General features: G+C 58.9%; 54 protein-coding genes and 4 tRNA genes (2 of these 58 running past the window's edge). 21 read left to right on the top strand and 37 right to left on the bottom strand.

Annotation, left to right across the window (positions count from 1 at the left end; all coding sequences use genetic code 11):
• The 23 genes from proS to QSK43_RS10745 all read right to left on the bottom strand — a co-directional run.
• A protein-coding gene (gene proS, locus QSK43_RS10855) for a proline--tRNA ligase (RefSeq protein ID WP_332303462.1) crosses the window boundary here: on the bottom strand, positions 1–1,048 show its 5' portion. Its footprint begins 275 nt before the window's first position; 1,048 of the gene's 1,323 nt are visible here — the first part of the coding sequence; it begins with the start codon at positions 1,046–1,048; its stop codon lies off the left edge, out of view.
• A gap of 693 nt (positions 1,049–1,741) precedes the next feature.
• Positions 1,742–2,047: a DUF1467 family protein gene (locus QSK43_RS10850; protein WP_045018678.1), complete on the bottom strand. Its 306-nt coding sequence runs from the start codon at positions 2,045–2,047 to the stop codon at positions 1,742–1,744.
• Between the two features lie 125 nt (positions 2,048–2,172).
• The gene (locus tag QSK43_RS10845; RefSeq protein WP_045018680.1) at positions 2,173–3,840 is read right to left on the bottom strand and encodes a ribonuclease J; all 1,668 of its coding nucleotides are present in this window, start codon (positions 3,838–3,840) and stop codon (positions 2,173–2,175) included.
• Positions 3,841–4,050: 210 nt separating this feature from the next.
• Positions 4,051–4,791: a biotin--[acetyl-CoA-carboxylase] ligase gene (locus QSK43_RS10840; protein ID WP_332303461.1), complete on the bottom strand. Its 741-nt coding sequence runs from the start codon at positions 4,789–4,791 to the stop codon at positions 4,051–4,053.
• A gap of 26 nt (positions 4,792–4,817) precedes the next feature.
• Positions 4,818–6,260: an NADH-quinone oxidoreductase subunit NuoN gene (gene nuoN / locus QSK43_RS10835; protein ID WP_045018831.1), complete on the bottom strand. Its 1,443-nt coding sequence runs from the start codon at positions 6,258–6,260 to the stop codon at positions 4,818–4,820.
• Between the two features lie 18 nt (positions 6,261–6,278).
• Positions 6,279–7,790: an NADH-quinone oxidoreductase subunit M gene (locus QSK43_RS10830; RefSeq protein ID WP_332303460.1), complete on the bottom strand. Its 1,512-nt coding sequence runs from the start codon at positions 7,788–7,790 to the stop codon at positions 6,279–6,281.
• Positions 7,790–9,787: an NADH-quinone oxidoreductase subunit L gene (nuoL, locus tag QSK43_RS10825; protein ID WP_045018686.1), complete on the bottom strand. Its 1,998-nt coding sequence runs from the start codon at positions 9,785–9,787 to the stop codon at positions 7,790–7,792. The genes QSK43_RS10830 and nuoL overlap by 1 nt, the downstream gene beginning before the upstream one ends.
• A 7-nt stretch (positions 9,788–9,794) precedes the next feature.
• A complete protein-coding gene (nuoK, locus tag QSK43_RS10820) occupies positions 9,795–10,103 on the bottom strand; it encodes an NADH-quinone oxidoreductase subunit NuoK (protein WP_003502389.1) in 309 nt (102 codons plus the stop codon).
• A 29-nt stretch (positions 10,104–10,132) separates the two neighbouring features.
• The gene (locus QSK43_RS10815) at positions 10,133–10,747 is read right to left on the bottom strand and encodes an NADH-quinone oxidoreductase subunit J (protein ID WP_045018688.1); all 615 of its coding nucleotides are present in this window, start codon (positions 10,745–10,747) and stop codon (positions 10,133–10,135) included.
• Between the two features lie 140 nt (positions 10,748–10,887).
• Positions 10,888–11,379: an NADH-quinone oxidoreductase subunit NuoI gene (nuoI, locus tag QSK43_RS10810; RefSeq protein WP_003502385.1), complete on the bottom strand. Its 492-nt coding sequence runs from the start codon at positions 11,377–11,379 to the stop codon at positions 10,888–10,890.
• 36 nt (positions 11,380–11,415) lie between these two features.
• The gene (nuoH, locus tag QSK43_RS10805; protein ID WP_045018690.1) at positions 11,416–12,462 is read right to left on the bottom strand and encodes an NADH-quinone oxidoreductase subunit NuoH; all 1,047 of its coding nucleotides are present in this window, start codon (positions 12,460–12,462) and stop codon (positions 11,416–11,418) included.
• Between the two features lie 12 nt (positions 12,463–12,474).
• Positions 12,475–14,556, bottom strand: a complete 2,082-nt coding sequence (nuoG, locus tag QSK43_RS10800; RefSeq protein ID WP_332303459.1) for an NADH-quinone oxidoreductase subunit NuoG — start codon at positions 14,554–14,556, stop codon at positions 12,475–12,477.
• Between the two features lie 156 nt (positions 14,557–14,712).
• Positions 14,713–16,017: an NADH-quinone oxidoreductase subunit NuoF gene (nuoF, locus tag QSK43_RS10795; RefSeq protein ID WP_173986762.1), complete on the bottom strand. Its 1,305-nt coding sequence runs from the start codon at positions 16,015–16,017 to the stop codon at positions 14,713–14,715.
• 10 nt (positions 16,018–16,027) lie between these two features.
• Positions 16,028–17,134, bottom strand: coding sequence for an NADH-quinone oxidoreductase subunit E (locus tag QSK43_RS10790; RefSeq protein ID WP_045018694.1), 1,107 nt, complete (start codon positions 17,132–17,134; stop codon positions 16,028–16,030).
• Between the two features lie 16 nt (positions 17,135–17,150).
• Entirely contained in the window at positions 17,151–17,411 is a 261-nt protein-coding gene (locus QSK43_RS10785) for a hypothetical protein (RefSeq protein ID WP_045018696.1), read from the bottom strand.
• Positions 17,411–18,601 (bottom strand): NADH-quinone oxidoreductase subunit D, encoded by a 1,191-nt coding sequence (locus tag QSK43_RS10780; protein ID WP_045018698.1) that lies wholly within the window; start codon positions 18,599–18,601, stop codon positions 17,411–17,413. Before QSK43_RS10780 ends, QSK43_RS10785 begins: the two co-directional genes overlap by 1 nt.
• Position 18,602: 1 nt before the next feature.
• A complete protein-coding gene (locus QSK43_RS10775) occupies positions 18,603–19,031 on the bottom strand; it encodes a GFA family protein (protein ID WP_332303458.1) in 429 nt (142 codons plus the stop codon).
• Complete coding sequence (locus tag QSK43_RS10770) at positions 19,028–19,630, bottom strand: NADH-quinone oxidoreductase subunit C (RefSeq protein WP_332303457.1); 603 nt, start codon at positions 19,628–19,630, stop codon at positions 19,028–19,030. Before QSK43_RS10770 ends, QSK43_RS10775 begins: the two co-directional genes overlap by 4 nt.
• Positions 19,631–19,649: 19 nt before the next feature.
• A complete protein-coding gene (locus QSK43_RS10765) occupies positions 19,650–20,234 on the bottom strand; it encodes a NuoB/complex I 20 kDa subunit family protein (RefSeq protein WP_045015949.1) in 585 nt (194 codons plus the stop codon).
• Entirely contained in the window at positions 20,225–20,590 is a 366-nt protein-coding gene (locus tag QSK43_RS10760; protein WP_006312714.1) for an NADH-quinone oxidoreductase subunit A, read from the bottom strand. Before QSK43_RS10760 ends, QSK43_RS10765 begins: the two co-directional genes overlap by 10 nt.
• A gap of 436 nt (positions 20,591–21,026) precedes the next feature.
• A tRNA-Asp gene (locus QSK43_RS10755) sits at positions 21,027–21,103 on the bottom strand.
• A gap of 41 nt (positions 21,104–21,144) precedes the next feature.
• Positions 21,145–21,221 (bottom strand) — tRNA-Asp (locus tag QSK43_RS10750).
• An 89-nt stretch (positions 21,222–21,310) separates the two neighbouring features.
• Positions 21,311–21,460, bottom strand: coding sequence for a hypothetical protein (locus QSK43_RS10745; RefSeq protein WP_332303456.1), 150 nt, complete (start codon positions 21,458–21,460; stop codon positions 21,311–21,313).
• Positions 21,461–21,667: 207 nt separating this feature from the next.
• Between QSK43_RS10745 and QSK43_RS10740 the strand changes: the two genes are divergently transcribed.
• A tRNA-Val gene (locus tag QSK43_RS10740) sits at positions 21,668–21,743 on the top strand.
• Positions 21,744–22,073: 330 nt separating this feature from the next.
• Here QSK43_RS10740 and QSK43_RS10735 read toward each other — a convergent pair.
• From QSK43_RS10735 to clpP, 5 genes are all read right to left on the bottom strand, one after another.
• Positions 22,074–24,272 carry an esterase-like activity of phytase family protein gene (locus tag QSK43_RS10735; protein WP_332303455.1) on the bottom strand — a complete coding sequence of 733 codons (2,199 nt, stop codon included), beginning with the start codon at positions 24,270–24,272 and terminating at the stop codon, positions 22,074–22,076.
• A 354-nt stretch (positions 24,273–24,626) separates the two neighbouring features.
• A complete protein-coding gene (hupB, locus tag QSK43_RS10730; protein ID WP_003496481.1) occupies positions 24,627–24,902 on the bottom strand; it encodes a DNA-binding protein HupB in 276 nt (91 codons plus the stop codon).
• Between the two features lie 289 nt (positions 24,903–25,191).
• Positions 25,192–27,609: an endopeptidase La gene (gene lon, locus QSK43_RS10725; protein WP_045018834.1), complete on the bottom strand. Its 2,418-nt coding sequence runs from the start codon at positions 27,607–27,609 to the stop codon at positions 25,192–25,194.
• 413 nt (positions 27,610–28,022) lie between these two features.
• Positions 28,023–29,300, bottom strand: a complete 1,278-nt coding sequence (clpX, locus tag QSK43_RS10720; RefSeq protein WP_332303454.1) for an ATP-dependent Clp protease ATP-binding subunit ClpX — start codon at positions 29,298–29,300, stop codon at positions 28,023–28,025.
• Between the two features lie 290 nt (positions 29,301–29,590).
• Positions 29,591–30,223: an ATP-dependent Clp endopeptidase proteolytic subunit ClpP gene (gene clpP, locus QSK43_RS10715; protein ID WP_045018710.1), complete on the bottom strand. Its 633-nt coding sequence runs from the start codon at positions 30,221–30,223 to the stop codon at positions 29,591–29,593.
• 457 nt (positions 30,224–30,680) lie between these two features.
• On the opposite strand from clpP, the gene QSK43_RS10710 reads away from it, so the two are divergent.
• Positions 30,681–31,928: a GGDEF domain-containing protein gene (locus tag QSK43_RS10710; RefSeq protein WP_332303453.1), complete on the top strand. Its 1,248-nt coding sequence runs from the start codon at positions 30,681–30,683 to the stop codon at positions 31,926–31,928.
• A 92-nt stretch (positions 31,929–32,020) separates the two neighbouring features.
• Positions 32,021–33,268: a cytochrome P450 gene (locus QSK43_RS10705; RefSeq protein WP_332303452.1), complete on the top strand. Its 1,248-nt coding sequence runs from the start codon at positions 32,021–32,023 to the stop codon at positions 33,266–33,268.
• A gap of 20 nt (positions 33,269–33,288) precedes the next feature.
• On the opposite strand, the gene QSK43_RS10700 is transcribed toward QSK43_RS10705, so the two are convergent.
• Positions 33,289–34,047, bottom strand: coding sequence for an SDR family NAD(P)-dependent oxidoreductase (locus QSK43_RS10700; protein WP_332303451.1), 759 nt, complete (start codon positions 34,045–34,047; stop codon positions 33,289–33,291).
• Between the two features lie 101 nt (positions 34,048–34,148).
• On the opposite strand from QSK43_RS10700, the gene QSK43_RS10695 reads away from it, so the two are divergent.
• The gene (locus QSK43_RS10695) at positions 34,149–34,463 is read left to right on the top strand and encodes an ArsR/SmtB family transcription factor (RefSeq protein WP_332303450.1); all 315 of its coding nucleotides are present in this window, start codon (positions 34,149–34,151) and stop codon (positions 34,461–34,463) included.
• A gap of 24 nt (positions 34,464–34,487) precedes the next feature.
• On the opposite strand, the gene QSK43_RS10690 is transcribed toward QSK43_RS10695, so the two are convergent.
• From QSK43_RS10690 to QSK43_RS10680, 3 genes are all read right to left on the bottom strand, one after another.
• A complete protein-coding gene (locus QSK43_RS10690) occupies positions 34,488–34,856 on the bottom strand; it encodes a cupin domain-containing protein (protein WP_332303449.1) in 369 nt (122 codons plus the stop codon).
• Between the two features lie 15 nt (positions 34,857–34,871).
• Entirely contained in the window at positions 34,872–36,155 is a 1,284-nt protein-coding gene (locus QSK43_RS10685) for an O-acetylhomoserine aminocarboxypropyltransferase (RefSeq protein WP_332303448.1), read from the bottom strand.
• 73 nt (positions 36,156–36,228) lie between these two features.
• Positions 36,229–36,663 (bottom strand): CoA-binding protein, encoded by a 435-nt coding sequence (locus tag QSK43_RS10680; protein WP_332303447.1) that lies wholly within the window; start codon positions 36,661–36,663, stop codon positions 36,229–36,231.
• Positions 36,664–37,575: 912 nt separating this feature from the next.
• Between QSK43_RS10680 and QSK43_RS10675 the strand changes: the two genes are divergently transcribed.
• The 6 genes from QSK43_RS10675 (at position 37,576) to QSK43_RS10650 (ending at position 42,531) form a co-directional block, all read left to right on the top strand.
• Positions 37,576–38,412 carry an EamA family transporter gene (locus tag QSK43_RS10675; RefSeq protein ID WP_332303446.1) on the top strand — a complete coding sequence of 279 codons (837 nt, stop codon included), beginning with the start codon at positions 37,576–37,578 and terminating at the stop codon, positions 38,410–38,412.
• A 254-nt stretch (positions 38,413–38,666) separates the two neighbouring features.
• Positions 38,667–39,131, top strand: a complete 465-nt coding sequence (gene rplM / locus QSK43_RS10670) for a 50S ribosomal protein L13 (protein WP_045018727.1) — start codon at positions 38,667–38,669, stop codon at positions 39,129–39,131.
• A gap of 2 nt (positions 39,132–39,133) precedes the next feature.
• On the top strand, positions 39,134–39,601 hold the full coding sequence (gene rpsI, locus QSK43_RS10665) for a 30S ribosomal protein S9 (RefSeq protein ID WP_045018729.1): 468 nt from the start codon (positions 39,134–39,136) through the stop codon (positions 39,599–39,601).
• Between the two features lie 131 nt (positions 39,602–39,732).
• The gene (gene speB / locus QSK43_RS10660; protein ID WP_332303445.1) at positions 39,733–40,686 is read left to right on the top strand and encodes an agmatinase; all 954 of its coding nucleotides are present in this window, start codon (positions 39,733–39,735) and stop codon (positions 40,684–40,686) included.
• A 70-nt stretch (positions 40,687–40,756) separates the two neighbouring features.
• Entirely contained in the window at positions 40,757–41,689 is a 933-nt protein-coding gene (argC, locus tag QSK43_RS10655) for an N-acetyl-gamma-glutamyl-phosphate reductase (RefSeq protein WP_045018737.1), read from the top strand.
• The gene (locus tag QSK43_RS10650) at positions 41,686–42,531 is read left to right on the top strand and encodes an aminoglycoside phosphotransferase family protein (protein WP_332303444.1); all 846 of its coding nucleotides are present in this window, start codon (positions 41,686–41,688) and stop codon (positions 42,529–42,531) included. The genes argC and QSK43_RS10650 overlap by 4 nt, the downstream gene beginning before the upstream one ends.
• A gap of 6 nt (positions 42,532–42,537) precedes the next feature.
• Here the strand turns inward: QSK43_RS10650 and QSK43_RS10645 are convergent, their stop codons facing one another.
• Complete coding sequence (locus QSK43_RS10645; RefSeq protein ID WP_332303568.1) at positions 42,538–43,641, bottom strand: COX15/CtaA family protein; 1,104 nt, start codon at positions 43,639–43,641, stop codon at positions 42,538–42,540.
• A gap of 243 nt (positions 43,642–43,884) precedes the next feature.
• Here QSK43_RS10645 and QSK43_RS10640 point away from each other — a divergent pair, with 243 nt between their 5' ends.
• Both QSK43_RS10640 and uppA read left to right on the top strand, forming a co-directional pair.
• The gene (locus QSK43_RS10640; RefSeq protein ID WP_045018742.1) at positions 43,885–44,097 is read left to right on the top strand and encodes a DUF2842 domain-containing protein; all 213 of its coding nucleotides are present in this window, start codon (positions 43,885–43,887) and stop codon (positions 44,095–44,097) included.
• A gap of 98 nt (positions 44,098–44,195) precedes the next feature.
• Positions 44,196–45,422, top strand: coding sequence for a polysaccharide biosynthesis GNAT family N-acetyltransferase UppA (gene uppA / locus QSK43_RS10635; RefSeq protein ID WP_332303443.1), 1,227 nt, complete (start codon positions 44,196–44,198; stop codon positions 45,420–45,422).
• Between the two features lie 24 nt (positions 45,423–45,446).
• On the opposite strand, the gene uppB is transcribed toward uppA, so the two are convergent.
• Positions 45,447–47,711, bottom strand: a complete 2,265-nt coding sequence (gene uppB, locus QSK43_RS10630; RefSeq protein WP_332303442.1) for a polysaccharide biosynthesis protein UppB — start codon at positions 47,709–47,711, stop codon at positions 45,447–45,449.
• A 208-nt stretch (positions 47,712–47,919) separates the two neighbouring features.
• Here uppB and uppC point away from each other — a divergent pair, with 208 nt between their 5' ends.
• From uppC to QSK43_RS10600, 6 genes are all read left to right on the top strand, one after another.
• Complete coding sequence (uppC, locus tag QSK43_RS10625; protein WP_045018748.1) at positions 47,920–48,492, top strand: polysaccharide export protein UppC; 573 nt, start codon at positions 47,920–47,922, stop codon at positions 48,490–48,492.
• Positions 48,493–48,509: 17 nt separating this feature from the next.
• Positions 48,510–49,652, top strand: coding sequence for a polysaccharide biosynthesis type 4 glycosyltransferase UppD (uppD, locus tag QSK43_RS10620; protein ID WP_332303441.1), 1,143 nt, complete (start codon positions 48,510–48,512; stop codon positions 49,650–49,652).
• Between the two features lie 223 nt (positions 49,653–49,875).
• Complete coding sequence (uppE, locus tag QSK43_RS10615; protein ID WP_332303440.1) at positions 49,876–51,429, top strand: polysaccharide biosynthesis glycosyltransferase UppE; 1,554 nt, start codon at positions 49,876–49,878, stop codon at positions 51,427–51,429.
• The gene (gene uppF / locus QSK43_RS10610) at positions 51,426–52,667 is read left to right on the top strand and encodes a polysaccharide biosynthesis O-antigen ligase family protein UppF (protein ID WP_332303439.1); all 1,242 of its coding nucleotides are present in this window, start codon (positions 51,426–51,428) and stop codon (positions 52,665–52,667) included. Before uppE ends, uppF begins: the two co-directional genes overlap by 4 nt.
• Positions 52,668–52,745: 78 nt before the next feature.
• Entirely contained in the window at positions 52,746–52,895 is a 150-nt protein-coding gene (locus QSK43_RS10605) for a hypothetical protein (RefSeq protein WP_045018756.1), read from the top strand.
• A gap of 253 nt (positions 52,896–53,148) precedes the next feature.
• Positions 53,149–53,790, top strand: coding sequence for a hypothetical protein (locus tag QSK43_RS10600; protein WP_332303567.1), 642 nt, complete (start codon positions 53,149–53,151; stop codon positions 53,788–53,790).
• A 140-nt stretch (positions 53,791–53,930) separates the two neighbouring features.
• Here the strand turns inward: QSK43_RS10600 and QSK43_RS10595 are convergent, their stop codons facing one another.
• Positions 53,931–54,467, bottom strand: a complete 537-nt coding sequence (locus QSK43_RS10595; protein ID WP_332303438.1) for a DUF1269 domain-containing protein — start codon at positions 54,465–54,467, stop codon at positions 53,931–53,933.
• Between the two features lie 239 nt (positions 54,468–54,706).
• Between QSK43_RS10595 and QSK43_RS10590 the strand changes: the two genes are divergently transcribed.
• From QSK43_RS10590 to QSK43_RS10580, 3 genes are all read left to right on the top strand, one after another.
• Positions 54,707–54,783: transfer RNA gene (locus tag QSK43_RS10590), tRNA-Pro, on the top strand.
• A 138-nt stretch (positions 54,784–54,921) separates the two neighbouring features.
• On the top strand, positions 54,922–55,182 hold the full coding sequence (locus tag QSK43_RS10585) for a hypothetical protein (RefSeq protein WP_045018762.1): 261 nt from the start codon (positions 54,922–54,924) through the stop codon (positions 55,180–55,182).
• Positions 55,183–55,408: 226 nt separating this feature from the next.
• Entirely contained in the window at positions 55,409–55,612 is a 204-nt protein-coding gene (locus QSK43_RS10580) for a hypothetical protein (protein WP_084686544.1), read from the top strand.
• Positions 55,613–55,708: 96 nt separating this feature from the next.
• Here the strand turns inward: QSK43_RS10580 and QSK43_RS10575 are convergent, their stop codons facing one another.
• Positions 55,709–56,263, bottom strand: coding sequence for a dual specificity protein phosphatase family protein (locus QSK43_RS10575; RefSeq protein WP_045018838.1), 555 nt, complete (start codon positions 56,261–56,263; stop codon positions 55,709–55,711).
• Positions 56,264–56,401: 138 nt separating this feature from the next.
• Positions 56,402–56,870, bottom strand: the 3' portion of a protein-coding gene (locus tag QSK43_RS10570; RefSeq protein ID WP_332303437.1) for a YqaA family protein. It continues 119 nt past the right edge of the window; 469 of the gene's 588 nt are visible here — the last part of the coding sequence; the start codon falls outside the window, past its right edge; the stop codon is at positions 56,402–56,404.

Raw genomic sequence — 56,870 nt, 5'->3', positions numbered from 1 at the left:
CGACATCGAAAGGAGCGACCGAATCCGGCCAGATGATTCCGTTCTCGTCATGCGATGCTTCAATGATGGCGGGAACAAGGCGTGTCGGGCCGATGCCGTAGGAACCCATGTGAACAGGATGTTCCTTGCCGTCCGCGCCCTGCACCTTGGCACCCATCGGTTCGGAATATTTGGTACCGAAATAGAAGATGTGGCCGACTTCGATGCCGCGCGCGGAAAGGCGCTCGCTATCGGGAATGGCGTCATAAGCGGCCTCGTCGTGCATTTCCGAGGTTGCGGCATAATCGGCCGTCCACTCGTTGAAAACACCCTGAAGGGCTGCGACATCGTCGAAATCGGTATTGTCGGCGGGAATGGCACGGTCGAGGAAGCTCTTGTGGCAGAAGACTTCGGATTCGCCGGTATCGGCCAGAATGATGAATTCGTGGCTGTGATTGCCGCCGATCGGGCCGGTATCGGCACGCATGGGAATGGCGCGCAGGCCAAGGCGCTCGAAGGTGCGCAGGTAAGCCACGAACATCTTGTTATAGGAGTGGATCGCGTCTTCCTTGGTCAGGTCGAAGGAATAGGCGTCCTTCATCAGGAACTCACGCGAACGCATCGTGCCGAAACGGGGACGCACCTCGTCGCGGAACTTCAGCTGGATATGGTAGAGGTTCAGCGGCAGGTTCTTGTAAGACTTCACATAGGAACGGAAGATGTCGGTGATCATCTCCTCATTGGTCGGGCCGTAGAGCATCTGGCGGTCCTGACGGTCCTTGATGCGCAGCATTTCCTTGCCGTAATCGTCATAGCGGCCGCTCTCCTGCCACAGCTCGGCGGTCTGCAATGTCGGCATCAGAAGCTCGATGGCGCCCGAACGGTCCTGCTCCTCGCGGATGATCTTATTGACCTTGTCGAGCACGCGCTTGCCGAGCGGCAGCCAGGAATAGATGCCGGCCGATTGCTGCCGGATCATGCCCGCGCGCAGCATGAGGCGATGGGAGACGATCTCCGCTTCCTTGGGATTTTCCTTCAGGATGGGCATGAAATAACGGCTGAGACGCATGACGGCTTCCATTGGTGTGGGCGACGACGCGCAAAGGCGCGGGAATCGCCCCGAATAGAGGGATATTGGCGCCGTACATAGCCGTTTCCGACCAAGAAGAAAACCCGCCATGAAAAGAGCGGCTGGAGCGATTTCGTGGCATTTTCGCGATAGCTAATTCGCGTCAAAACGCTTTGGCTGGAATATTATTCTTGATCCGGTGCGACAAATTGCATCACAGGGAATTTTTTGCCGACTGTAACAAATATGCAAAAAATGAGATGACAAGCATGGGTGATTGGGCTAGTTTTAGCTTACAAAAGAGGCAGGAAGTCTAAATTCTTGCCGTTTTCGCGGTCAGTCTTGGGAGGATTAGATCTTAGGCGCGCTTGTCGCAGCCCCGGCAACGGTTACAGATCACGCGAAACCTGAAAAACAAGGCTGAAACGCCTTGTTTTTTTTTGATTCACACACACAGGCACCGCTCCGGATCGTTATTCCGGTAAAATTGTGGCCGTGAATCAGCCGCAAGACACGCACATTCGTGTTTGCACGACAGATATGACATCCATATGACAGTCTGATGCGCCTCTTGGCGAAACGGTCGCGGCACAGATGTGCAGCCTGGTGCCTTAAATCACGGCAGGAAGCGACCGCGTTGCAAGATTTTGCGGGCACGGCATAAGGGTTGCCGCGCAGCCTGCGCGACCTGCTTCAGTCGAAAACCGGAATAATTCTCGGCAGATCGTCCAGGCTGACGCCGAACCACCAGGTTCCGCCGTACCAGACGCCACAGATCAAGGCCGATATCAGGGTCGTCCACAGCACGATCCGCCCACCCCTGAACCGGGAGGGCGCGCTGGCGACCGTGCCGAGCGCCACTTCGCCCTCTTCCTCCTGGGTACGAAGGCCGATCGGCAACACAACGAAAAGCACCGTCCACCAGACGATGAAATAAATGGCGAAGACCGAAAGAAGCGGCATGACGTCCTCCTGCGCAATGCGTCCCTTGTAACGCATTCATCCACGAACCGGAATCACTTCCCCCGCAAGAAGCGTAAAAAGCCGCAGAGGGGAGCGACAAGGGCGGCGACCCCTCATGGATATGAGGGGCGCGACTGTTTTGAAGCCCGGGCTTTTCCGGCTCAGACCTTCGTGACGAAAACCGTCACGATCGGCTTCTTGCCCCATGCCTGGTTGGCGGCGGCACGCACGGCGCGGCGCACCGCTTCGCGCAACAGCGCCAGATCCTTGCGGCGGGCGCGCGGAATGCTTTCCACGGCGCCGAGAACGGCGTCATAAAGCGTATCTTCCATATCCTCGCCCTCGTCGTCGAATTCCGGCAGGCCAAAAGGCACGACATCCGGATCGCCGAGAAAATCGAAACGGCTGTCCAGCAGCACGTTGACGGAGACATGGCCCGCGAAGGAAAGCTTGCGACGATTGCTGATCCCCATCTCGTCCAGGTCGCCGATGAGGTTGCCGTCCTTGAAGACGCGGCCATGCGGCGCGTCATTGATGACTTCGGCAGGACCGGGCGCCAGACGCAGAATATTGCCGTTACGAACCTTCGGCACCTGCGAAATGCCAGCCTGTTCGGCCAGCTCCTTCTGCGCCACCAGATGCGCCGCCTCGCCATGCACCGGCACGAGGATTTGCGGCTTCGTCCATTCGTACATCCTCAGAAGCTCGTTGCGACGCGGATGGCCGGAGACATGCACCAGGGCCTCATTGTCGGTAACGATATGGATGCCCTGCTCTATCAGGCCGTTCTTGATCTCGATGATCGCCTTTTCGTTGCCGGGAATGGCGCGCGAGGAAAACACTACCGTGTCACCGGCAGCGAGCGCCACATTGCGCATCTCGTCGCGCGAGAGCTTGGCGAGAGCCGCCCGAGGTTCGCCCTGAGAGCCGGTGAGAATGACGACGACCTTGTTGCGCGGAATATAGCCATATTCATCCTCAGCCAGGAACGGCTTGATGCCTTCCATGATGCCGAGATCCTGCGAGACGTTGACGACGCGCTTCAGCGACGAGCCGAGCAGAAGCACTTCACGGCCCGCCGCCTCGGCGGCCTGGGCGATGGAGCGGATACGCCCGACATTGGAGGAGAACGTGGTGATGGCCACGCGACCCTCGGCACTTTCGATGATCTGCCGCAGACCTTCGGAAACCTCGTGTTCGGAAGGCGACACGCCGTCGCGAAGGGAGTTGGTGCTATCGCACATCAGCGCCAGAACGCCCTCTTCGCCGATGGCGCGGAAGCGGGCCTCATCCGTCAACGGCCCGAGCGACGGCGCGTCGTCGATCTTCCAGTCACCCGTGTGGATGACATTGCCGAGCGGCGTGCGGATGACCAGCGACATGGGTTCGGGGATGGAATGGTTGACGCCGACGGCCTCGATTTCGAAGGGACCGACATTGATGCGATCGCCCGCCTTGAACGGAGTGATCGGAATTTCGGCACGGCTGCCCTCATAGGCGCGCTTCGCCTCCAGCATGCCGGCGGTGAAACCCGAGGCGTAGACCGGCACGTTGAGGCCAGGCCACAGGTCGTTCAGCGCACCGTAGTGGTCCTCATGGGCGTGGGTGATGATGATGCCTTTGAGGTTCTTCTTCTGCTCGGCGATATAGCTGATATCGGGCAGAACCAGATCGACGCCCGGCAGATCGAGACCGGCAAAAGTCACGCCGCAATCCACCATGATCCATTGGCGCTTGCTCTCCGGCCCGTAGCCGTACAGCGCCAGATTCATGCCGATTTCCCCGACGCCGCCAAGCGGCAAAAATACCAGTTCGTCCTGTTTAGCCATTGTTTTTCTTATCCATTCATGAAAGCGCGCGGGCGACGGCGATATGCCGCGCCCATCCGCCCGTTTAAGAGCATCGGACCTGTTAAACCATCTGATCGACCGGGCCGATGCGGAACCGGTCTGCCACCACCCTGCTTTTCATGAGCCGCAGGAAAGCTCCAACCTGTGGGAAGAGGCTCGGCACGATCTTTCGAAGCCGCGCCGTTCACCTCATCCAAAAAACACGTCGCCGGCGGCGATGGAGCGCCTGACGCCCTCGTCCTCATCCAGCAGCAGATAACCATTATCATCAATTCCGACGAAACGCCCGCCGATCGAGCGGTCCGGGAAATTGACGGTGATGTGTTCGCCGATACCGCAGGCGGCCGCCCGCCAGCCGGCCATGACACCGGAAACGCCCCTGCCCTCATCCCAGTCTTGCAGCACCTCCGCCGTCTCGCGGAACAGATGCGCGAACAGCTCGTCGGGAGAACACGACGCGCCATGCTCGGACAGCATGGTAACGGGATAAAGCGGGTTTTCAGGCTTGTGGGCGATATTGATGCCAATGCCGATGACGATGGCGCGTCGCCCGTCCGGCAGCAGTTCGGCCTCCATCAGAATACCGCAGGTCTTTTTGCGGCCGATCAGCACGTCGTTCGGCCATTTGATCTCAAGCGGCTCGCCACCTGCAGGTAAAACCGCGCGGACGGCGCGGTAAACGGCAAGCGCGAAGGCAAGCGGCAAAGACCCTATGCGGTCCATCGGAGCGGGATCGATGAGAAGAAGCGAGGCGTAGAGATTGCCGGGTTCGGAAACCCATGGCCGACCACGACGGCCGCGCCCGCCGGTCTGGCGGATGGCGGTGATCCATAGATTGCCACCATCGCCTGCCCGCGCCCGGGCAAAACAGTCTATATTGGTCGATGGCGTTTCCGCCATCGCCTCGTGCCGGAAATCATCGATGGACATCCGGCCCGTATGTTTTTGCGTGCTGCTCAAAAGAACGTCTTTGCCGCAACCGTGACCGCATTGCCAAGCGCACCGCCGAAGACGACGAAGCCGACAACGAACAGTCCCGAGAGCGCATAAACAATCTTCAGTTCGCCGGCCGGACGCTCGAAGCTGCCCTTGGCTTCATCGAACCACATGACCTTGACGACGCGGATATAATAATATGCGCCGACGACCGAACCGATGACACCGATGATGGCGAGCGGATAGAGCTTCGCCTCGATGGCGGCGAGGAAGACGTAATACTTGCCGAAGAAGCCGGCGAGCGGCGGGATGCCGGCAAGCGAGAACATCAGGATCGTCAGAACAACCGCCATGAAGGGGTTGGTGGACGAAAGTCCGGCCAGATCCTCGACATTTTCGACGTTGCCAATTTCCTTGCGGCGCATAGAGAGAATGCAGGCGAAGGTGCCGAGCGTCATGACCATGTAGATGGTCATGTAGAGAATGACGCCAGAAATACCGGCCTCGGTGCCGGCCGCGAGACCAACCAGCGCATAACCCATGTGACCGATGGAGGAATAGGCCATCAGGCGCTTGATGTTCTTCTGGCCGATCGCGGCAAACGAGCCGAGCAGCATCGATGCGATGGAGATGAAGACGACGATCTGCTGCCAGTCGGCAAAGATCGGCTGGAAAGCCTCGACAACGACGCGAACGAGGATGGCCATGGCGCCGATCTTCGGTGCGGCGGACAGGAAGGCGGTAACCGGGGTCGGCGCGCCTTCATAAACATCCGGCGTCCACATGTGGAACGGCACGGCGGAAATCTTGAACGCCAGACCGGCCAGCACGAAGACGAGGCCGAAGACCAGGCCGAGCGAGCGGGTTTCCGAGGCCAGAACCTGCGCGATTTCGGTAAAGCCGGTATTGCCGGTGAAGCCGTAAACCAGCGACATGCCGTAAAGCAGCATGCCGGAGGAGAGTGCGCCGAGAACGAAATATTTCAGGCCCGCTTCCGTGGAGCGCAGGCTTTCCCGGTTGATGGCGCAGACGACGTAGAGCGCCAGCGACTGCAACTCCAGCGCCATATAAAGCGAGATCATGTTGTTGGCCGAAATCATCAGCAGAATGCCGAGGGTGGCCAGCACCAGAAGCACCGGATATTCGAACCGGCCGACCGGTTCGAAACGGCTCTGGCCGACAGAAAGGATCATGGCGGTGATCGAGCCGATCAGCGCCAGGATCTTCATGAAATTGCCGAAGGCATCGGCGACGTAAACACCGCCGAAGGCCAAACCCGAAGCGGGCGCAAAGACGATCCAGAGACCGACGACGAGCAGCAGGGCCACGGAAAGGCCTGTGACCGTCGTTGTCGACTTGTCGCCCGAGAAGACGCCAATCATGAGCAGCGCCAGCGCGCCGACCGCAAGGATCAGCTCGGGCGTCGCAATGTGCAGACTGGCAAAAAGAATTTCAGCGGTCATGTCCAACGGGTCCTGTCGTCAATTCATCGAGAGCGCAACATTTTGCGCCGCCTGCAATGCAGCCGTATAGTTGTTTACCAGAAGATCGACCGATGCGGCGGTGGCATCGAAAACCGGAGCCGGATAGACGCCGAAGAAGATCGTCAGCGCAACCAGCGGATAAAGGATGACCTTTTCGCGGGTCGACAGATCGAGCATCGATTTCAGGCTTTCCTTCTCGAGCGCACCGAAGATCACGCGGCGGTAGAGCCACAGCGCATAAGCAGCCGAGAGGATGACGCCGGTTGCCGCAAACAGCGCGACCAGCGAGTTGGCGCGGAATACGCCGACCAGCGTCAGGAATTCACCGACAAAGCCGGAGGTGCCGGGCAAACCGACATTGGCCATGGTGAAGATCATGAAGGCGACGGCATATTTCGGCATGTTGTTCACGAGACCGCCATAGGCGGAAATCTCGCGAGTGTGCAGCCGGTCGTAAACGACGCCGACGCAGAGGAAGAGCGCGCCGGAGACGATGCCGTGCGACAGCATCTGGAAGATCGCGCCCTGCACGCCCTGCACATTGGCGGCGAAGATGCCCATGGTCACGTAACCCATGTGGGCAACGGAGGAGTAGGCGATCAGCTTCTTGATGTCATCCTGCATCATCGCCACCAGCGAGGTGTATATGATGGCGAGAACCGACAGCGTGAAGACGAAGGGGGCGAAATAATCCGACGCCAAGGGGAACATCGACAGCGAGAAACGGATGAAACCGTAACCGCCGAGCTTCAGCATGACGCCGGCAAGGATGACCGAACCGGCGGTCGGCGCCTGAACGTGGGCGTCCGGCAGCCAGGTATGCACCGGCCACATCGGCATCTTGACCGAGAAGGCCGCAAAACAGGCAAGCCAGAGCCAGGTCTGCATGCCGGCCGGGAAGCCGTATTTCAGAAGTTCGGTCATATCTGTCGTACCGGACTGCCAGTACATCGCCATGATGGCGAGCATGGTCAGAACCGAACCGAGCAGCGTGTAGAGGAAAAACTTGTAGGATGCGTAGACGCGATCCTTGCCGCCCCAGACACCGATGATGATGAACATCGGGATCAGCGTCGCCTCGAAGAAGACGTAGAACAGAACCGTATCCAGCGCCACAAAGACGCCGATCATGACGACTTCCAGAAGCAGGAAGGCGATCATGTATTCCTTGATGCGCTTTTCAATCGACTGCCAGCTTGCCAGCACGCAGAAGGGCATGAGGAAGGTGGTGAGGACGACGAACAGCATGGAGATGCCGTCGACGCCCAGATGATAGGCGGCGATGTTGCCGAACCAGGCGTGTTTTTCGACCATCTGGAAACCGGGGTTCGAATTATCGAAGCCGATCCAGACGAACAGCGACACCAGGAAGGTGAAAACGGTCGTCAGCAGCGAGACGTTGAGAATGTTGCGGCGCCCGAAAGGGCCGTTCTCGTTGGTCAGCAGCAAGAGCACCACGCCGACGAGCGGCAGAAAGGTGACCGTTGAAAGAATGGGCCAATCGGTCATCAGAGGGCACTCCCAAGCATCATCCAGGTGACAAGCGCCGCGATGCCGATCAGCATCGCAAAGGCATAATGATAAAGGTAACCGGATTGCAGGCGGACCATGCGGTTGGTCACGTCAACCACACGCGCTGCAATGCCGTTCGGTCCATAATGGTCGATGACGGCCACGTCGCCCTTCTTCCACAGGAAGCGGCCAAGCGCCTTTGCGGAACGAACGAAGAGGAAGTCGTAAAGTTCGTCGAAGTACCACTTGTTCAGAAGGAACTGGTAGAGGCCACGATGGGTCTCAGCCAGACGCTTCGGCGTCTCCGGCGACTTGATATACATGTACCATGCGGTCACGAAACCAAGCGCCATGGCGAAGAACGGGCTCCACTTGACCCACAGCGGCACGTGGTGGAACTCTTCGAGGATCTCGTTTTCCGGAAGCATGAACAGAGCCCCCTTCCAGAATTCGGCATATTCCTCGCCGAAGAAATGACCTTCGAAAAGAACGCCGGCAAAGATCGCGCCGATCGTGAGGATGAAAAGCGGGATCAGCATGACCATCGGCGATTCATGCACATGGTGCATCACATCAGCCGAAGCGCGCGGCTTGCCGAAGAAGGTCATGAACGCCAGGCGCCAGGAATAGAAGCTGGTGAACAGCGCCGCAATGACCAGCAGCGTGAAGGCGAAGCCTGACAGCACCGAATGGGACGCGTAAGCGGATTCGATGATGACATCCTTCGAGAAGAAGCCGGCAAAACCGATCATCGTGCCGGGAATGCCGACGCCTGTCAGCGCCAGCGTGCCGACGGTCATGGTCCAGAAGGTGATGGGGATATGCTTGCGCAGGCCACCCATGTAACGCATGTCCTGTTCGCCATCGACGGCGTGGATGACGGAACCGGCGCACAAGAACAGCAGGGCCTTGAAGAAGGCGTGCGTGAACAGGTGGAACACGGCCGCGCCATAAGCGCCGACGCCGAGCGCCACGAACATGTAACCGAGCTGCGAGCAGGTCGAATAGGCGATAACGCGCTTGATGTCGTTCTGCACGAGACCAACGGTCGCCGCGAAGAAGGCGGTGATCGCGCCGATCAGCGTCACGACGGTCAGCGCAGTCGGCGACAGTTCAAACAGCGGCGACATGCGGGCGACGAGAAAGACACCGGCGGTAACCATGGTTGCGGCGTGAATGAGGGCAGACACCGGGGTCGGGCCTTCCATCGCGTCCGGCAGCCAGGTGTGCAGCAGGAACTGCGCCGATTTACCCATCGCGCCCATGAAGAGCAGCAGGCAGACGCCCGTCATCGCATTGGCCTTGTCGAGATGCATGCCGAACAGGTTGATGACGGTTTCGGTGGAGGCAGCGCCTTCGGCCGGCAGATAGGTGCTGGCGGCGGCAAAAACCGTCTCCAGATTGATCGAGCCGAACAGCACGAAGATGCCTGATATGCCGAGGATGAAGCCGAAGTCGCCGACGCGGTTGACGATGAACGCCTTCATGGCGGCAGCAGAAGCGGAAGGCTTCTTGAACCAGAAACCGATCAGCAGATAGGACGCGAGACCCACGCCTTCCCAGCCGAAGAACATCTGCAGCAGGTTGTCGGAGGTCACCAGCATCAGCATGGCGAAGGTAAACAGCGAAAGATAGGCGAAGAAGCGCGGACGATGCGGATCGTGGTGCATGTATCCGATCGAATAGAGATGCACCAGCGTCGAGACCGTGTTGACGACGACGAACATGACGGCCGTCAGCGTATCGATGCGGAAGGCCCATTCAACGTCGATGCCGCCGGACTGGATCCAGCGCAGCACGGTGACCTTGATCACCTCGCCCGGTTCGCCATGGGCGAGTGCGACACTAAAGAAGACGACCCACGACAGGATGGCGACCACGATCATCAGACCGGTGGTGACATATTCCGAGGCCTTGGCGCCGATCGACCGGCCAAACAGGCCGGCGATCAGGAAACCGATCAGGGGAAGAAAGACGATAGCCTTGTAGATCATAGCCTTATCAGCCCTTCATCATATTGACGTCTTCAACGGCGATCGATCCGCGGTTGCGGTAGAAGACAACGAGTATTGCAAGACCGATGGCCGCTTCGGCGGCTGCGACGGTCAGAATGAAAAGTGCGAAGACCTGGCCGACGATGTCGTTCAGGAAAGCCGAGAACGCCACCATGTTGATGTTGACCGCAAGCAGGATAAGCTCGATCGACATGAGGATGACGATGACGTTCTTCCGGTTGAGAAAGATACCGAAGACGCCGATCGTGAAGAGGATGGCGCTGACCGTCAGGTAGTGGGAAAGACCGATTACCATAGTGTGTTTCCTTGAATCCGTTCGCGCCTTCAGATGCCCTGGCCCGGCTTGACCTTGACCGTGGTGACGGCGGTCTTCGGGTCACGGCCGACCTGCGTGGATATATCCTGCCGCTTGATGTCGGTGCGATGACGCAACGTCAGCACGATAGCGCCGATCATGGCCACCAGCAGCACGAGACCGGCCAGCTGGAAGAAGTAGACGTAATTGGTATAGAGCACGTCGCCCAGCGCCGCCGTATTGGTGCGCACGGCCGGCGGCGGGATCGGCATGGTGATCGATTTCGCCGCCTGCGGGTTGAGCACGCTGCCGCCGACAACGACGATCAGCTCGGCCGCGAGGATCACGCCGATCAGCGCGCCGACCGGGGCGTATTGCAGCACACCGGAACGCAGCTCTGCGAAATCCACATCCAGCATCATGACGACGAAGAGGAAGAGCACCGCCACCGCACCGACATAGACCACCAGCAGGATCATGCCGAGGAACTCGGCTCCCGTCAGCAGGAACAACGCCGCTGCGTTGAAGAAGGTCAAAATCAGAAACAGCACCGAATGAACAGGGTTCTTCGATGCGATGACCATGAACGCAGACGCCACGGCGACGAAAGCGAAAATATAAAAGAATACAGCGTGCAGACCCATGTTGGTGCCTTTTTGTCCTCATCCGGGCGAAGATGGCGCAAAAGCCCCCCTCACCCGTTTCGTCCCCGCCGGCGAAAACCGTGCAGGCTTTTTACTCTTTCTTCGCTTCCCGGGGTCTCCCCCGAAAAGACGGTCGCGCCTTAACGGTAAGGCGCATCCAGTGCGAGGTTGCGTGCGATTTCACGCTCCCAGCGGTCGCCATTGTCGAGAAGCTTCTGCTTGTCGAAATAAAGCTCCTCGCGGGTTTCCGTCGCGAATTCGAAGTTCGGGCCCTCGACGATGGCATCGACCGGGCAAGCCTCCTGGCAGAAACCGCAATAGATGCACTTCACCATGTCGATGTCGTAACGCACCGTGCGGCGGGTGCCGTCGTTGCGGCGCGGGCCGGCTTCGATGGTGATCGCCTGAGCGGGACAGATCGCTTCACACAGCTTGCAGGCGATGCAACGCTCTTCGCCGTTCGGATAACGGCGCAGCGCATGTTCGCCACGGAAGCGCGGAGACACCGGGCCTTTTTCGAAAGGATAGTTCACCGTCGCCTTCTGCTTGAAGAAGTGACGCATCGTCAGGAAGATCGCACCGACGAACTCCTTGAGGAACAGTGAATTGACGGCTTGGGAAAGGCTTGCCATCTCAAACTCCAGATTTCTGAGCGAGGAGTACGGACATCAACCGGCCCACCCCGTCAGTTTCAATACGAATGCAACGATCACGACCATGGCGAGCGACAGCGGCAGAAACACCTTCCAGCCGAGGCGCATGAGCTGGTCATAACGGTAACGCGGAACGAAAGCTTTCGTCAGAGCGATCATGAAGAAGACCATGCAGCCCTTGAGCACGAACCATACGATACCCGGAACCCAGTTCAGGAACCACACATCCACGATCGGCAGCCAGCCACCGAGGAACAGGATCGTCGTCAGGCAGCAGATCATGACAATCGCAGCATATTCGCCGAGCATGAACATCATGTAGGGCGTGGAGCCGTATTCGACCATGTGACCGGCGACCAGTTCCGATTCCGCTTCCGGAAGGTCGAAGGGCGGACGGTTGGTTTCGGCAAGGCCCGAGATGAAGAACACGATGAACATCGGGAACAGCGACAGCCAGTGCCAGTCGAGGAACGAGGCAGGCAGGCCGAACATCGTGCCGAGACCGGTGCGCTGCGCAAGAACGATATCACTCAGGTTCAGCGAGCCGACGCAGAGCAGGACAGTGACGATGACGAGGCCGATCGACACTTCGTAGGACACCATCTGCGCCGCGGAGCGAAGCGCGCCGAGGAACGGATATTTCGAGTTCGAGGCCCAGCCGCCCATGATGATGCCGTACACTTCAAGCGAGGAAATCGCGAAGATGTAGAGAATGCCGACATTGATATTGGCGATGACCCAGCCATCGGCGAAGGGAATGACCGCGTAGGTGGCGAGCGCCAGCGTCACGGCGACCAGCGGCGCCAGAAGGAAGACCGCCTTGTTGGCACCCGCCGGAATGACGGGTTCCTTCAGGATGAACTTCAAAAGGTCGGCGAAGGACTGGAAGAGACCGAAGGGACCGACGACGTTCGGACCACGGCGCAACTGCACGGCTGCCCAGACCTTGCGGTCGGCGAGCAGAAGGAAGGCGATGGCCACCAGAAGGCAAACGAGAAGCAGCAGGGACTGGCCGACCATGATCAGCGCGGGCCAGACGTAGCTCCAGAAAAACAATTCCATAATCCCCTACCCTTACTCTGCCGCAGCCTGGAAATTGTTGCGGGCCAATGCGGAACATTCGGCCATGACGGCGGATGCACGCGCAATCGGGTTCGTCAAATAAAAGTCTTTTACCGGCGAGGCAAACGCCGACTTGCTGAGGCTGCCCGCACGAGCGGCGAGAGCCTCGATATCCTGGCCGTTGCCGGCGACGATCTCGTCGGTTTCCGCCAGATGCGGATGCGCGACATAAAGCTGGCCGCGCAGCGCCGACAGCGAGTCAAACGGCAGCTTCTTGCCGAGAACGTCAGACAGCGCACGCAGGATCGCCCAGTCTTCGCGGGCCTCGCCCGGTGCAAAACCGGCGCGGTTGCCCACCTGAACGCGGCCTTCGGTGTTGACCCAGATACCGGATTTTTCGGTATAGGCCGCACCCGGAAGGATGACGTCGGCGTGCATTGCGCCCTGGTCGCCATGGCTGCCGATATAGACGGTGAACTTGGCGCCCTTGTTCGACAGGTCGAGTTCATCGGCGCCGAGCAGGAAGAGAACGTCCATGGACGTTACCATTTCGGCAGCGGCAACACCGCCTTCACCCGGCACGAAGCCGATATCGAGACCACCGACGCGGGCAGCGGCGGTGTGCAGCACCGAGAAGCCGTTCCACTCTTCGCTGATGGCACCCACCGAAACGGCAAGCTTTGCAGCAGCCGCGAGCACGGCGGCACCATCGGCACGCGCCAGGGCGCCCTGGCCGACAATGATCAGCGGGTTCTTGGCGGACTTCAGCTTGTCGACGAAGCTGTGCGAACCATTGGCGAGATCCGAAAGCGTTTCCGCGCCGGAGCCGAGATATTCATAATTGTAGCGCAGCTCGCCGGCTTCGCCGATCACACCGATCGGGAAACCGCCGCGACGCCAGCGCTTGCGGATGCGGGCGTTGAGCACGGCCGCTTCGAAACGCGGGTTCGCACCGACGATCAGCAGTGCATCCGCATGCTCGATGCCTTCAATGGTGGAATTGAACAGGTAGCTGGCGCGACCCAAAGACGGATCAAGCGCTGCGCCATCCTGACGGCAATCGACATTGGCCGAGCCGAGCGACGCCAGAAGCGACTTCAGCGCGAACATTTCCTCGACGGAAGCAAGGTCGCCGGCAATCGCGCCGATCTTGTTACCGCTGGTCGCGGCAACTGCCTGCTTGATCGCGCCGAAGGCTTCGCCCCAGTTTGCAGGCTGCAACCGGCCATCCTTGCGAACGTAAGGGCGGTCGAGACGCTGGGTCTTCAGGCCGTCCCAGATGAAGCGGCTCTTGTCGGAAATCCACTCTTCGTTGATCGCCTCGTTGACGCGCGGCATGACGCGCATGACTTCGCGACCACGGGTATCGACGCGGATGGCCGAACCGAGAGCGTCCATCACGTCGATGGTTTCGGTCTTGTTCAGTTCCCACGGACGGGCGGTGAAGGCGAAAGGCTTGGAGGTGAGCGCGCCGACCGGGCAAAGATCGACCACGTTGCCCTGAAGCTCTGACGTCATCGCCTGCTCGAGATAGGTGGTGATCTCGGCATCCTCGCCGCGGCCGATGAGGCCGAGTTCAGCAATGCCGGCAACTTCCGTCGTAAAACGGACGCAGCGCGTGCAGTGGATGCAGCGGTTCATGACCGTCTTGACGAGCGGGCCGATATATTTGTCTTCAACCGCACGCTTGTTTTCCGCGTAACGCGAACCAGCGATGCCGAAGGCCATGGCCTGGTCCTGCAGGTCGCATTCGCCGCCCTGGTCGCAGATCGGGCAATCGAGCGGGTGGTTGATGAGCAGGAATTCCATCACGCCTTCGCGGGCCTTCTTGACCATCGGCGTGTTGGTGAAAACTTCCGGCAATTCGCCATTCGGGCCGCCGCGAACGTCGCGAACGCCCATGGCGCAGGAGGCGGCGGGCTTGGGCGGTCCGCCCTTCACCTCGATGAGACACATGCGGCAGTTACCCGCGACCGACAAGCGCTCATGAAAACAAAAGCGCGGAACTTCAGCACCAGCCTCCTCGCACGCCTGCAACAGCGTGAAATGATCCGGAACCTCGATCTCTTTACCGTCAACCTTGAGCTTTGCCATGGTTCTACTTACGTCCTGTTGCCTGTTCGTCCCGTGTCTCTCACACGGTCCGCAACAAATCCTTAATCGCGCCCGACCCTTAGTCTCGTCGGCCAGGCGCTTCATGGTGTCCCAGCGCCGGGATCATCCCCGCGCCGCATGCAAACTGCGAAAAGCTTATTCGGCAGCTTCCAGAACAGCGCCATCATCCATGGCCCTGTAGGTATATTGGTCGATGCGCTTTTCGATTTCCGGACGGAAATTGCGGATCAGCGCCTGTACCGGCCATGCGGCGGCGTCGCCCAGCGCACAGATGGTGTGGCCTTCGATCTGCTTCGTCACTTCGAACAGCATGTCGATTTCGCGCTTCTGCGCGTTGCCCTTGACCATGCGTTCCAGCACGCGCCACATCCAGCCGGTGCCTTCGCGGCACGGCGTGCACTGGCCGCAGCTTTCATGCTTGAAGAAGGCCGCGATACGGGCAATCGCCTTGATGACATCGGTGGACTTGTCCATGACGATCATGCCGCCGGTGCCGAACGAAGACTTCACTTCGCGCATGCCGTCGAAATCCATGATGGCGTCCTTCATGTCCTCACCGCGAACGATGGGGCAGGATGCGCCGCCGGGGATGACGCCGAGCAGATTGTCCCAGCCGCCGCGAATACCGCCGCAATGGCGCTCGATCAGCTCGCGGAAGGACAGGCCCAGCGCATCTTCGAAGGTGCAGGGACGCTCGACATGGCCGGAGACCATGAACAGCTTGGTGCCGACATTGTTCGGACGGCCGATCGACGAGAACCATGCCGCACCTCGGCGCAGGATGGTCGGCGCAACAGCGATCGATTCGACGTTGTTGACCGTCGTCGGGCAGCCGTAAAGGCCCATATTGGCCGGGAACGGTGGCTTAAGACGCGGCTGGCCCTTTTTGCCCTCAAGGCTTTCGAGCAGGGCCGTCTCTTCACCGCAGATGTAAGCACCAGCGCCGTGATGGACGTAGATGTCGTAATCCCAGCCGTTCTTGTTGTTCTTGCCGAGCAGGCCGGCGTCGTAACATTCGTCGATGGCCGCCTGCAGCGCCTCGCGCTCACGCATATATTCGCCGCGAACGTAGATATAGGCGGTATGGGCACCCATGGCGAAACCGGCGATCACGCAGCCTTCGATCAGCGTATGCGGATCGTTGCGCAGGATTTCACGGTCCTTGCAGGTGCCGGGCTCGGATTCGTCGGCGTTGACGACCAGATAATGCGGACGGCCATCATTTTCCTTCGGCATGAAGGACCATTTGAGACCGGTCGGGAAGCCTGCACCACCGCGACCACGAAGGCCGGAAGCCTTCATCTCGTTGATGATCCAGTCACGACCCTTTTCGATGATCTGCTTGGTACCGTCCCAGTGGCCGCGCGCTCTCACGCCCTTCAGGGACTTGTCCTTGAGGCCGTAGAGATTGGTAAAGATGCGATCCTGATCTTTTAACATGCTTCACCCTTTACCGCGGCTTCTTGCCGAAGACCCTGATATACTCGGCTTCGCCACCCTTGGCGAGCGCCTCGGCCTGCTTGATCCACTCATCGCGTTCGATGCGGCCCTTGAAATTCAGATAACCGTCGACCCAGTCGCACTCGGCCTTTTTCCAGCCGGCGATCTGCGCGAAGGTGAAAATGCCAAGCTCGTGGAGCGTGCCTTCGATCTTCGGACCGACGCCGGCAATAAGCTTCAGGTCATCAGGCGTCGCCGGCTTTTCGATGGCGGCCGGGCGATCCTTGGAATCGAGCGAAGGCTTTGCCGCATCCGCAGAACCGGAGGATTCCTTCTCGACAGCCTTGACGTTGGCTTCGGCAGCCTTCGGCTCGTTTGCCGGTGTCTTCAGCTTCGGATCGGTTTCCGGCGCATCCGTCTTCGCCTTTGCGGCGTTGGAAGGTGGGACCGGTGCGGCGTCCGAGAGAACTTCGGCGGGCTTGTCGAGATTGGACCGGTCCGGCTTGATCTCTTCCGTCAGCGTCGTCAATCCGCCGACGGGAACAGACTCGTGACGATCGATCTGCGGGCCGGTCTTGACTGTATCGCCCTTGCCCGCCTCGAACGTGTCGATGATCTCTTCCAGACGCTCTGGCGTCAGGTCCTCATAGGCATCCTTGAAGATGATGACCATCGGCGCGTTGACGCAGGCGCCCTGACATTCCACTTCTTCCCAGGACAGCGTACCGCTGTCGTTGGTGTGCAGCGGATCGTGGTGGATCTTCTTGCGGCAGACATCCATCAGCGCTTCGGAGCCGCGCAGCATGCAGGGCGTGGTGCCGCAAACCTGAACGTGGGCGCGCGTGCCGACCGGCTTCAGCTGGAACTGGGTATAGAAGGTCGCCACTTCCATGACGCGGATATAGGCCATATCCAGCATGTCGGCGATTTTTTCGATGGCGGCGCGGGTAACCCAGCCGTCCTGCTCCTGCGCACGCATGAGCAGCGGGATAACCGCCGATTGCTGGCGTCCCTCTGGATATTTCTGGATCGTCTTTTCCGCCCAGGCGGTATTTTCCTGGTTAAAGGCAAACGCCACGGGCTGGAACTGATCTTCGGCTAGTCGACGAACGGACATACTTCCTCACGCCTTTTCAGTTTAACGTCTCACAACGCGATCTCGCCACCGTGACGAATTCGCAGGCGTAAGCCGCCTTGTCTTTCTGCATGAACACGATGAACTTGCTGCCGTTCGGAACCGAGGCCTTGATCTCGTATCCCGAAGACAGAAGCTGCTTGATGGTGGAACCGCCGCCGCTTGACAGCGATACGCTCCCCTCGTCCGTCGCCGTCTGGGCGAGAACGAAGGTCGGCATCGCAGCAAGAAAAGCCGTTATGGCCAGCGGCAGACGCATCAGCGGTCGACCTCCCCGAACACGATGTCGAGGGAGCCGAGTACGGCTGTAACGTCGGCAAGCTGATGGCCCTTGCACAGGAAATCCATCGCCTGCAAATGTGCATAACCCGGCGCGCGGATCTTGCAGCGATAGGGCTTGTTCGAGCCGTCGGCGACCACGTAGACGCCGAACTCGCCCTTTGGCGCTTCGACGGCGGCGTAAACTTCGCCGGCCGGTACGTGATAGCCTTCGGTATAGAGCTTGAAGTGATGGATAAGCGCTTCCATCGAACGCTTCATCTCGCCGCGCTTGGGCGGAACCACCTTGCCATCCAGCGAGGAGACCGGGCCGATGCGATGCTTGCCGGACAGAAGATCGACGCACTGCTTCATGATCTTCACCGATTCGCGCATTTCCTGCATGCGGATCAGGTAACGGTCATAGCAGTCGCCGTTCTTGCCGACCGGAATGTCGAATTCCAGATCGGAATAGCACTCATAGGGCTGCGCACGGCGCAGATCCCAGGCAGCGCCCGAACCGCGCACCATCACGCCGGTGAAACCCCAGGCGAAGGCGTCTTCGAGCGACACGACGCCGATATCGACGTTACGCTGCTTGTAGATACGGTTGTTGGTCAACAGGCCTTCGATATTGTCGAGAACGGTCAGGAACGGATCGCACCACTTACCGATATCATCGACCAGTTCCGGCGGCAGGTCCTGATGAACACCGCCCGGACGGACATAGGCCGAGTGCATGCGGGCGCCACAGGCGCGCTCGTAGAACACCATCAGCTTTTCGCGTTCCTCGAAGCCCCAGACCGGCGGCGTCATCGCGCCGACGTCCATGGCCTGCGTGGTGACGTTCATGATATGCGACAGGATGCGGCCGATTTCCGAATAAAGCACGCGGATCAGCTGGCCGCGCATCGGGATTTCGAGGCCCAGCAGCTTTTCGACGGCAAGCGCGAAGGCATGTTCCTGGTTCATCGGCGCGACGTAGTCGAGGCGATCGAAATAGGGAACGGCCTGCAGATAGGTCTTGGTCTCGATCAGCTTTTCAGTGCCGCGATGCAGAAGACCGATATGCGGATCGACGCGCTCGACGATTTCGCCGTCGAGTTCCAGAACCAGACGCAGCACGCCGTGCGCGGACGGATGTTCCGGACCGAAGTTGATCGTGAAATTGCGGACGTTATGCTCAGTCATTCTAGTGCTCCGCCGAGGTGATCATGGCGATGAATTCGGGGCCGGTCATGTCTTGCGTGGTTTGCGCGAAAGAGTAGCTCGAAGGCTTCTCATCCGTGAAAATCTGCGACGCAAAACGGAAACTGGAAGGGTTGTCGAAAGCCTGCAACGAGACGGCAATATGCGTGTTATCCTTGGAACGCCACATCAGCGTGCTGCCGCAATTCTTGCAGAAGCAGCGCTCGCCCCATTCCGACGAGGAATAGACGCCGAGGTGTTCCTCGTTCTCGATGGCGATATCAGCGCATTCCACGGCCATGAACGCACCGCCGGACCAGCGGCGGCACATGGAGCAATGGCAAACGCCGAATTCGCGGGCACCGATCCCGGCCTTGAGGCCGACGGCGCCGCAAAGACATTGTGCGCGCTCTGTCGCGGGGGCTTCGCTCATTGCTTGGCCTTTTCGTCACCCGGGAGAACATAATCAGTCCCCTCCCAAGGAGAGAGGAAATCGAAGTTGCGGAATTCCTGCTTCAGTTCCACCGGTTCATAGAGAACCCGTTTCAGAACGTCATCGTAACGCACTTCCACAAAGCCGGTAACCGGAAAATCCTTGCGCAGCGGATGGCCTTCGAAACCGTAGTCGGTGAGGATACGGCGCAGGTCCTTATGGCCTTCGAAAGGAATGCCATACATGTCCCAGGCTTCACGCTCGAACCATTCGGCGCCGACATAAACGGACGTCGAAGACGGCACGCCCTCGTCTTCCGCCACCTGCAGCTTGATGCGCACGCGCAGATTCTGGCGCGGCGACAACAGATGGTAGACGACATCGAAACGCTTCTCGCGCTGCGGCCAGTCGACGCCGCAAATGTCGATGATGTTGACGAAACCGCACTGCACATCGTCACGCAGGAAGGTCAAAAGCGCGATGATGTTTTCAGTCGTCGTATTCAGCGTCAACTCGCCATAGGCGATATCGGCCGATACCACGAGAGAACCACGCGCTTCCCTTACGTAAGCAGCAAGATCGTTGAGAGCTTCGCTCATTCCTTATCGTCCTTTGCCCTTAGCGCTCGATCGTACCGGTACGCCGGATCTTCTTCTGCAGCAGAAGCACGCCGTAAAGCAGCGCTTCCGCCGTGGGGGGACAGCCCGGAACGTAGATATCCACCGGCACGACGCGGTCGCAGCCACGCACGACGGCGTAGGAATAATGATAATAGCCGCCGCCATTGGCGCAGGAGCCCATCGAAATGACGTAACGCGGCTCAGGCATCTGGTCGTAGACCTTGCGCAGCGCCGGCGCCATCTTGTTGGTCAGCGTTCCGGCGACGATCATCACGTCCGACTGGCGCGGCGAAGCGCGCGGGGCAACGCCGAAGCGCTCCATGTCATAACGCGGACCGGAAGCCTGCATCAGGCCTTCGACGGCGCAGCAGGCAAGGCCGAACTGCATCCACATCAGGGAACCGGTACGCGCCCAGGTGATCAGCTCGTCGGTCGAGGTGACCAGAAAGCCCTTGTCGGCCAGCTCGTCGTTGATGTCGGTGAAGTAGGCGTCGTTGCTGCCAACCGGCTTGCCGGTCGAGGGATCGATGATCCCCTTCGGCTGCGGCGCAACGAGCGTGGTATCGTTCTGGCTCATGCCCATTCCAGCGCTCCCTTCTTCCACTCATAGATAAAGCCGATGGTGAGAACGGCGAGGAACACCATCATAGACCAGAAACCGAACCAGCCCATCTCACCGAAGGACACAGCCCAGGGGAACAGGAAGGCGACTTCCAGATCGAAGATGATGAAGAGAATCGAAACCAGATAAAACCGGATATCGAACTTCATGCGGGCGTCGTCGAAGGCGTTGAAACCGCACTCGAAAGCGGAGAGCTTTTCCGGGTCCGGAGCCTTATAAGCGACAGCAAAAGGCGCAATGAGAAGCGCCAGGCCAATGACAAGAGCGATACCGATAAAGATTGCGATCGGAATATAGGAACTGAGGAGTTCAGTCATGGTCTCTTCCCTGCCCGGCCGGGTGCCGGACCTGCCTTTGCGACTGACGAGTCTTCAAGGCGCACAAATATGTTGCAACGCCAAAGTGGTTAGCGCAGCCGCGCTCTCTCTGCAAGAGTTTAGGCACCATTTCAAGAGACCTGCCGCATCGATTGGCAACAATATTGCCGAAATTGCCGCAAAATTGGGCCGTATTTCCGGGCTAAGCCCCTCAAATACAATAATAATCGATTGAAGGACGCAACCGCAAAAAAGTCACGTGAATTTTACGCCAAAATGGCGGCGAAGTGACGATCCTTGTAAATCGAAACTTGACTGTAAATGGCAGGAAAAACAGCGCTTGCGAGCGCCGGAATCAGGGCCTGAAATGGCCGCTAACGAATAGCGCAAAGAGCGCATCGTTTGGTTTTTGAAGGAGTCATTTCAGGAAGAGAAATGGCGCGAGTGACGGGGCTCGAACCCGCGACCTCCGGCGTGACAGGCCGGCACTCTAACCGACTGAGCTACACCCGCGCTCCACAGACATTCGTCTGCGTATTTTCCGAGGAACAGGATGGCGCGAGTGACGGGGCTCGAACCCGCGACCTCCGGCGTGACAGGCCGGCACTCTAACCAACTGAGCTACACCCGCTTATCCTGACCGACAAGACCTTAGTCTCGCCGTACGAACCAGCCTCGGCTGTTCGTTGAGCGGCTAACTACGGCGTTCGTGCGGGGGTGTCAAGCAGGTTTCACGACAAAAGAATAAGCTTCTGCATTTTGATCGGAAAAAACCGGAAGGCCTTTAACAGGCACTACGGCAAACGCCCTGTTTTCCGGGCTTTTCCCAACAAAAACAAAAAACTTGTCCACAGCCGCAGCCTCCGACATGCAATTTTCGTGTGCCGCGAAACGGCGCGGCAAGTGTTGTTTTTATCGAAAAGCCCGCAGTTTCCGGCTTTTTACCGATAAGCTCCCGCAACGGGCGAAGCTGACCGGAAAAAAAACTAAAAAACTTCACAAAAGCCCTTGCGGTTTTTTTCCGATCCGAATACATCACGGCCACCGACGCGGCGGACATGATCCGCAGGACGCGAAGGGCGATTAGCTCAGTTGGTAGAGCGCCTCGTTTACACCGAGGATGTCGGGAGTTCGAGTCTCTCATCGCCCACCATTTTCCAAACCATCCCAGCATAAGTATCATCAAGCCGAATTTCGTTCGGATATCGTTGCGCTTTGACGGAAATTTCCGGCATCGTCAATGAGGCGGCCCCTGCCCCCGCGTTCCGTTCAGTGGTGCCCAGCCGCTCGCTGTGCCCCAACCGGGGCCTCCGGACGGCGGCCTGACGAAATCTTCGACTATCCGATAGCACTCAGCAATGCCGATTATGAGCCCTGGTATGGCACCTCATCGCGCAGAATCAACATTCTGGACGAGATCGCTTCCGCGACAAAAAAGCCGGGCTGTGCCCGGCTTTTCTTATTTACGATACCTTGCGGACGATCAGTTGATCGCCTTCAAGTCGACCGTGAAGAACAGCGTCTCGCCAGAGGAATCGTCGACACCGTCATTGTCGGTGACGGCATAGGCCGTTCCCACCTTGTCGAAAGTGAAGCCTTCCAGCTTGTCGACGACATAGCCGTTGGTCTGGGCCTTGAGGTCGGGCAGGAAATCATGCGCTTCCTGCTTGGTCACCAGCGGCAGTTCGCCACCGATCTTGCCCGGCTTCAGGTCCGCGATCGCGACACGGTAGAGCTTCTTGATCTTGGCCTTGTCGCCAATCTGGTTGTCGCGCTCGAGGATATAGACATAGTCGCCCTGCGCGGTGATTTCGGAAAGGCCGATCCAACCTGCTTCAGTCTTGTCGAGCGGGTAACGCACGGCGCCCCATTCCTTGGATTTCGGATTGTAGGAAACGAGCTTGACGATGCCCTTTTCGTCGGTTCCCCATTCGCGCTGCACGGCCATCCACAACGTCGCGTCGTCGCCCTTGCCGATCATGGTCACGCCTTCGAAACCGAAGCGGGTGTCACCGGCCAGCAATTCCTTCGGCAGAGCGATTTCAGCCTTGATCTCGCCCTTGGCGTTAACGTTGTAGAGCGCGTGGGGAACGAGCTTGGCGCTGTCACCCTCCGACGCCAGCCAGAAGCCGCCCTTGCCATCCAGCGTGATGCCTTCGCTGTCGAGTTTCTGGGCTGCGATGCCGTCGCGCTTGACGCGCAGGACGCTGGTGATGGTGGCGGGCTTCTTCGTCGCATCGATGGTGTAGATCGACGGCTGGTTCCCGTAGACCGAGTCGGACACGGCGTAGAGAATGCCCGGCTTTTCGGCGTCGCCGACCAGGCCGGAAAGAGCACCCCAACCGATCGGCGCGCCGTCGACGGTGGCGGAAACCAGCTGCGGATAGGTAGCCTGGCCTTCGGCACGCTCATAGAGCATGACATGCGAGCGTGCGCCGCCGTCCTCGACGAGATCGACCTCGTTCGCGGTCACAAAAAGATTGCGCGACGGGATGGCGACAGCACCTTCCGGCGAAATGCCGGACGGCAGAAGCTGCGTCAGTTCCGGTTCTTTTCCGGTATCCTTGTAGACCGCGACGATGGAGGCACGCTCGGCAAGAACGAAGAAATACTTCTGGCCATCGAAAGTCGCTGCTTCCAGACCTTCCGGTTCGATGCCCTTGGCCTTGGAGCGCTTTTCCGGGTAGTGGCCGATGCTGGCAACCGCATGTTCGAGCGAGGAGCCTGCTTCGTAGAGCAGCTTACCGGTCTTGTCGAAGATGGTGAAGCTGCGCGAACCGCCCTGCCAGTCGCCCTCATTGGCGATAACGATACGGTCATTGTCCAGCCACTTCACCGCATCCGGCTCGCGCTTGCGGCCTTCCTGCTTGTCGGTGAATTTCATCTGGCCGTCCGTCTTCGTGTCGATGCCTTCCAGATCGACCTTGCCGGCGGAGAAATGCGTCTTCACCGTTCCGGTCTTGCCGTCGACGATGACGATATGGTTGTTTTCCTGCAACGTGAGTGCGATCTCGCCATTGGCGTTGATCGCGACGAATTCCGGCTCCGGATCTTCCGGGGCGATTTCGGCAAGGCCGGTCACGTCGATCTTCTTCAGCGTCGCGCAATCGGCAACGCCGTTCTTCAGAGCGACCGTCATCAGATAACCGGCGGGCATCTGCGGCAGGGCGCCCTCGTTCACGTCTTCATCGCGCTCGTTTTCGATCGCAATGGCGGCAAAAGTCTTGTCCGGGGAAATCGCAACGGAATCGGGCTGGCCGCCGAGATCACAGCTTGCCTCGATCTTCTTGGTGGCGATATCGACCGTCACCAGCTTGCCGGACGGCTTGGCGCGGTTTTCGGACGTATTGACGCCGGCCAGAACCTTGACGCCTGCAACGGCAACCGAGGTCGGCTCACCTTCGAGCAACAATGCGCCACCGGCCTTGGGAGCCCTGGCGTCCGTGATGTCGATGAAGCCTATTCCACCAAGCGGGCTGTCCGAATAGATCAGCGTATTACCGTCTTCGCTGGCGGTTACGATTTCAGCGGACGTAACGGACTTGGCGTCCTTATCCGCGGGAAGGTTCTTCGCCACCGAAAACGATGCGATGCGGTTGAAAACCGGCTCGGCAGCGGCCGGAAAGGCTGCGGATGTGAGCAGCGCAGCGGTCAAAGCCATTTGAGAAAATCGGAACGCCATTATAATCCCCCTTGGATACAGAAACACCCTATGGCTTCTGCGTCAAAGACGTGACAGCGGCATGACATTTCTGTGGGGAGAATCAAAAAGCCCGGCCATGAAGGCCGGGCTTTCCTGTTCGTGCGCACATTCCGCGTATCGGAACGCCGTGAGTCCGGATGGAGGCACACAGGCGCGCTCCCTACTTTCAAGTACATCTTACCGGGTTGAAAAACTGGGCTATCCGAAAAAAGCTTTTCGAAAAGCCGCCCGGTTTTCGTGCCGGCATGAAGGCGTCAGGGCGTCAAAACATGTTTCCTCGTGAACCTGAAAAGCCGCCCGCCCGCCGCCGGGCGTCGCGGCTTTTCGGAAACCTTACGAGTTGACTGCGTCCTTCAGGCCCTTGCCTGCGGAAAACTTCGGTACGTTGCGAGCCGGGATATCGACTTCAGCACCCGTGGAAGGGTTACGACCCTTGGAGGCTTCACGACGGCTTACGGAGAAGCTGCCGAAGCCAGCGAGACGGATGTCGCCACCGCTCTTCAGTTCGTTCTGTACGGTTTCGAATACGGCATCAACAGCGGAAGCAGCATCTGCCTTCGTGAGACCAGCCTTTTCGGCAACAGCAGAGACGAGCTCGTTCTTGTTCATGTTTCCACCCCTTTCAATGGTTTGAAACGACTCAAAATTAAGCCGGCGCAGAATACGTCTGTATCCGCGCGCAGCAACTCAAAAGCGCCGGAATCGCCTGAAAAACAAGGGGTCTGGGGAGTTTTTCACAAAAAAGGCCGACATTTCTGCCGGCCTTTCGCTTAAACGTGCCAATTTCGCACCACTTGCACAACCCTGGAAGACACCGGGGCCTATGTGGCACCTAACACATTGATTCTATGCATAGGTGTTGCGAAAACCGATTCTGGCTTTCGCAACGGTGCCCAGATCAATGCGCGATCGCCTGGCCGGTGTCGTCGACACCCTCGACCGTGGCGATCACAGGCGTTTCGATGCTGCCGTCCCACTCGATGGGGTCGGGCATGCGAAGCAGGGCGTGCCTGATGACCTCACCCATGCGCGAAACCGGGATGATTTCCATCTCGTTCTTCACATTGTCCGGAATCTCCGCCAGATCCTTGGCGTTTTCTTCCGGGATCAGCACCTTCTTGATGCCGCCGCGAAGCGCCGCGAGCAGCTTTTCCTTCAGGCCGCCGATCGGCAATACGCGACCACGCAGGGTGATTTCACCCGTCATCGCCACATCCTTCGAGACCGGAATACCGGTCATGATCGAAACGATGGCGGTGGCCATGGCGACGCCGGCGGACGGTCCGTCCTTCGGTGTCGCACCTTCCGGGACGTGAACGTGGATGTCGCTCTTGTCGAAACGCGGCGGCTCGATGCCGAAGTCCACGGCGCGCGAGCGGACATAGGATGCCGCTGCCGAAATGGATTCCTTCATCACTTCCTTGAGGTTGCCGGTCACTGTCATGCGACCCTTGCCCGGCATCATCACGCCTTCGATAGTGAGCAGTTCACCGCCGACTTCCGTCCATGCCAGACCGGTGACGATACCGACCTGATCCTCGCGCTCGGCCTCGCCGTGGCGGAACCGCGGAACACCAAGATAATCCGGAACGTTGGCCGCAGTTACATCCACGGACTTGGTCTTACCCTTGATGATCTCGGTCACGGCCTTACGTGCAAGCTTCATCAACTCGCGCTCGAAGCTGCGCACGCCCGCCTCGCGGGTGTATTGCTGGATCACGATCATCAGAGCGTCATCGCTGACCGAGAACTCTTCCGGACGCAGGGCGTGTTCCTTGATCGCCTTCGGCAACAGGTGACGCTTGGCGATTTCGCGCTTTTCGTCTTCGGTGTAGCCGGCGATGCGGATCACTTCCATACGGTCCATCAGCGGGCCGGGAATGTTCAGCGTGTTGGCCGTGGTCACGAACATCACGTCGGACAGATCGTATTCCACTTCAAGGTAGTGGTCCATGAAGGTGGAGTTCTGTTCCGGATCGAGAACCTCCAAGAGAGCCGATGACGGATCGCCACGGAAATCCATGCCCATCTTGTCGATTTCGTCGAGCAGGAACAGCGGATTGGACTTCTTGGCCTTCTTCATCGACTGAACGATCTTGCCAGGCATGGAGCCGATATAGGTACGGCGGTGACCGCGGATTTCCGCCTCGTCACGCACGCCGCCCAGCGCCATGCGCACATATTCGCGGCCGGTCGCCTTGGCGATCGACTTGGCGAGCGAGGTCTTGCCGACGCCGGGAGGGCCGACGAGGCACAGAATAGGGCCGCGAAGCTTGGTGGCGCGCGCCTGCACGGCCAGATATTCGACGATACGTTCCTTGACCTTGTCCAGACCGAAATGATCCTGATCGAGGACCGCCTCGGCGCTGTTGAGGTCGACCTTGATCTTCGACTTCTTGCCCCATGGCAGACCCAGCAGCCAGTCCAGATAGTTACGCACGACGGTCGCTTCCGCAGACATCGGGCTCATCTGGCGAAGCTTCTTCATCTCCGCTTCGGCCTTTTCCTTGGCTTCCTTGGAGAGCTTGGTCTTGGCGACGCGCTCTTCCAGTTCGGCCATCTCGTCGCGGCCATCTTCGCCGTCGCCGAGTTCCTTCTGGATCGCCTTCATCTGTTCGTTCAGATAATATTCGCGCTGGGTCTTCTCCATCTGGCGCTTGACGCGCGAGCGGATACGTTTTTCCACCTGAAGAACGGAAATTTCGCCTTCCATGAAGCCGAGCGCCTTTTCAAGCCGCTGCTTCACGCTGACGGTTTCCAGCATTTCCTGCTTTTCGGTGATCTTGATCGACAGGTGCGAGGCAACCGTGTCGGCCAGCTTCGAATAGTCATCGATCTGGCCGGCCGCGCCGACAACCTCAGGCGAAATCTTCTTGTTGAGCTTCACATAGCTTTCGAATTCCGAGACGACCGAACGCGACAGCGCCTCGATCTCGACCGGGTCTTCGGCAGGCTCCTGCAAAGGCGTCGCGGAGGCTTCGTAGAAATCCTCGCGGCCGGTGTATTCATCGATCTGGGCGCGGCCCTTGCCTTCCACCAGCACCTTGACGGTGCCGTCGGGAAGCTTCAGAAGCTGCAGAACGTTGGCGACCGTACCGACCTTGTGGATGGCGTCCGGGGTCGGATCGTCATCGCTGGCGTTGATCTGGGTGACAAGCATGATCTGCTTGTCCGAACCCATGACTTCCTCGAGCGCGCGAATGGATTTTTCCCGCCCGACGAACAGGGGAACGATCATATGCGGGAAAACGACAATGTCGCGCAGGGGAAGTACCGGGTAGGTACCGCCAGATGCCGCAGACGTGATGTTCGTCATATCATTTCCTTTCATGGTCCCTTTCGGGACACTTTGCCGGGCATCTTGGGGCGCCCGGCACATTCATTTCTCGAGACTGAAAGTGGAGTTTCGAAACACCGATTTCAAGTCACCGGAAGAGACGGCCCCGCGCACCGGCACGGCCGTGAAATTCAACAAAACCCAGCGCCGGCTATTACTCCCGACATTTCCGGTTATCCTTGAAGGCCAGGAACCGGGTCGCCGACGGTAATTCACATTTCCGTCATATCGCGCTGCAAATCAGTTTTAGGACTTTATCAGCAAAGCGCAATCCGCTCCAAACGCAAAATCGGGTTCCGCCAAGTTAGGCGCAAGTTTCGCGCCCGAACTCAACAGAAAAGGCCCGCACAGGTGCGGGCCTTCCAAATTCATCAAAGCACCCGATCAGCCAATCAAGCCGAAACGTTGGTCTTTTCTTCCTGACGATCCGCATAGATGTAGAGCGGACGAGCGACGCCGCTGACGACATCGTTGGAGATCACCACTTCGCGCACGCCTTCCAGCGTCGGCAGTTCGAACATGGTATCCAGCAGGATCTTCTCCATGATCGAGCGCAGGCCGCGGGCGCCGGTCTTGCGGGTAATCGCCCGCTTGGCGATCTCGCGCAGGGCGTCCTCGTGGAATGTCAGTTCCACATCTTCCATCTCGAACAGCCGCTGATACTGCTTGACGAGCGCGTTCTTCGGCTCGGACAGGATCTGGATCAGCGCGTCCTCGTCGAGGTCCTCGAGCGTCGCCAGAACCGGCAGACGACCGATGAATTCCGGAATGAGGCCGAATTTCACCAGATCTTCCGGCTCCAGTTCGCGCAGCACTTCGCCGACGCGGCGATCGTCTTCCGCCTTGACGGTCGCACCGAAGCCGATCGAGGTCTTTTCACCCCTGGCCGAGATGATCTTGTCGAGGCCGGCAAACGCGCCGCCGCAGATGAACAGGATGTTGGTCGTATCCACCTGCAGGAATTCCTGCTGCGGATGCTTGCGGCCGCCCTGCGGCGGAACGGAAGCGACCGTGCCTTCCATGATCTTCAGAAGCGCCTGCTGAACGCCCTCGCCCGACACGTCGCGCGTGATGGACGGGTTGTCCGACTTACGGGAAATCTTGTCGACTTCGTCGATATAGACGATACCGCGCTGGGCGCGCTCGACATTGTAATCCGCAGACTGCAACAGCTTCAGGATGATGTTTTCCACGTCCTCGCCGACATAACCGGCTTCGGTCAGCGTCGTTGCATCCGCCATGGTGAAGGGAACGTCGATGATGCGGGCGAGCGTCTGGGCAAGATAGGTCTTGCCGCAACCCGTCGGACCGACGAGCATGATGTTCGACTTCGCAAGCTCGACATCGCCGTTCTTGGAGGCGTGCGCGAGGCGCTTGTAGTGGTTGTGAACGGCCACGGACAGGATCTTCTTCGCCTGCTTCTGGCCGATGACATATTCGTCGAGAATCTTGATGATGTCCTGCGGGGTGGGAACACCCTCGCGCGACTTCACCATCGACGTCTTGTTCTCCTCACGGATGATGTCCATGCACAATTCGACGCATTCATCGCAGATGAATACTGTCGGTCCGGCAATGAGTTTCCGGACTTCGTGCTGGCTCTTGCCGCAGAATGAACAATAGAGTGTATTTTTAGAGTCGCCGCCGTTGCTGCCGCTGACTTTGCTCATATCTCTTTCCTTCCAGCACGCCGCAGTCCGCCAAACGGATCGCGGTCAACTTACCGCCCGCCGATACGGCAGCCCTTGGGGTGCATCGCCGTATCCGCCTCGTTTCCCGGGGTACTAACCGGTATCAGATACATGAGCTGACAACCGGCTGCAACGAATTCCCCATCAAACCAAAGGCCACGTCATAAAAATTCAACATAGCCTTTATATATACTAATATCGCTTTCTGTTGCGGTTGAAAGCCCCGAAATTACTTTACGGGGTCAAACAAACGTCAAAAGCGTCACGCCTCAATTCGCGGCGGCGCCTTCCATTTCCTGACGCGAGGTAAGGATCTTGTCGATCACGCCCCAGTCCTTCGCCTCTTCGGAATCCATGAAGTGGTCGCGATCAAGGGTTTTTTCAACCTCTTCCAGCGTGCGGCCGGTGTGCTTCACGTAGACTTCATTGAGACGGCGCTTCATCTTGATGATGTCACGGGCGTGACGCTCGATGTCCGAGGCCTGTCCCTGGAAACCGCCGGAGGGCTGGTGCACCATGATGCGGGCGTTCGGGGTGGCGAAGCGCATTCCCTTTTCGCCGGCGGCCAGAAGCAGCGAACCCATCGATGCGGCCTGGCCGACGCAAAGCGTCGAGACCGCAGGACGGATGAACTGCATCGTATCGTAGATCGCCATGCCGGCGGTCACGACGCCACCTGGCGAATTGATGTAGAGCGCAATTTCCTTCTTCGGGTTTTCAGCCTCGAGGAAAAGCAGCTGCGCGCAGACGAGCGAGGCCATCTGGTCTTCCACCGGGCCGGTGAGGAAAATAATGCGTTCCTTGAGAAGACGGGAAAATATGTCGTAGGAGCGTTCGCCGCGATTGGTCTGCTCTACGACCATCGGCACCAGAGCCATGGCGGTATCAACTGGATTTTTCATGTCCGTCCTTTGTCAAACTCTGCCCTTTGCGGAAAACCGCTCCGGAATCACTTCTAACCTTCATTCTCCCTACATAGAGTGTCCCTGCCCGGTACTTCAAGACACGAAGCCGCATATCCTTAACGGCTCAACAGCGATTACACGCATTGACCACCGGAGCGGGCAACGGCTGCAAACCGGCCGATGCAGGCGGGACCGCTCCCGGTCGCCGGCATTATTTTTCATGAAAGCACGCCGCAAACATAAAAACCGGCGATCATGCACAGATATAACTTATCACCGGCAAGAACTCGTTAGGTATTTGCAGCGGATACTACGCCCGCGAATTTCCGGTTTCCCGTCAGGGGGCAGGCACCTCTTTCGCGCGAAATGGCATCTCAACCAATTCCGGCGGGCATTGCGCACATCGTGCCGCAGAACCTGCCCTTACGGCATGATGGGCAGATAGGATTTTGCAATGCTGGATGCAAAGACGGGCATGCTGCTTTGGGCGTCGGAGACGCTTACCCTCGCCCTGCTTTTGGGAACCCTGTGGCTGCACCGCCCATCCCGCCGGCACAATCTCTATTTCGCCGCCGGTTTCGTCGCCACCGGCGTCGGAACGGTGATGGTGGCGCTGCGCGGCGATATCCCCAGCTTCCTGTCGGTCGAGGCCGGCAACGCGCTCGCCCTCTCGGCTTTCGGGTTCTGGCTCGCCGGCCTCCTGTCCTTCGAACAACGCAAGACCGCCGGCTGGATCGCCATTCCGGCGCTCCTGTGGGTGGCGGGCATGTTCATCGCCCCCATCCGCGAAAGCATGGTCTCGCGCATCCTGCTCTATCACGCCTGCGCGGCAACCGGGTATTTCATGCTGGCCGGCGTGCTTCTGGCCAGCAAGGCGCGCGCATCGCTCAGCCGCAGGGTGCTGGCGGCCATCTTCATATTGCAGGCATTTTCCGGCGCCCTCGTAGCGTCCATCGTCATTCCCATCAATGTCACGGCCCCCAACGCCATTCCTCTGACGGCGGCGCTCGCCTTTTCAGGCATTCTCGGCTTCACCGTCATCATCATGATCAGCGCCAAGATCATCATGGAAGACACGGAAACCCGCCTGCACCGGCTTGCCATGACCGATCATCTTACCGGCGTCCTCAACCGGCGCGGCCTTCTGGAAGAGTTCGAGCACATCAAAAAAAGGTCGCCGACCTCCAGCCAATACGTGGCGCTGGTGCTGTTCGACATTGACCATTTCAAGAAGATAAACGACAGATACGGCCATCAGTCGGGCGATGCGGTGCTTGTGCATTTCTGCAATCTGGCGCAGCACGTCATCGGCGATCGCGGCCTTTTCGTCCGGATGGGCGGCGAGGAATTCGCACTGGTCGCCGAAGTGGAAAGCCCTTCCAGCACGGTGACGCTTGCGGAAGCCATCCGCAGCAATCTGCGCCTTTCCAAGATCAGTTCGCGCGGCGAAGGCATCGAGGTCACGACCAGCGTCGGCATATCCGAAGCGATGATCAAGGATGCAGACCTGAACGCAATGATGACGCAGGCCGACCGCGCGCTTTACGCGGCAAAGAAGGCCGGCCGCAACAGGACCGTGATCCATGTGAATTCGGCCAATGTCGTCGTCCCCTCCCCGGACCGGGACGAAAACCCGATGGACAACAATGCCGACCGGCAGGTCGCCGCGCTGAACCGGATATCGGTTATCGCCGGCCGGTGACAAGGCGACCTAGCGGGCGACAGGTAACGAAATAGCTAGGAGGGGTTTTTCACGTCCTTCCCAAACCACCGAGCGCGGAATAAACCATAGGCATGACAGCGACATTCCCCTTTCTTAAAATCGATCCCGCCACGCGCCGCGTTTCCCTTGATGCCCGTGACCCGGCCTTCTACAGCGATCCGAACCCGGTCTATGCCGCCCTGCATGCCCAATGTCCCACCTTCTACTGGGAAGAGCAGCGGCAATGGTTCTTCACCGAATACGACCATGTCAGCGCCCTCCTGCGCGACCGCCGGTTCGGACGGCAGATCCTGCATGTTGCAAGCCGCGAGGAAATCGGGCTGGCAGAGCCGCTCGATCATGTGAAGCATTTCGACGCCGCCGAGCAGCATTCGCTCCTGGAACTGGAGCCGCCGGAACACACGCGGCTGCGCACGCTGATCAACCGCGCCTTCGTTTCCCGGCATGTCGACAAAATGAAGCCCGAAATCGAAGAACTCGCCAACCGCCTGATCGACGCCTTCGAACGGAACGGCGAGACGGAACTACTCTCCACCTATGCCGACATCATCCCCGTAACGATGATCGCACGGATGATCGGCATCCCCGAGGAAATGGGGCCGCAGCTCCTGAAATGGTCCCATGCCTATGTCGGCATGTACATGTTCAAGCGCACGCCCGAGGATGAGCTTCTGGCGGACAAGGCGGCGCATGAATTTTCAAACTACGTGCGCAGCGTGATTGCCGAGCGGCGGGCTGAGCCGAAGGACGACTTGCTGAGCCACATGATCCATACGGAGCACAAGGGCCAGTATCTGACCGATGACGAGCTGATCTCCACCACCATCGTGCTCCTGAACGCCGGGCACGAGGCGACGGTGCACCAGATCGGCAATTCCGTGCGCATCATTCTGGAAAGCGGCATCTCGCCCGACATCCTGTTCCACGACGAGACGGCCACGGAACGCACGGTGGAGGAAACGCTGCGCATCTGCGCGCCCGTCCACATCTTCCAGCGCTGGGTTCTGGAGCCGGTCGAGATCGACGGCGTGGAATTCAAACGCGGCGACAAGGTCAGCCTCATTCTGGCGGCGGCCAATCTCGATCCCGCAAAATTCTCCGATCCGCTGGCCTTCAGGCCGGACCGGAACGAAGGCGCCAACGTCTCCTTCGGCGCGGGCATCCACTTCTGCATTGGCGCGCCGCTGGCAAGGCTGGAGCTGAACCTCGCTCTACCGCTGCTTTTCAAGCGCCTGCCGGGTTTGCGGATTGCCGAGCCGCCCAGGGTCAAGGACGTCTATCATTTCCACGGTCTGGAACGGCTCGATCTCAGCTGGTAAGTCAGGAGGCGAGGTCCGCTTTAGATCTGCGCCAATCCACCATCAACGGAGAGTTCAACGCCAGTAATATAGCTGGCCTTGGCGGAAGCCAGAAATAGCACCGCCTCGGCAATTTCGTCAGGGTGAGCCATGCGACCGATCGGTGCGGCCCCCTTCAGATAGTCCTCGAAACCGGCGATCTTCTCCTCATCCATCTTCAGACCGTTTTCCATGATCGGCGTGCGGGTGACACCGGGGCTGACCGTATTTACGCGGATGCCTCGCAGCTTTAAGTCATTGGCGAAACTGCGGGCGAATGAGCGTACCGCTGCTTTCGAGGCGTTGTATACGCTCAACTTTTCCAGGCCCTTGTTACCGACAATCGAACCCGTCAACACAATCGAACCGCCGTCGCGCACCACCGGCAACAACGTTTGCACAGTATAAAACACGCCTTTCACGTTGATGTCGAAAATCCGATCGTAGAGCGCCTCATGGGTTGCGCCAAGATCGTTGTTCTCCGCGATACCGGCATTGGCCACCAACACATCCACCTTCCGTCCATCGCTTTCTATGCGGTTCTTGAGCTGTTCCAACTCCGAAAGCTTGGCGACATCGGAAACGACGCCGAATGCGCGGTCGCCCAGTTTGGCGACCGCCGCGTCGAGATTCGCCGCATTGCGGCCCGTCACATAAACTGCGGAAGCACCGCCTTCCAAAAATAGCTTAGCTGCCGAAAAACCAATGCCTGTCGATCCGCCTGTGACGACGACGACCTGCCCATTGAAAATTCCAGACATTGCAATCTCCATAAATATCCAAATTTCCGAATTACCATAATTCGGTATTTCGGTTTTATTGAAATATTGAAGCTTGTCAATCCATATGCTACTGCCTGTTCATGGTTCAGTTTTTTCATCCCGCTCGCGAGGACATATCTCTTACCGCCGTATTGGCTGCGCTCGGCGAGCCCGCCCGAATGGGCATCATCCGTAAATTGTGGAAGTCCGAGGCCGGGCAAAACTGCGCATCTGCAGCCCCCTGCCCGGATATGCCGCGCTCAACACTTTCCAGCCATTTGCGAATCCTGCGTGAGGCGGGATTGATCCGCACCCATAAACAAGGTGTTGAAAATATCAGTGTTGTGCGTATCGATGATATCGAATCCCGCTTTCCCGGGCTTCTTCAATCGATTCTCTCATTCGACGTGCAATGAAGCGACCTGAACGGGCTTCCACCATCACAACCGGATAACATAATCCTTTCGCGTCGTTTCGACGACCTCCCAGGTGCCCTTGAAGCCCGGCCGCAGGACCAGCCTGTCGCCCGGTCTCAGGTCACGCGGGGTTCCGCCATCCTCGGTCAGGACCGAATGGCCCTCGAGAATGCTGAAATACTCCCATTCGTCATAGATCACCCGCCATTTTCCGGGCGTGGATTGCCAGACGCCGGCATAGATACCGCCCGGCGCTTCCTCCAGATTCCAGGTGGTGAATCTGGGGGCGCCGGAAATCAGTCTTTCCGGCGCGGGTGCACTGTGCTCCACCTCCGCCGCAACATCGCCGGCCGCAGCGGTTTGTGTATCTTCGAATACCAGAAAATTCGTCATGACGGCCCCTGCCCTTCAGAGCTTCGCAAGCGATTGTTCGAGATCGGCGATGATGTCCTTGACATCCTCGATGCCGATCGACAGGCGCACCACATCCGGCCCAGCGCCGGCCGCCGTCTGCTGTTCCGGCGTCAGCTGTGCATGGGTGGTGGAGGCCGGGTGGATGACCAGCGACCGCGTATCGCCGATATTGGCGAGATGCGAAAAGAGTTGCAGCCCTTCCACCAGCGCCTTGCCGGCGGCGTGACCGCCCTTGATGCCGAAGGTGAAGACGGAGCCTGCCCCCTTTGGCGAATAATGCTGCTGGATGGCGTGGTTATCGCTGTCTTCCAGCCCGGCATAATGCACCCAGCCGACCTTGGGATGCGCCTTCAGCCATTTGGCGACGGCGAGCGCATTGTCGGAGTGGCGCTGAACGCGCAGCGGCAGGGTTTCTATGCCGGTCAGGATGAGAAAGGCGTTGAAGGGCGAGATCGCCGGGCCGAGATCGCGCAAGCCAAGCACGCGGCAGGCGATGGCGAAAGCGAAGTTGCCGAAGGTCTGGTGCAGCACGACCCCGGAATATTCCGGCCGGGGCTGCGACAGCGACGGGTACTTGTCGGTCGCCGACCAGTCGAAGGTTCCGCCATCGACGATGATGCCGCCCATGGAGTTGCCATGGCCGCCAAGGAATTTCGTCAGCGAATGCAGCACGATATCCGCACCATGCTCCAGCGGCCTGAGCAGATAGGGGCTGGCCATGGTGTTGTCGACAATCAGCGGCAGGCCATGCCGGTGGGCTACATCGGCGATGGCAGCGATATCCACGAATGTGCCACCTGGATTGGCAAGGCTTTCGATGAAAATGGCGCGGGTGCGGTCGTCGATCTGCTGTTCGAAACTGGCGGGGTCCGTCGCATCGGCCCAGCGCACCTGCCAGTCGAAGCCCTTGAAGGCGTGGCCGAATTGGTTGATGGAGCCGCCATAAAGCTGCCGGGCTGAGACGAAATTGTCGCCGTGTTGCAGCAGCGTGTGGAAGACCAGCAATTGCGCGGCGTGACCGGATGCGACGGCGAGCGCCGCCGTGCCGCCCTCGAGCGCCGCGACACGTTCTTCCAGAACCGCCTGGGTGGGGTTCATGATGCGTGTGTAGATATTGCCGAACTCTTTCAATCCGAACAGGGCGGCGGCGTGATCGGCGTCACGGAAGGCATAGGCCGTCGTCTGGTAAATCGGCGTTGCGCGCGCGCCGGTGGTCGGATCAGGCTGCGCGCCCGCATGCACCGCCAACGTTGAAAACCCGGGATTGCTGCTCGACATGATGTTTCCTCCAATAGAATTTTGGAGGGATCATAATGCCTTGGCGCCAAATGATAAGTCCAATGTGTACCAACTATCGCACAATATTGAGACGCGGATACTCAATTGCGGGACAACGATCCATCACCACGTTCATACCGTAGGCTTCCGCCTTCGCTGCGGCATTGTCGTCTCTGACGGAAAGCTGGCCCCAGATCACCGATGGCCGCTCTGGCAGCAATATGGCTTCATCGACAATCGCCGACAAATATTCCCGTGCACGGAAAACATCGACCATATCAACGGTTTCAGGGATATCGGCGAGCCGGGCGTAAACCTTCTGTCCCAATATCTCCTTGCCCGCCTGACCGGGATTGACCGGTATGACACGGTAACCCTTGGACAGCAGAAAACGCATGACGCCATGGCTCGGCCGATCAGGGTTGGGAGAGGCTCCAAGCAAAGCGATGGTCCTGACATCCGTCAGAATTTTTCTGAGATAATCGGGTTCGTAACTATCATGCTGCATGTCAACTTATCCTCTGGCACATCGGGCGGTTTGAGGACCTCCGGCGCATTTCCACCGTTTGACCGTCTCGCGAGTACCGCGTCTCCCGCACGGACCCGGGAACGCGTTTTTTAGCGCGGCTCTTCGCGCCGTCACTTTCATTTAGGAAGCGCCATCGCTCTCTTGAACCCCTGCACGACTGAAAATATCGAACGGATCGGGTTCATCGTCCCGTGGCGGCACATTTTCGTCCGCGCAAAATGATTTCGCAAAAACGCTCAAATTGCCGTTGTATTGAGTATTTTTGTCCACTTTTCAAAAGGCGCACATGGGACGGAATGCCGCCTCAAACACCATTAGCGTGCATTTCATGCGCCCTTCGTCTCCTGTTTGTTTTCATTCCGTTCACCGATAAATTAGGCTTATCTAATTTTCATAAACTTATTCCACAGATCAAATCATCAATCGATCTGTAACGTCACAGTTAATGCTTCGTCGACAAAGTGAAATTTCTTTTCAGTTTGGAGATATGGCCCCTATTCAAATTGATACACTGGTGAACCCGGCGGCGAACGATCGTCAATAGACGAATATTAGTCGAATTGGCTTCTTTTTGCGAAAAAATACCCGCCGGCAAAACCATAAGCTGTGCGTCCGGCGTCGACGCACCCGTCTTACTGATGAAAACATGAGCAGGACAACATAAACGCCTCCAGCGAAACCGGCGGCTTCACCCCGCAACATGCACGTGCCCGAAACTTAACGCGCGTCATAATCCGTAAAGTGGCCGCAGCTTTACATGAGGAAATCGGGGAGCCTCCCGCACCGAATTTCGAGCGACCGGCGCGTGATACCGCCATCATCTAAAATGGATTACGGTTTTCAGGCCGATGCTGTAGGTTGCCTAAAGTAGCCCGCGAGCGAGTCTCTATCGTGACATTTGACATTCTTATTCTGGTGCTTCTGGGCGCAATACTGCATGCCGGATGGAATGCGCTGGTCAAATCCGGATCCGACAAGTCTCTGGACGCCTCGCTGATCGCGGCGGGGGCAGCCGCTTGCTCGTTACCCTTCCTGCCGTTCCTGCCGTTTCCCGCGCCGGTCGCCGTTCCCTTCCTCATTGCCTCCGCCGTCCTGCAATTCGCCTATTTCCGTCTTGTCGCCGCCGCCTATACGATCGGTGATATCGGCCTTGTCTACCCCGTCATGCGCGGCGTGGCGCCCCTGATCGTTGCGGCGACAAGCAGCCTGTTCCTGAGCGAGGTTCTAAGCCCGCTTGCGCTTGCCGGGATCGCCATCATTTCCGGCGGCATCCTCACCCTCGCCTTCGAGGCGCGGCGCGGCGGCGGAAAGGCGATCGTCCTTGCGCTCATCAATGCCTTCGTGATCGCCTCCTACACCTTTGTGGACGGCGTCGGCGCCAGGCTTTCCGGCAACGCGATTTCCTATACGCTGTGGATGTCGCTTCTGCCGCCCGTGCTGCTCTTCGGTTTCGCCTTTTACCAGCGCGGCGTCATCGCCGTTGTGCGGCATGTGCGGCGAAACTGGTGGCGCGGCCTGATCGGCGGCGGCGGCTCCATTCTCTCCTACGGGCTGGCGCTCTATGCCATGACCAAGGCCCCGGTCGCGGTCGTTGCGGCGCTGCGGGAAACCTCCATTCTGTTTGCGCTGGTAATCTCCGTCGTGATCCTGAAAGAACGCGCCAGCACCTGGCGTTATCTTGCCGGCGGCATCATCGCGGCGGGCGTTCTGGTCATGCGATTGGGTTAAAACGGGCCTTTTTTGTGAGGTAAAATATTACCACACAAATAAACCATTGTTTTTATTTGTTTATTTTTAACGCCTGCCAAAACCGTCATATTGACGCTTCCGCCGCTTCACCGTATAAGCGCGCCAGATCGGATTCCCATGGAATATGGTCATTTGCGGTTGCCTTGCGGCAGCCAAACCAAGCAACAAGAAACGCCCGTTTGCTCTTTATTCAAAAAAAGAGGATCACGGGTCCACGTTAGAAAGTCAAACCTATGTCTACTTTCGTTCAGAAGCCTGCTGAGGTGGAGAAGAAGTGGATCATCATCGACGCCGAAGGCCTCGTTGTTGGTCGCCTCGCCACCATCGTTGCAACCCGCCTGCGCGGCAAGCACAAGGCTACCTACACCCCCCACGTCGATGATGGCGACAACGTCATCGTCATCAACGCGGAAAAGATTGCCTTCACCGGCAACAAGTACTCCGACAAGAAGTACTATTGGCACACCGGTCACCCGGGTGGCATCAAGGAGCGCACCGCTCGCCAGATCATCGAAGGCCGCTTCCCGGAGCGCGTCGTTGAAAAGGCCATCGAGCGCATGATCCCGCGCGGCCCGCTCGGCCGTCGCCAGATGAAGAACCTGCGCGTTTACGCAGGCTCGAACCACCCGCACGAAGCACAGCAGCCCACCGTTCTCGACGTGGCCGCGCTTAACAAGAAGAACGTAAGGAGCGCCTGATAATGGCCGATCTTTCCTCTCTGAAAGACCTCGCCCCGGCATCGGAAGCTTCGGCTCCCGTGCACGTCCGCAAGGTTGATACCCTCGGCCGCTCCTACGCGACCGGCAAGCGCAAGAACGCCGTAGCCCGCGTATGGGTGAAGGCTGGTTCTGGCAAGATCATCATCAACGGCCGCGATTTCACCGCGTATTTCGCACGCCCGGTTCTGCAGATGATCCTCCAGCAGCCGCTGGTTGCAGCTGCCCGCGCCGGCCAGTTCGACATCATCGCAACGGTTGCTGGCGGCGGTCTTTCCGGCCAGGCCGGCGCCGTGCGTCACGGTGTTTCCAAGGCGCTGACCTACTTCGAACCGGGCCTGCGCCCCGTTCTGAAGAAGGGTGGCTTCCTGACCCGCGACAGCCGCGTTGTCGAGCGTAAGAAGTACGGTAAGGCCAAGGCCCGCCGTTCGTTCCAGTTTTCCAAGCGTTAATCGCTTCTCGGAACGGTTCGTTCAACACTTCGAAAGGCGGGGCTTCGGCTCCGCCTTTTTTCGTTAGTTTGCTCCCTTGTTTTTTCGGGCAGAAGACAGCACCCTCGGCGCAAACCGCAACGGGGTGATCAATGCCTTCCAAAACCATCGACCATGCCTTCACCGCTGCAACGCTGACATCGGCTGCGACCGACCCGACCCATGCGGGCGTCCTCTCTTTCATGCGGCGTAAATATACCAAGAACCTCAAGGGTGTATCGACGGCCGTGTGGGGCATTCCCTTCGATGCGGCGACGTCCAACCGCCCCGGCGCCCGCTTCGGGCCGCAAGCGATCCGCCGCGCCTCGGCGATTTTCGACAACGACCCGCAATATCCCTTCGCGCGCGATCTCTTCGCCCATATGCCGACCGTCGATTACGGCGACTGCCTGCTCGATTATGGCAATCACTGGAAAACGCCTGATACGATCGAAAAGGAAGCGCGCAAGATCATCTCCAAGACGGATTATCTGCTGACGCTCGGCGGCGACCATTTCATCACCTGGCCGCTTCTGAAGGCGCATGTGGCCAAACATGGCCCGCTGGCGCTGGTGCAATTCGATGCGCATCAGGACACCTGGTTCGACGACGGCAAACGCATCGATCACGGTTCCTTCGTGGCCCGCGCCGTGCGCGACGGGCTGATCGATGCCGACCGCTCGATTCAGATCGGCATCCGCACCCATGCGCCGGAGGATTTCGGCATCCGCATTCTCCACGGTTACGAGGTGGAGGAAATGCGGGCAAGCGACATAGCCTCGCTGATCGTCAAGCACACGGCGGGCATGCCCGCCTATCTGACCTTCGATATCGATTGCCTCGATCCCGCCTTCGCACCGGGAACCGGTACGCCCGTCGCGGGAGGGCCGACCAGCGCCAAGATACTTTCCGTTCTGCGTGGCCTCGGCCAGCTCGATATTCGCGGCTCGGATGTGGTGGAAGTCGCGCCCGCTTACGATCATGCTGATATCACCGCCATTGCCGGAGCCACCGTTGCGATGTATATGCTTGGCTTGCGTGCCGAACGGCTGGCGAAGGCTGGCTGACGATAAAAACGGTACTTGCCAAACTGATTCCGATTGCACTCGCAACCCTTTGAAAAGGCAGGACAAGGATATGACAGCGAAGATCTTCATCGATGGCGAACACGGCACCACGGGTCTGCAGATCCGCACGCGCCTTGCCGGTCGCCGCGATATCGAACTGCTGTCCATTCCCGAGGCCGAGCGTCGCAACGCGACGATGCGCGAGGATATGCTCAACAACGCCGACATTTCGATCCTCTGCCTGCCGGACGATGCTTCCAGAGAAGCCGTCTCCATGGTGGCCGGCAACAACAATGTCCGCATCATCGACACCTCGACCGCCTATCGCATCCATAAGGACTGGGCTTACGGTTTTGCCGAAATGGACAAGGAACAGGGCGAAAAGGTCCGTTCCGCCCGCTTCGTCGCCAATCCGGGCTGTTATCCGACCGGCGCTATCGGCCTCCTGCGTCCGCTGCGCGCTAGCGGCATCCTGCCGGACGGTTACCCGGTCAGCGTCAATGCGGTCTCCGGTTACACCGGCGGTGGCAAGCAGATGATCGCGCAGATGGAAGATCAGGGCCGGGACGACGCGATCAGCGCCAATAATTTCCTCTACGGCCTGACGCTCAGCCACAAGCATGTGCCGGAAATGACCATTCACGGCCAGTTGGACCGCGCGCCGCTGTTTGCGCCGTCCGTCGGACGTTTCCCGCAGGGCATGATCGTGCAGGTTCCGCTGTTTGCCGCCGACCTTAGGGAAGGCACGACCATCGAGACCGTGCATGCCGCACTTACCGCCCATTATGCGGGACAGGATATCGTCAGCGTCGTTCCGCTTGCCGAAAGCAAGGGGCTTTCCCGCATCGATGCCGAGGAACTGGTGGGCAAGGACACGATGAAGCTGTTCGTGTTCGGCACGCCGGGTGGCGAGCACATCAATCTCGTCGCGCTGCTCGACAACCTCGGCAAGGGCGCTTCCGGTGCGGCGGTTCAGAACATGGAACTGATGCTGTCGGCATGAGTTCGGCCACCCCCTCTTTTCCGGCCTCGTGGAATATCGAGGCCGCAAAGCAGATCGCCGATACGCCGGCCGGGGTGGTTTACGAGGTGACGCTTGGCGATGGTTCCCTTGCCGTCGCCAAGGCGCTGAAACACAAGGTTCTCAAAGACAGCCTTCGTGGCGCGGATTTCATCGAATGGCGGGCGGGCGTCGGCTGCGTGACGCTGCTCGACCGTTCCGACGACATTCTGCTCATGGAACATGCCGGCTCGGAGACTCTGCGCGACGTGCTGTTCCGCGACGGCGACGACGATGCCGCGACTGCAATTGCCGCGGATGTTCTCCTGCACTATCACCGCCCGTCGGAAGTGCCGCCGCCATCGAGCCTGCTGACATTGCCGCAATATTTCGAAAGCCTGTTCCGCAAAGCTGAACAGGATCGCAGCGACGGCGTGGACGGCCCCTATGTCGAGGCCGCCGCGCTCGCGCAGGAGCTTATCGGCAGCCAAAGCGATATCCGGCCACTGCACGGCGATCTGCACCACGAAAACATCATGCGCAGTGCGCGTGGCTGGATCATCATCGACCCGGCCGGCCTGATCGGCGATGCCGCGCTCGACGTCGCCAATATGTTCTCCAATCCGCTCGACCGCTTCGATCTGACACGCAGCGAGGCACGCATCGCTTCCATGGCAGCGATTTTTTCCAAAGCGCTCAAGCGGGACGAACGGGTGTTGCTGCAATATGCCTTTGCTTACGGCTGTCTTTCGGCGGCATGGCACGAAGAAGACGGCAATGCGCAGGAGCGCGATGACGAACTGGCGGTCGCTGCTACCATCAAGACGGTGCTGACCCAGTTTTAGGTGAGGTCAGTCCCTGACCTCAATCGCGACGGGCGCCGGATATTCGCCGATGAAGCCGCGCCAGTGGGCGACCGAAAAACCGAGAACGATCAGTGCCATGCCCTGATGGGCGAGCGCCACATGAATATCGACATGCATCAGAAGCGTGGTGATGCCGAGCGCCGCCTGAATGGAGATCAGCACGAAGAACAGCACGGCGCGGCGTGCATGCGGCGTGCCGGGCAAGGCGCGGGCAAGGGACACCATATGCCATAACGTGGCGGCAAACAGCGTGTAGGCCCCGAGGCGGTGGACGAACTGCACCGTCTTCGGGTTTTCGAACAGGTTGATCCACCAGGGCTGTTGCAGGAAAAGATCGCCCGGCACCAGGGAACCGTCCATCAGCGGCCAGGTATTGTAGGACAGGCCGGCATTCAGCCCCGCCACCAGCGCGCCGAGGTAGATCTGGAACAGACAGAGGAAAGTCAGCAGCGCGGCAAAACGACGGCCGGTGGTTTCATCGGCAGCCTCCGGCGAATGGTACGACAGGCCGCGCAATATCCACATGCAGCCCGCGAAGATGAGGCAGGCGATCGTCAGGTGCGTGGCGAGGCGATATTGCGAGACATCGGTACGGTTGACGAGGCCGGAAGACACCATCCACCAGCCGACGAAGCCCTGAAAACCGCCGAGCGCCAGAAGGCCTATCAGAGGCAGACGCAGTCGCTTTTCGATCCGGCCGGTCAGCCAGAAGAAGGCGAGCGGCAGGGCGAATATGACACCGATGGCGCGGGCAAGCAGGCGATGCGCCCATTCCCACCAGAAGATCGTCTTGAACTCGTCGAGCGACATGCCCCTGTTGATTTCCTGATATTGGGGAATGCGCTTGTAGAGCTGGAATTCCTCTTCCCATTCGGCAACGGAAAGCGGCGGGATGGCGCCATGGATCGGTTTCCATTCCGTAATCGACAAGCCGGATTCGGTCAGCCGTGTCGCGCCGCCGACAAGCACGAGACAGAAAAGCGTGAAGAGGACGACACGTAGCCAGATGCGCAGCAGGCGACGGTCCTTCTCCTGTTTCCGCAGGGCAGCCTCCACCACCATTTCCGCAGAACCATTTGCCATCGCCATGCCGCTCGAACGCATCTTTCGGGTCTCCATCATACAGTCATGTTGATTAGCCCCAACCGGCGCCACAAAACAAGACCTTAGGGTTTGCGGCATCCGGTCGCGGCGGTATAGTTGCGCCAGACATTAGATCGTCCTGTCTCTTCTTCGAATCACCACGACGATCTAGATTTTTTTGTTTTACGCATGTCTTTTTCCCAAAACCGATGACACTTTTGGGAGACATGCTCGGTTACGGAAGATTTCATGCACCCTCGCCTCAGATCGCTCATCGGCACCATCGTCATCATCTGCCTCGTCGTCATTTATGCCGTGGCGGCGACGGCCATCGCATCGGCGACGCTGGCGCAATCGCCCTGGTGGGTACATCTCGCCTACTTCGTGCTGAGCGGGCTTTTGTGGATTTTGCCCGCCATGCTGGTCATCAAATGGATGGCCGGATCGAAAAAGCAGGGATGAGTACCGGCTTGTGACGGGACATCCGCAGGTCGCAATTTTATAAACCTATTGTTTGCCGCTCAGCGATATAGTCCGACGGAAACAACCGGAGAGAGTGGATGGCGGCTGAGGGGCCGGTCACAGTCATCAAGGACAATGGACCAGCTGCCGTTCAAAACGAGCGGCGGGGTGCCGATCGTCTGGCTATCGATCTCGTTGACGATGCCTCGACCATCCGCGCCGATTGGGAGCAGCTGGAGGGCGACCCGCTCAATTCGCTGCATCAGGGTTTCGGCTGGTGCTCCATCTGGGCGCAAACGCAGGATAGCCCCCTCTTCATCATTCGCGGCAGGCAGAGCGGCAAGACGGTCTTCCTGCTGCCGCTCGAAATCGTTCTGGAAGGCGGCATCCGCAAGGCGCGGTTTCCTGGCGGTCGTTTCAACAATATCAACACGGGGCTTTTCGACCCTTCCTTCGCCGAAGAGACCGGGCAGAAAACGGCGGCCGCCATTGCCCGGGAGGCACAAAAGCTGCTGCGTGGCCGGGCGGATATTCTCGCCTTGCAGAACATACCGCTGATCTGGCGCGGCCGGATCAACCCGCTCTCGCATCTGGCATCCGTCGAAAACCAGAACCCGGCGTTCCAGCTGCCCCTGCTCGAGAGTTTCGAAAACACGCTTCGTCAGATCAACGGGAAGCGGCGACGGAAGAAATTCCGCATCCAGAGCCGCCGGGCTGCGGAGATGGGCGGTTACACACACGTCATCGCCCGCTCGCCGGGGGAAAAACGCGAATTGCTTCGGGTTTTCTTCCGGCAGAAGGCAGCACGTTTCGCCTCACAGGGCATTCCGAATGTTTTTCGCGATCAGTCGGTTCAGGATTTTTTCCACGATCTGGCTGCTTTTCCGGAGACGGAGACGGACAGCCTGCTGGAATTGCACGCCATTCGTCTGCATGGCGAAAACGAAGGCATCATCGCCGCCATATCGGGCCTTTCGCGCAAGCAGGATCATATCATCTGCCAGTTCGGCTCGATCGACGAGACGGTTTCGGAACTCAGCCCCGGCGAATTGCTGTTCTGGCTGATGATCGAGCGGGCCTGCGGCGAAAAAGCCGCGATCTTCGATTTCGGTGTCGGCGACCAGCTTTACAAGCGTAGCTGGTGTCCGCACTCCACCGTGCAGCACGATATATTCCTGCCGGTGACATTGAAGGGTCGCGCCGCAGCCTTCGCCTACGTCGCCATCGCCCGGACAAAAAGCCTGATCAAATCCAATCCGGCGCTTTATGCATTCATTCAGCGTTTCCGCGCCGGACGACCTCGGCCGGACACCGCCACCGACTGAGCAGGTAATACCGCCCGCAGCCTGTCAGGCGGCGCTCAAACGGTCCGGCTTGCGGATTCCGGTCATCGGCAATGCCTGTCCATAGCCATGGGCGACCAGTTCTCCCAGGGTCTTTTCCAGCAGCGCGCCATCATTGCCGGAAACGGAAACGATGATTTCCGCCGGCAGATTGCGCAGCATTTTCTCAAGACTCGATATCTGCACCGCGCCGCATTCCACAAGGACCGTATCATAGGCGTCAGAAAGCGCGCTGAGGATCATCGTCAGGCGGTCGATGGCGCGCATCGCTTCGCGCGGCTGCGCATTACCGCGCGGCACGATATGGGCGTCGGAAAGCCGGTCGCCGTGAATGGTTTCGCCAAAGGCGGCGGCACCGGCCAGAAGGTCCATGACCCCCGGCAGCCCGGCCTCGGGCGCCATCAGGCGCGTCGGAGAGGCCGATGCCGTCATATCGACGAGAATGACCGACCGGCCCATTTCGGACAAGGCCCGGGCCAGCATGACGGTGGTGGTCGAGCCGCTATCACCGGCCGGAGATACGACGGCGGCAACGGATTTGGCAAGACGGGTCGTCAGGAACGAAGCGACGGCATCGATCGAGAAATCATCGGCGCTTTCGGTCTCTTCTTTTGCGGATTCCTCTTTCGCAGTCACTGCTTCCTCTACCGGCAGAGCCGATGCGACAGCTGCGGCCATGATCGGCATCTGCGGTTCCTGCTCGACGACGGGCTGGCGCGCAGCGGCGGGCATGGCCCGGACAGCGGGCCGCGCGTCTTCATGACGGGATGGCAGAGGTTGTTCCGAAATATCCGTGGTTTCGTCCGCATCGGCAATAGCGCGCTTTGGCGGCGGCGGATCGGACAGCGGCGGCACATGGTTTTTGCCCACCGGCTTCAATGCTCGCCCGGTGAACAGTTCCACGAGCATGACAATGATGCAGGAGAGAAGAAAAGCCGCCAGCGTGACGACGATGGTGATCGCCCCGGTCTTCGGGAAATAGGGTTCGCGCGGCTCCACCGCGGTCGAGATCACGCGCGCATCGGCGGGCGTGGAATCCACTGAACCGGCGCGCGACGTCGCTTCCCTGTAACGGGCGAGATAGGTTTCCAGAAGTTGCCGCTGGGCCGAGGCTTCACGCTCCAGATCGTTCAAACCAACCTGCTGTTCACCGGCGCGCACGCTTTCCGTTTTCAGCACATTCATTTGCTGGACCAGTTGCCGTTCCCGCAGGCGGGATACACCGGCCTCGTTTTCCAGACTGGCGAGCACCTTGCGGGTCTCTTCCTGGATTTGCCGCTCTATGCCGTCAAGCTGGCTGCGCAGCGCCTTGATGCGCGGATGGCCCTCCAGCAGCGAGGACGACAGGTCGGAAATCTGGCTGCGCATGGCAGCCTCGCTTTCCTTCAATCTCTGGATCATCGGCGAAGCGACGACATCGGGGAAGGTATCGAGCGGGCGGCCACTCGAAAGCGCATTGCGCACGCCTTCCGCCCGCGCCTCCGCATTTGCCCGCTCCCCGCGGATACGGCCGAGTTCGGTCGAAATATCGCTGAGCTGGCGGGTGGCGAGCGTTTCGCCCTGCCCCGCCGACAGAATATCGGACGAGGCGCGATAATCCGCGACCTTCCTGTCCGCCACGCGCACCTTTTCGCGCAGACTGGTTATTTCCGGCTCCAGCCAGCGCGCCGCCTCCGTGCTGGTGTCCAGTTTCGCGCCGCTTTGCAGCGCAATATAGGCCTTCATCATCTCGTTGGGGACGGCGGCCGCAAGCTTCGGATCCTCGGAAGAGAATTCGACGGTGATGACGCGCGAGCTTTCGACCTGATAGACCTGCAATTTTTCCCGGAACGCCTTCAGAATGCGCTCCTCGGGCGGCACCTGAAGCGGGTCTTTCTTGACGCCGACGCCAACCAGCAGCTTCGAGACGAGAGAAGGACGTGCCTCCGGGTCGAACTCCTCCAGCTCATAGAGCTTCATGTCTTTCGCGACCTGCTTGATAAGATCGACCGATTGCAGAATCTGCGCCTGGCTGGAGATGGTCAGTTCATCGAGCACAGGCTCGGCGGGCGCGTTCGATTGCTGCGATGCGCCGAAGGAGGCCGTACGGGACTCGATGAGGACGCGCGCCTCTCCCTTGTAAGCGGGAGACATCATGCTGGAGATCACGAAAGCGGCGCCGCCAGCCAGCAGCGTTACCGCTGCGATCCGGCCCTTGCGTTGCCATATGGCAGCGACGAGCCGCGCAAGATCGATATCCACATCCCTGTCATCAATGCGATCGCCGTTCATGCGGGCTCCGTAACCGAGACAAACCTCGGCGCTCAAATATAGAAGGCCATTTTCGCAGAGTTTAAGTCTTTCCGGTAACACAACAGTTAATTGTGGCGAAGCCGACGAAATAAAGCCGATATTACCATCCTTGGGACTGGCTGTTTACCGCGCATTAACCCTAACAGAACGATAAGAATGCTCATAGTTCGACTCGGAGCCAAATGAGATGCCGCTCGCCGGATCACGATATGCCACCGCACTGACGCTCGCCGTGCTGACGGCCCTTTCCGGTTGCGCGGCATATCAACCCGCGCCCAAGGCTTTCCACGAGGTCGCCCTGCAACCCTATCACATCGATAGCGGCGACAGGCTGCGCATCAACGTGTTCGAGCAAACCGGGCTGACGAATACCTATACGGTCGATCAGGCCGGTTATGTCGCCTTCCCGCTCGTCGGGCAGGTTCCCGCAAGGGGCAAGACGCTGCCGCAGCTCGAGGCCGCCATTGCCGCGAAATTGCGTCAGGGGTACCTGCGCGATCCGGATGTGACCATCGAGATCGACCGTTATCGCCCGGTCTTCATCATGGGCGAAGTCGGTCGTCCCGGCCAATATTCCTACGTGCCTGGCATGACAGCGCAAAACGCCATCGCCATCGCCGGCGGTTTCACCCCGCGCGCCAACCAGGCCGATATCGATATCACCCGCAAGATCAATGCCGAGGTGATGACCGGCAGGATCGGGATCACCGCACCAATTCTCGCGGGCGATACGGTCTATGTGCGTGAACGCTTCTTCTGAAAAACGGAGTGGCACAGATGTCGGATGACGGCCCTCCCCTGCGCATCATTCACTGTTTTCGCTCCCCCGTCGGCGGCGTCTTCCGCCACGTGCGCGATCTTATCGAAGAACATGTCAAACAGGGCCACAAGGTCGGCATCGTCTGCGACAGTTCCACCGGCGGCGCGCATGAGGAACGGCTTTTCGCACAGATCGCCCCGATGCTGGAACTGGGGCTGACCCGCCTGCCCATCAAGCGCTCGATCAGTCCCAGGGACCTGCCGGCGCTCATAAAGTCCTACAACCATATCAAAAGTTTGCGGCCGGACATTCTGCACGGGCACAGCGCCAAGGGTGGCGCTCTTGCCCGGTTGATCGGCTCATTGTTGCGGGTAAACAAGTATCGCGTAGCCCGCCTCTATTCGCCGCATGGCGGTAGCCTGCATTACGACCGAAAGAGCCTGAAGGGCCAGCTGTTCCTGCGGATCGAGCGGTTTCAGGAGCGTTTTACCGACGCCCTGTGTTTCGTGTGCAATTTCGAAAAAGAAACCTACGAAACCAAGGTGGGCAAACCGCGCACCCGCACCGCGATGATCTATAACGGCGTGCAGGAAAGCGAATTCGAAACCGTGCCCGCCCGTGAGGGTGCGGCACGTTTCCTCTATATCGGCATGTTGCGCGACCTCAAGGGACCTGATGTCTTCATCCAGGCATTCGCCAGGATGGAGCGCAGCATCGGCCGGCCCATGTTCGGCGCGATCGTCGGCGACGGGCCGGACCGGGACAAATATGCGGCGATGATCGACAAGGCCGGGCTTTCCCTGCGGATTTCCATGCATGCCGCCATGCCCGCCAGACAGGCATTCGAACTGGCGACGACAGTGGTGGTTCCCTCACGCGCCGAGGCGATGCCCTATATCGTGCTGGAAGCGCTTGCGGCGGGAAAAACAGTTATCGCCTCGCATGTCGGCGGCATTCCGGAAGTTCTTGGAGAAGACAGCGAGGCGCTAGTTCCGGCGGGCGACGCCGATGCGCTGGCAAAAATCATGGTCAAGGACGCCGAAAGCGACGACTGGGCAAAACAGGTCATGCCCCACCCCGACAGCTTCAAGGCGAAGTTTTCAACCCCGGTCATGGCAAATGACATGATGAAGCTTTATCGCGGCCTGCTTTCGCTCTAGAAACATTTTAAAACCACGATTTTTAATTGTATATTCCGTTCTCCTGTAGAAACTCATCATAAACGTTTCTTAGCATGTTTCGGCTAGTTTCCAGCTCGTAGGGCGCGTGCGTCCATTCGGACGCTACACGAGGATGCTCTACCACTTTGAAGTTGCGCATCGTTCCTGTCGAAAATCGATTCCGGTTTTCGGGCCGATACGCTGGAGGGTGCGGACCAAAGCAATGACCAAGGCTGACAAGGAAAGACTGCAATTCGATCTGGCGTCGTTGCGCAAAAAAGCTTCCGAGCGCGAAGCCGGGGAGCCTTTCGCAGCCGAAACCATCATTCTCAACCCGCTTGCACGGCAGATCGCCAACCAGCTGCGCGCCGGCAACCATTCACCGAACATGGTGATCGGCCAGTTGCGGCTTCTGGAATTTTCGATGCTTGCGGTCATCGCGGCCATCGTCAACGGCATCGCCGCCGATCGCGGTCTCGAAACCTTTTTGGTCATTTTCGGCAGCGGCGTGCTGGGTGCTGCGCTCTGCGTATTTCTTCTGCAGGCGGGCGATTGTTACCAGCTTCCGACGCTGCGCGCGCCGCTGAAGATGTTCGCCCGCATTCAGGGCTCCATATGCCTGTCCTTCGTCGGGCTGGCCTGCTTCCTTCTCCTCTTCTTCCCCGAGGCGCTGCATTCCTGGCAGGCCTTCGGCATCTGGTACGCAACGAGCGCTATCGCCATTTTCACTGGACGGCTGATCCTCGGCTTCGCCATTCGTCACTGGGGCCGCAACGGCGTGATGGAACGCCGCGCCGTCATCGTCGGCGGCGGCGATACGGCGAAAGACCTCATCCGCTCGCTTGAACAGCAATCGGACAATGATATCCGCATCTGCGGTATTTTCGACGACCGCAAAAGCGAGCGTTCGCCCGATGTCGTTGCCGGCTACCCCAAGCTTGGCACCTTCGCGGAACTGGTGGAATTCGCCCGCCTGACGAAGCTCGACATGCTGATCATCGCCCTGCCGCTCAGCGCCGAGGCGCGCATCCTCCAGCTCCTGCGCAAGCTCTGGGTGCTGCCGGTCGATATCCGGATTGCGGCGCATGCCAACAAACTGCGTTTCCGTCCCCGCGCTTATTCCCACGTCGGCACGGTGCCGATGCTCGACGTGTTCGACAAGCCGATCCGCGACTGGGATTCGGTGGCGAAGCGGGTGTTCGACATCATCTTCAGCATTATCGGCATCGTCCTCCTGTGGCCGGTGATGCTGGGTGCAGCGATCGCCGTCAAGACGACCTCCAAAGGCCCGGTTCTTTTCAAGCAGAAGCGTCACGGCTTCAACAATGAAACGATCAATGTCTGGAAGTTCCGCTCCATGTACACGGAACTCAGCGACCCGACGGCGAAAAAGGCCGTCACGAAAAACGATCCGCGCGTCACGCCGGTCGGCCGGTTCCTGCGGAAATCCTCGATGGATGAGCTGCCGCAGCTTTTCAACGTTCTTTACGGCGATCTTTCGCTGGTCGGGCCACGCCCACACGCCGTGCACGCACAGACGGGCGACCTGAAATATACCGAGGTGGTGGAGCATTATTTCGCGCGGCACAAGGTCAAGCCCGGCGTTACCGGCTGGGCGCAGATCAACGGCTGGCGCGGCGAGATCGACCACGGCGACAAGATCAAGTTCCGCACCGAATACGATCTTTATTACATCGAGAACTGGTCGCTGTTTCTCGATCTCAAGATCCTGTTCCTGACGCCGATACGGCTGCTCAAATCGGAAAACGCCTATTGACCCACGCCGGTTACCAGCACGCACCGGGTTTTGACGCGCCGCTTGCCGCCATGCGGCTGGTCGGTGCATTCTTCATCGCTTTCGGCGTCTTTCTTTCCGGCTTCGTGATTTCCGAGCCGGCGCCCTATGAGCTGATGATGGTGGGGCAAGTGGCCGTCTGGTTCCTGCTGGGCTTGCGCCTTTCGCGCACCGTCGTGCTGCTTTTATGCATGCTGCTTGCCTTCAATGTCGGCGGTTATCTTTCGCTCACCACCATGGCCGATCTGGATGAGGGACCGCTCTATCTCGCCGTATCGACCTTTCTGGCGCTGACCTCGATTTTTTATGCGGCGATCATCGAGGACAAGCACCAGCGGCTGCTGCTGATATTCCGGGCCTGGCTCGCGGCGGCGCTGATCACCTCCCTGCTCGGCATCATCGGATATTTTCACGCCATTCCCGGTTTCGAGGTCTTTACCCTCTACGATCGCGCCAAGGGTGCGTTTCAGGATCCTAACGTCTTCGGCCCCTTCCTCGTGACGCCGTCGCTTTACCTGATCTATGGCCTGCTTTCCGGCAAGGCGATGCATGCGCCATGGCGGATCGTCGGCCTGCTGATCCTGTCGCTCGGCGTGTTCCTGTCGTTTTCGCGCGCGGCATGGGGTCTGTTTCTGTTTGCCGCCGTCCTCCTGGTTTTCGTCATGCTGCTGAAGGAACGCACCGCCGCGTTCCGCCTGAAAATACTCGTCCTGTTTCTCGTCGCCGTCGCGCTGATGGTCGCGGCGGTGATTATCGCGCTGCAATTCAAGCAGGTCGCCGACCTGTTCTCGAGCCGCGCCTCTGCGGTGCAATCCTATGATGGTGGCCATCTCGGGCGTTTTGCCCGCCACTATCTCGGTTTCCTGCTGGCGATGGACCACCCGCTCGGCATAGGCCCCATGGTGTTCGACAACATCTTTCCCGCTGCCGAACATAATATCTGGCTGAAAAGCCTGACCACGCACGGCTGGTTCGGTTTCGTGATCTATCTCACGCTGATCTGCTGGACCATTGCCGCCGGCTTCAGGCTTCTGCTGCGCCAGCGGGCCTGGCAACCCTTCCTGATCATTTCATGGGTATCCTTCGTCGGGCATGTGATGATCGGCGCCGTCATCGACACCGACCACTGGCGGCACTTCTTCCTGCTGCTCGGCATATTGTGGGGATGCATGGCGCTGGAAAAACGCGAGAGCCTGCGCCGCCGCCGAACAGCCGTCTAAAGTACTTACCCTAACGGAACCTTGCGTTATTTCATGCGTTTAGCCCCCGATCATGATTATCAAACGGGGAGACATCCTATGACGCAGACCAACAATCTCTATTTCATCATCGGCGCGCTCATCGTCGTCATCGCTGGCCTTGGCGCCTATGTCTGGCACGAGGAAAGCAAACCGAAGGGGATCGAGATGAATATCGGCCCTAACGGTGTTTCCGTTCAGGAGAACTGAGCATTTCCCCGTAAAAGTGCGTGAAGCCGAAGAATAAAGCGCGTCCAACGATTTCGCATATTAGGAATGCGCCTATGTCCGCAAGCGTCGCGCAAAGTTCGTCTATTAAATCGAGTGCATCGCAAGCTTAAGAGGGCTTGGATGCACCCGGTCTCCTTATGAGAGGAGACGAAAGGCGGGATCGACAATCCGCGCCGAGCCGGTTCGGTATGCATGATGTGTATCGGGCCTGATCATGGAAACAGTTAGCGCAATGGTCTCCTCCGTCGACCTGTCCACACGCATCGCCGCCACCAAGCTCGCCCTCAAGGCCATCAGGGAGCAGGAGGACAGTTCCACTACCACCTCCTCGCCACGGGCGGCGATCCTCGGCTCCTACGGGGTCGACACCTCCCCCTCCTCCACCAATACGAGGCTGACACAGCTTCTGGCGCAATATGCGCAGTCCTCCAGCGACGACACGAAGACCGACGACGCTGACGCGCAGGCGCCTTCCGGCGACATTACGCAGGCCAGCTTCATGAAGAACCTGAAGGGGACGCTGGAAGAACTGTCCAAGGATCCCAGCAAGGCCGCGCAGGCCAAGGCGATGCTGGAAGCGCTGGCCGCCGGCACGCTGACCGTCGCCGATCCGACCGAGGGCATGAAGATAAAGGCCTGGGACGTAGAGGCGGACAAGAAAACCACCTCGAAACCGGCAACGGAAATCACTATCGCGGGCTGGAGCGACTTTCTGAAGGACCATCTCAAGCGCGACGGTTCGGCCTATGCCAAGAGCGCCGGTGGCGCCTATGTCGACAGCATTTCTGGCGACAACGCGTTTTTTGGCACCGTCGGCAGCCGCTATTATTATCTCACCTGGCCACAGGCGAAAACCGGTACGCTGACCGTTTAAGCCGTCGTTTCCGGTTGGACATACGCATAGGGTGATGGCAACGGAAAGGCCCGCAGCCTTACGCTATAGATTTGCCGCCTGCACTGTGTCGACGGTCCGCTGCGACATGGATCATGCCGCAGCATTCTTTTCCGGTCCGATCAGGCGGCAGGTGCTGCGACCTGTTCGGTTCCGCCGGAAAGCGCTTTTTGCAGCTGCGCTTCCTGCTCCGGCGAAAGCGAGGTTTTGATGACACGGCCGCGCAGGCCCTCCAGTTCAGCAAGCACCTTTTCCGGCTGTACCTTGCGGATCAGCACGAAAAGCGCCGAGGAACCATTGGGAATGGTCTCACCGAGCGATTTGATGAAATCGTCGTCGATGCCGTAATCCGTCAACGAACCGGCAAGCGCGCCCGTACCAGCGCCGATCGCGCCGCCGATCGCAAATCCCGCCAGGGGATTGAGGAACAGCAGGCCGACAAGGCCGCCCCAGAGACCGCCGGACAGGAAACCGGAGCTTGCGCCGATGGCCGTCAGATTGACGCTCTGCTTCAGATGCACCTTGCCGCTTTCGTCGCGAACGACGACCACGGCGTCTTCCAGATCGACCAGATATTCCTTTTTCAGGCTTGCAAGCTTCAGAAGAACCCGATCGGCCTCTTCCGTTCCGTCAAAACCGACAACGACGAGTTCGGACATAATTTATCTCCCTGAGTTTCGTTTCAATTCCGCTGGGATGGAACGCCGAAGACTACGGCAGGTTCCCGCAATGATAGAAAAACGATGTGTCACGCGTTTGACGGGCTAGGCCGCCGGGGAAAATTCGTCCCAATTTTTTGTCTCCTTCCCCGTGGCCCACAGCCTTTTTCCCTTTTTTTGAGAAAAGGCGATTTTCCGCTTGCGCCCTAACAGGCTTATATATAAACGGCTTTCAGGTTCGGAGCGTAGCGCAGCCCGGTAGCGCACTTGACTGGGGGTCAAGGGGTCGTGGGTTCGAATCCCGCCGCTCCGACCAATAAAAACAGATAGATAGCCAGTTCCCCCAGAGCTGGCTATAATTTTTTCAGCTACCTTGTAGCCAGCGCTATGCGCGAATTTAAAAGACCCGGTTCGGGTGTTCGTTTATCCAAGCCTGCGAACGAGGTGTGCTGAGATGACCAAAAAAACGAAAATAGAACACTCAGAATTTTCAGGCGAGTTTGAAGACGACGGTATCACTGTCCTGGTTGATATCCATCGGCCCGCCGGCACCCAGCAAGACTGGACGCTCGAGGTTATCAGCGAGCATGACGATGTCACGACCTGGGACGAACCCTTCGCCACCGACAAGGACGCCTGGGAGGAATTCCTGGCCACCTGCGAGAAAGATGGGATTCGCAGCTTCCTGGACGGCGAAGATCAGTCGGTTCATTGACGCTTGATTCTGCGGCACCAGACCGTAGGGGTCGTTGGCTCGAATCCCCGCTCCGACCTTTCTTTTCTCGATCACCCCATTTGTGATCGAGAACATTCACCGGTAAAATTCCTGAAAAATATGATGTCATTGTAAGGCCTATGTCCGTCGAAGGACGGAGAATATTGCCTTGTTGACTCTCTGCTAAAATTAGAACATTTAGTGAACAAAAGAGAGGTCAACCGATATGTCCGATGCTGAAAAAATCACCCCCGTGCGGCCTGACGACATAGCCGGATACGTCATCCAGTGTCATGACGGCGATGCGAAGGCGGCTGTCGAAACGCTGCTGGGCGAAATCGAGCATTTGCAGGAACAGCTTTCCCTTGCGGTTGCCATCATGGGAAAAGGCTATACGCGCGGATGGACGCCGGATGCGGGAAGCGACTGAGCCGGCCGCTGCCATTGCTCTGGAGCAAGGCAGAGCGGCCTGCGCCTCCCGCTTTTCAAGTGAGGTGTAGCGAGTGATGCGCTCTAATAAGCCCCATCAGTACTCGTTTAACGCAACTGCGAAGTCGTCGGTGATCGGCATTTTTTCCGCATTTTCCCACGTCTGGTCCATGGCATAGGTCTCAGACAGATAGGGGATGCCGATATGGCCATAGCGGACGGAAAGCTGACTCTCAGCCTCCTTTTCGCCGAGAAGCGCTACGCGACTGAGATAAAGCGCGGTTGCGAGACCCGTCCTGTCCGCACCGGCCTTGCAATGGATGAGGATGGGTTTTGGTGCATCGCGCATGATCGAAACCAGCTCGTTCACCCTGTTCATATCCAGTTCCTGGCTTGCAGACATGCCAAAATCGATATGATTCAGCCCAAGCTCGCGGGACGTTTCGACTTCATCCCTGTACCAGGCTTTGGATTCGTTCGCCCCGCGCAGATTGATGACCGTCCTGATACCATGGTCCTTGGCGTAGCGTGCAAGCTCTTCAACGCTTGGCTGGTTGGAACGATAAAGTTGTCCCGCCACCACCTCATGAAAATTGCCCAAAAGCTGAATGGCGTAAAGATATCCGCCTGTCGCAAGCACAGCAATGCCCAGGCCCCAACAGGAGCCTTTCCAAAATCTTCGCATAATAGAACGGTTCCCTCATTGGACGAGGAAACCGATACAGGTGGATTCTGACAGTAAGCTGAAAGTTATGCGACAGTATTGTAAGAGTAAAAAAATTGCGTTCGATCAACGCACGAAAACATAAACCGCATAGACGGCGATGAGCGCAGCGGCAATCGCGGCGGCAATGGCGCCGAGGCGTTTTTCGATGAAATGGCGTACCGGTTCACCGTATTTTTGCAGCAGTCCGGCAAGGATGAAAAAGCGTGCGCCGCGCGTGACGACAGCCGAGATAATGAACAGGCCGAGGCTGATATTGGCCGCACCGGAGAGGATGGTGACGACCTTGATCGGCGGCAGATGCGCAAACCCCGATGTCACCAGCAGAAGAACGATTGTCTCGTAGTCTACCGAGTTCTTGAGCTGCTCGAAGCTGTCCAGCTTTCCGTAAAATTCGAGAATGGGCCTTGCAAGGCTCTCGAATGCATAATGGCCGAGGAACCAGCCGGCAATGCCGCCGAGAACGGAGGCGGCCGTTGCGACGAAAGCATAAAACATCGCCTTTTTCGGCTTCGCCAGCACCATGGGCAGGAAA

The sequence above is a fragment of the Rhizobium sp. GR12 genome, from assembly GCF_036596185.1.
In the GTDB taxonomy this organism is placed as follows: Bacteria; Pseudomonadota; Alphaproteobacteria; order Rhizobiales; family Rhizobiaceae; genus Agrobacterium; species Agrobacterium nepotum.
This window is presented reverse-complemented; position numbering and strand designations above follow the sequence as displayed.

Excerpts from the sequence above, each read along its gene's own strand:
- QSK43_RS10765 (WP_045015949.1), bottom strand. The coding sequence starts at position 20,234 with ATGGGCATGAGCCAGAACGATACCACGCTCGTTGCGCCGCAGCCGAAG.
- QSK43_RS10690 (WP_332303449.1), bottom strand. The coding sequence starts at position 34,856 with ATGACGAATTTTCTGGTATTCGAAGATACACAAACCGCTGCGGCCGGC.
- QSK43_RS10605 (WP_045018756.1), top strand. The coding sequence starts at position 52,746 with ATGACGCAGACCAACAATCTCTATTTCATCATCGGCGCGCTCATCGTC.
- QSK43_RS10685 (WP_332303448.1), bottom strand. The coding sequence starts at position 36,155 with ATGTCGAGCAGCAATCCCGGGTTTTCAACGTTGGCGGTGCATGCGGGC.
- QSK43_RS10650 (WP_332303444.1), top strand. The coding sequence starts at position 41,686 with ATGAGTTCGGCCACCCCCTCTTTTCCGGCCTCGTGGAATATCGAGGCC.
- QSK43_RS10840 (WP_332303461.1), bottom strand. The coding sequence starts at position 4,791 with ATGTCCATCGATGATTTCCGGCACGAGGCGATGGCGGAAACGCCATCG.
- clpP (WP_045018710.1), bottom strand. The coding sequence starts at position 30,223 with ATGAAAAATCCAGTTGATACCGCCATGGCTCTGGTGCCGATGGTCGTA.
- QSK43_RS10780 (WP_045018698.1), bottom strand. The coding sequence starts at position 18,601 with ATGACTGAGCATAACGTCCGCAATTTCACGATCAACTTCGGTCCGGAA.
- QSK43_RS10600 (WP_332303567.1), top strand. The coding sequence starts at position 53,149 with ATGGTCTCCTCCGTCGACCTGTCCACACGCATCGCCGCCACCAAGCTC.
- uppB (WP_332303442.1), bottom strand. The coding sequence starts at position 47,711 with ATGAACGGCGATCGCATTGATGACAGGGATGTGGATATCGATCTTGCG.
- QSK43_RS10585 (WP_045018762.1), top strand. The coding sequence starts at position 54,922 with ATGACCAAAAAAACGAAAATAGAACACTCAGAATTTTCAGGCGAGTTT.
- rpsI (WP_045018729.1), top strand. The coding sequence starts at position 39,134 with ATGGCCGATCTTTCCTCTCTGAAAGACCTCGCCCCGGCATCGGAAGCT.
- QSK43_RS10760 (WP_006312714.1), bottom strand. The coding sequence starts at position 20,590 with ATGACTGAACTCCTCAGTTCCTATATTCCGATCGCAATCTTTATCGGT.
- QSK43_RS10680 (WP_332303447.1), bottom strand. The coding sequence starts at position 36,663 with ATGCAGCATGATAGTTACGAACCCGATTATCTCAGAAAAATTCTGACG.
- QSK43_RS10745 (WP_332303456.1), bottom strand. The coding sequence starts at position 21,460 with ATGTCGGAGGCTGCGGCTGTGGACAAGTTTTTTGTTTTTGTTGGGAAA.
- QSK43_RS10580 (WP_084686544.1), top strand. The coding sequence starts at position 55,409 with ATGTCCGATGCTGAAAAAATCACCCCCGTGCGGCCTGACGACATAGCC.
- QSK43_RS10595 (WP_332303438.1), bottom strand. The coding sequence starts at position 54,467 with ATGTCCGAACTCGTCGTTGTCGGTTTTGACGGAACGGAAGAGGCCGAT.
- uppE (WP_332303440.1), top strand. The coding sequence starts at position 49,876 with ATGACCAAGGCTGACAAGGAAAGACTGCAATTCGATCTGGCGTCGTTG.
- QSK43_RS10695 (WP_332303450.1), top strand. The coding sequence starts at position 34,149 with ATGGTTCAGTTTTTTCATCCCGCTCGCGAGGACATATCTCTTACCGCC.
- QSK43_RS10815 (WP_045018688.1), bottom strand. The coding sequence starts at position 10,747 with ATGGGTCTGCACGCTGTATTCTTTTATATTTTCGCTTTCGTCGCCGTG.
- nuoI (WP_003502385.1), bottom strand. The coding sequence starts at position 11,379 with ATGGCAAGCCTTTCCCAAGCCGTCAATTCACTGTTCCTCAAGGAGTTC.
- QSK43_RS10735 (WP_332303455.1), bottom strand. The coding sequence starts at position 24,272 with ATGGCGTTCCGATTTTCTCAAATGGCTTTGACCGCTGCGCTGCTCACA.
- QSK43_RS10705 (WP_332303452.1), top strand. The coding sequence starts at position 32,021 with ATGACAGCGACATTCCCCTTTCTTAAAATCGATCCCGCCACGCGCCGC.
- hupB (WP_003496481.1), bottom strand. The coding sequence starts at position 24,902 with ATGAACAAGAACGAGCTCGTCTCTGCTGTTGCCGAAAAGGCTGGTCTC.
- QSK43_RS10830 (WP_332303460.1), bottom strand. The coding sequence starts at position 7,790 with ATGACCGATTGGCCCATTCTTTCAACGGTCACCTTTCTGCCGCTCGTC.
- clpX (WP_332303454.1), bottom strand. The coding sequence starts at position 29,300 with ATGAGCAAAGTCAGCGGCAGCAACGGCGGCGACTCTAAAAATACACTC.
- QSK43_RS10790 (WP_045018694.1), bottom strand. The coding sequence starts at position 17,134 with ATGTCCGTTCGTCGACTAGCCGAAGATCAGTTCCAGCCCGTGGCGTTT.
- lon (WP_045018834.1), bottom strand. The coding sequence starts at position 27,609 with ATGACGAACATCACGTCTGCGGCATCTGGCGGTACCTACCCGGTACTT.
- argC (WP_045018737.1), top strand. The coding sequence starts at position 40,757 with ATGACAGCGAAGATCTTCATCGATGGCGAACACGGCACCACGGGTCTG.
- nuoK (WP_003502389.1), bottom strand. The coding sequence starts at position 10,103 with ATGGTAATCGGTCTTTCCCACTACCTGACGGTCAGCGCCATCCTCTTC.
- uppC (WP_045018748.1), top strand. The coding sequence starts at position 47,920 with ATGCCGCTCGCCGGATCACGATATGCCACCGCACTGACGCTCGCCGTG.
- nuoN (WP_045018831.1), bottom strand. The coding sequence starts at position 6,260 with ATGACCGCTGAAATTCTTTTTGCCAGTCTGCACATTGCGACGCCCGAG.
- QSK43_RS10700 (WP_332303451.1), bottom strand. The coding sequence starts at position 34,047 with ATGTCTGGAATTTTCAATGGGCAGGTCGTCGTCGTCACAGGCGGATCG.
- nuoH (WP_045018690.1), bottom strand. The coding sequence starts at position 12,462 with ATGGAATTGTTTTTCTGGAGCTACGTCTGGCCCGCGCTGATCATGGTC.
- rplM (WP_045018727.1), top strand. The coding sequence starts at position 38,667 with ATGTCTACTTTCGTTCAGAAGCCTGCTGAGGTGGAGAAGAAGTGGATC.
- QSK43_RS10785 (WP_045018696.1), bottom strand. The coding sequence starts at position 17,411 with ATGCGTCTGCCGCTGGCCATAACGGCTTTTCTTGCTGCGATGCCGACC.
- QSK43_RS10640 (WP_045018742.1), top strand. The coding sequence starts at position 43,885 with ATGCACCCTCGCCTCAGATCGCTCATCGGCACCATCGTCATCATCTGC.
- uppD (WP_332303441.1), top strand. The coding sequence starts at position 48,510 with ATGTCGGATGACGGCCCTCCCCTGCGCATCATTCACTGTTTTCGCTCC.
- QSK43_RS10850 (WP_045018678.1), bottom strand. The coding sequence starts at position 2,047 with ATGCGTTACAAGGGACGCATTGCGCAGGAGGACGTCATGCCGCTTCTT.
- nuoF (WP_173986762.1), bottom strand. The coding sequence starts at position 16,017 with ATGTTAAAAGATCAGGATCGCATCTTTACCAATCTCTACGGCCTCAAG.
- QSK43_RS10775 (WP_332303458.1), bottom strand. The coding sequence starts at position 19,031 with ATGAGCGAAGCCCCCGCGACAGAGCGCGCACAATGTCTTTGCGGCGCC.
- speB (WP_332303445.1), top strand. The coding sequence starts at position 39,733 with ATGCCTTCCAAAACCATCGACCATGCCTTCACCGCTGCAACGCTGACA.
- QSK43_RS10645 (WP_332303568.1), bottom strand. The coding sequence starts at position 43,641 with ATGGCGATGGCAAATGGTTCTGCGGAAATGGTGGTGGAGGCTGCCCTG.
- QSK43_RS10710 (WP_332303453.1), top strand. The coding sequence starts at position 30,681 with ATGCTGGATGCAAAGACGGGCATGCTGCTTTGGGCGTCGGAGACGCTT.
- QSK43_RS10845 (WP_045018680.1), bottom strand. The coding sequence starts at position 3,840 with ATGGCTAAACAGGACGAACTGGTATTTTTGCCGCTTGGCGGCGTCGGG.
- nuoL (WP_045018686.1), bottom strand. The coding sequence starts at position 9,787 with ATGATCTACAAGGCTATCGTCTTTCTTCCCCTGATCGGTTTCCTGATC.
- nuoG (WP_332303459.1), bottom strand. The coding sequence starts at position 14,556 with ATGGCAAAGCTCAAGGTTGACGGTAAAGAGATCGAGGTTCCGGATCAT.
- uppA (WP_332303443.1), top strand. The coding sequence starts at position 44,196 with ATGGCGGCTGAGGGGCCGGTCACAGTCATCAAGGACAATGGACCAGCT.
- QSK43_RS10770 (WP_332303457.1), bottom strand. The coding sequence starts at position 19,630 with ATGAGCGAAGCTCTCAACGATCTTGCTGCTTACGTAAGGGAAGCGCGT.